General features: G+C 70.8%; 48 protein-coding genes and 1 pseudogene (1 of these 49 cut by a window edge). 32 read left to right on the forward strand and 17 right to left on the reverse strand.

The annotated features are described in order from the left end of the window. The first annotated feature begins 148 nt into the window (after nucleotides 1-148). On the forward strand, nucleotides 149-1681 hold the full coding sequence (locus tag OG226_RS13225; RefSeq protein ID WP_329349066.1) for a hypothetical protein: 1533 nt from the start codon (nucleotides 149-151) through the stop codon (nucleotides 1679-1681). A 7-nt stretch (nucleotides 1682-1688) separates the two neighbouring features. Here OG226_RS13225 and cyc2 read toward each other — a convergent pair whose 3' ends face one another. From cyc2 to OG226_RS13255, 6 genes and pseudogenes are all read right to left on the reverse strand, one after another. After that, the gene (gene cyc2, locus OG226_RS13230; protein WP_329349067.1) at nucleotides 1689-3842 is read right to left on the reverse strand and encodes a germacradienol/geosmin synthase Cyc2; all 2154 of its coding nucleotides are present in this window, start codon (nucleotides 3840-3842) and stop codon (nucleotides 1689-1691) included. A gap of 68 nt (nucleotides 3843-3910) precedes the next feature. Beyond that, nucleotides 3911-4687: an LLM class flavin-dependent oxidoreductase gene (locus OG226_RS13235; protein ID WP_329349068.1), complete on the reverse strand. Its 777-nt coding sequence runs from the start codon at nucleotides 4685-4687 to the stop codon at nucleotides 3911-3913. Between the two features lie 7 nt (nucleotides 4688-4694). Then, nucleotides 4695-4823, reverse strand: coding sequence for a hypothetical protein (locus OG226_RS13240; RefSeq protein WP_328677306.1), 129 nt, complete (start codon nucleotides 4821-4823; stop codon nucleotides 4695-4697). A gap of 60 nt (nucleotides 4824-4883) precedes the next feature. Continuing rightward, nucleotides 4884-6110, reverse strand: a complete 1227-nt coding sequence (locus tag OG226_RS13245; protein ID WP_329349069.1) for a damage-control phosphatase ARMT1 family protein — start codon at nucleotides 6108-6110, stop codon at nucleotides 4884-4886. 22 nt (nucleotides 6111-6132) lie between these two features. After that, nucleotides 6133-6780 (reverse strand): ScbR family autoregulator-binding transcription factor, encoded by a 648-nt coding sequence (locus tag OG226_RS13250; protein ID WP_329349070.1) that lies wholly within the window; start codon nucleotides 6778-6780, stop codon nucleotides 6133-6135. 356 nt (nucleotides 6781-7136) lie between these two features. Continuing rightward, nucleotides 7137-8594: pseudogene (locus OG226_RS13255) on the reverse strand (S8 family peptidase); the annotation flags it as partial. 335 nt (nucleotides 8595-8929) lie between these two features. On the opposite strand from OG226_RS13255, the gene OG226_RS13260 reads away from it, so the two are divergent. Further along, the gene (locus OG226_RS13260; RefSeq protein WP_328677311.1) at nucleotides 8930-9874 is read left to right on the forward strand and encodes a lytic polysaccharide monooxygenase auxiliary activity family 9 protein; all 945 of its coding nucleotides are present in this window, start codon (nucleotides 8930-8932) and stop codon (nucleotides 9872-9874) included. Between the two features lie 35 nt (nucleotides 9875-9909). Here the strand turns inward: OG226_RS13260 and OG226_RS13265 are convergent, their stop codons facing one another. Further along, complete coding sequence (locus OG226_RS13265) at nucleotides 9910-10563, reverse strand: Tat pathway signal sequence domain protein (RefSeq protein ID WP_328677313.1); 654 nt, start codon at nucleotides 10561-10563, stop codon at nucleotides 9910-9912. A 695-nt stretch (nucleotides 10564-11258) separates the two neighbouring features. Between OG226_RS13265 and OG226_RS13270 the strand changes: the two genes are divergently transcribed. Together OG226_RS13270 and OG226_RS13275 are read left to right on the forward strand one after the other, a co-directional pair. Continuing rightward, nucleotides 11259-11942, forward strand: coding sequence for a DUF6230 family protein (locus tag OG226_RS13270; protein ID WP_328677315.1), 684 nt, complete (start codon nucleotides 11259-11261; stop codon nucleotides 11940-11942). Beyond that, nucleotides 11942-12385 carry a DUF6114 domain-containing protein gene (locus OG226_RS13275; protein ID WP_329349071.1) on the forward strand — a complete coding sequence of 148 codons (444 nt, stop codon included), beginning with the start codon at nucleotides 11942-11944 and terminating at the stop codon, nucleotides 12383-12385. The genes OG226_RS13270 and OG226_RS13275 overlap by 1 nt, the downstream gene beginning before the upstream one ends. Before the next feature lie 4 nt (nucleotides 12386-12389). Here the strand turns inward: OG226_RS13275 and OG226_RS13280 are convergent, their stop codons facing one another. The 4 genes from OG226_RS13280 to OG226_RS13295 are packed head-to-tail and all read right to left on the reverse strand — an operon-like array spanning nucleotide 12390 to nucleotide 16288. Continuing rightward, nucleotides 12390-13127, reverse strand: a complete 738-nt coding sequence (locus OG226_RS13280; RefSeq protein ID WP_329349072.1) for a peptidase E — start codon at nucleotides 13125-13127, stop codon at nucleotides 12390-12392. Nucleotides 13128-13175: 48 nt separating this feature from the next. Further along, on the reverse strand, nucleotides 13176-13430 hold the full coding sequence (gene tatA, locus OG226_RS13285; protein WP_329353382.1) for a Sec-independent protein translocase subunit TatA: 255 nt from the start codon (nucleotides 13428-13430) through the stop codon (nucleotides 13176-13178). A gap of 34 nt (nucleotides 13431-13464) precedes the next feature. Further along, nucleotides 13465-15942, reverse strand: a complete 2478-nt coding sequence (mgtA, locus tag OG226_RS13290) for a magnesium-translocating P-type ATPase (RefSeq protein ID WP_329349073.1) — start codon at nucleotides 15940-15942, stop codon at nucleotides 13465-13467. Further along, nucleotides 15932-16288, reverse strand: coding sequence for an ArsR/SmtB family transcription factor (locus tag OG226_RS13295; RefSeq protein ID WP_327400507.1), 357 nt, complete (start codon nucleotides 16286-16288; stop codon nucleotides 15932-15934). Before OG226_RS13295 ends, mgtA begins: the two co-directional genes overlap by 11 nt. A gap of 147 nt (nucleotides 16289-16435) precedes the next feature. Between OG226_RS13295 and OG226_RS13300 the strand changes: the two genes are divergently transcribed. The 6 genes from OG226_RS13300 to OG226_RS13325 all read left to right on the forward strand — a co-directional run bounded on the left by OG226_RS13300 (nucleotide 16436) and on the right by OG226_RS13325 (nucleotide 22113). Next, nucleotides 16436-16891: a tellurite resistance TerB family protein gene (locus OG226_RS13300; RefSeq protein ID WP_019062789.1), complete on the forward strand. Its 456-nt coding sequence runs from the start codon at nucleotides 16436-16438 to the stop codon at nucleotides 16889-16891. 367 nt (nucleotides 16892-17258) lie between these two features. Beyond that, on the forward strand, nucleotides 17259-18272 hold the full coding sequence (locus tag OG226_RS13305; RefSeq protein ID WP_328677330.1) for a substrate-binding domain-containing protein: 1014 nt from the start codon (nucleotides 17259-17261) through the stop codon (nucleotides 18270-18272). Between the two features lie 39 nt (nucleotides 18273-18311). Continuing rightward, nucleotides 18312-20705, forward strand: coding sequence for a sensor histidine kinase (locus OG226_RS13310; RefSeq protein ID WP_328677332.1), 2394 nt, complete (start codon nucleotides 18312-18314; stop codon nucleotides 20703-20705). An 11-nt stretch (nucleotides 20706-20716) separates the two neighbouring features. After that, the gene (locus OG226_RS13315) at nucleotides 20717-21148 is read left to right on the forward strand and encodes a roadblock/LC7 domain-containing protein (RefSeq protein ID WP_328677334.1); all 432 of its coding nucleotides are present in this window, start codon (nucleotides 20717-20719) and stop codon (nucleotides 21146-21148) included. Nucleotide 21149: 1 nt separating this feature from the next. Beyond that, entirely contained in the window at nucleotides 21150-21509 is a 360-nt protein-coding gene (locus OG226_RS13320) for a DUF742 domain-containing protein (protein ID WP_328677335.1), read from the forward strand. Further along, nucleotides 21496-22113, forward strand: a complete 618-nt coding sequence (locus tag OG226_RS13325; protein ID WP_328677336.1) for a GTP-binding protein — start codon at nucleotides 21496-21498, stop codon at nucleotides 22111-22113. Before OG226_RS13320 ends, OG226_RS13325 begins: the two co-directional genes overlap by 14 nt. Here OG226_RS13325 and OG226_RS13330 read toward each other — a convergent pair. Both OG226_RS13330 and OG226_RS13335 read right to left on the reverse strand, forming a co-directional pair. Then, nucleotides 22094-23602, reverse strand: coding sequence for a M81 family metallopeptidase (locus tag OG226_RS13330; RefSeq protein WP_329349074.1), 1509 nt, complete (start codon nucleotides 23600-23602; stop codon nucleotides 22094-22096). The two genes, OG226_RS13325 and OG226_RS13330, sit on opposite strands and share 20 nt — an antisense overlap. A 116-nt stretch (nucleotides 23603-23718) precedes the next feature. After that, nucleotides 23719-24918: an ROK family transcriptional regulator gene (locus tag OG226_RS13335; protein ID WP_329349075.1), complete on the reverse strand. Its 1200-nt coding sequence runs from the start codon at nucleotides 24916-24918 to the stop codon at nucleotides 23719-23721. A gap of 181 nt (nucleotides 24919-25099) precedes the next feature. On the opposite strand from OG226_RS13335, the gene OG226_RS13340 reads away from it, so the two are divergent. The 6 genes from OG226_RS13340 to OG226_RS13365 all read left to right on the forward strand — a co-directional run bounded on the left by OG226_RS13340 (nucleotide 25100) and on the right by OG226_RS13365 (nucleotide 32834). After that, nucleotides 25100-26857: a peptide ABC transporter substrate-binding protein gene (locus OG226_RS13340; RefSeq protein ID WP_329349076.1), complete on the forward strand. Its 1758-nt coding sequence runs from the start codon at nucleotides 25100-25102 to the stop codon at nucleotides 26855-26857. Nucleotides 26858-26860: 3 nt separating this feature from the next. After that, entirely contained in the window at nucleotides 26861-27820 is a 960-nt protein-coding gene (locus tag OG226_RS13345) for an ABC transporter permease (protein WP_329349077.1), read from the forward strand. Next, nucleotides 27817-28695 carry an ABC transporter permease gene (locus OG226_RS13350; RefSeq protein ID WP_329349078.1) on the forward strand — a complete coding sequence of 293 codons (879 nt, stop codon included), beginning with the start codon at nucleotides 27817-27819 and terminating at the stop codon, nucleotides 28693-28695. The genes OG226_RS13345 and OG226_RS13350 overlap by 4 nt, the downstream gene beginning before the upstream one ends. Then, nucleotides 28692-30350, forward strand: a complete 1659-nt coding sequence (locus tag OG226_RS13355; RefSeq protein WP_329349079.1) for an ABC transporter ATP-binding protein — start codon at nucleotides 28692-28694, stop codon at nucleotides 30348-30350. Before OG226_RS13350 ends, OG226_RS13355 begins: the two co-directional genes overlap by 4 nt. Further along, complete coding sequence (locus OG226_RS13360; RefSeq protein ID WP_329349080.1) at nucleotides 30347-31282, forward strand: ROK family protein; 936 nt, start codon at nucleotides 30347-30349, stop codon at nucleotides 31280-31282. The genes OG226_RS13355 and OG226_RS13360 overlap by 4 nt, the downstream gene beginning before the upstream one ends. Before the next feature lie 154 nt (nucleotides 31283-31436). Continuing rightward, entirely contained in the window at nucleotides 31437-32834 is a 1398-nt protein-coding gene (locus OG226_RS13365; protein WP_329349081.1) for a glycoside hydrolase family 43 protein, read from the forward strand. Nucleotides 32835-32891: 57 nt separating this feature from the next. Here OG226_RS13365 and OG226_RS13370 read toward each other — a convergent pair whose 3' ends face one another. Further along, complete coding sequence (locus OG226_RS13370; protein WP_328677345.1) at nucleotides 32892-33854, reverse strand: ABC transporter substrate-binding protein; 963 nt, start codon at nucleotides 33852-33854, stop codon at nucleotides 32892-32894. Between the two features lie 364 nt (nucleotides 33855-34218). Here OG226_RS13370 and OG226_RS13375 point away from each other — a divergent pair, with 364 nt between their 5' ends. Genes OG226_RS13375 through OG226_RS13390 form a run of 4 tightly spaced genes read left to right on the forward strand, consistent with a single transcriptional unit; the run spans nucleotide 34219 to nucleotide 38427 of the window. After that, the gene (locus tag OG226_RS13375; protein ID WP_329349082.1) at nucleotides 34219-36876 is read left to right on the forward strand and encodes a sensor histidine kinase; all 2658 of its coding nucleotides are present in this window, start codon (nucleotides 34219-34221) and stop codon (nucleotides 36874-36876) included. Further along, on the forward strand, nucleotides 36873-37349 hold the full coding sequence (locus tag OG226_RS13380; RefSeq protein ID WP_019062808.1) for a roadblock/LC7 domain-containing protein: 477 nt from the start codon (nucleotides 36873-36875) through the stop codon (nucleotides 37347-37349). Before OG226_RS13375 ends, OG226_RS13380 begins: the two co-directional genes overlap by 4 nt. A 36-nt stretch (nucleotides 37350-37385) precedes the next feature. Beyond that, the gene (locus OG226_RS13385; RefSeq protein ID WP_328677347.1) at nucleotides 37386-37841 is read left to right on the forward strand and encodes a DUF742 domain-containing protein; all 456 of its coding nucleotides are present in this window, start codon (nucleotides 37386-37388) and stop codon (nucleotides 37839-37841) included. After that, a complete protein-coding gene (locus OG226_RS13390) occupies nucleotides 37828-38427 on the forward strand; it encodes a GTP-binding protein (RefSeq protein WP_328677348.1) in 600 nt (199 codons plus the stop codon). Before OG226_RS13385 ends, OG226_RS13390 begins: the two co-directional genes overlap by 14 nt. 68 nt (nucleotides 38428-38495) lie before the next feature. On the opposite strand, the gene OG226_RS13395 is transcribed toward OG226_RS13390, so the two are convergent. From OG226_RS13395 to OG226_RS13405, 3 genes are read right to left on the reverse strand one after another with little or no spacing between them, the layout of a single operon-like run. Then, nucleotides 38496-39164, reverse strand: coding sequence for an ABC transporter permease (locus OG226_RS13395; RefSeq protein WP_328677349.1), 669 nt, complete (start codon nucleotides 39162-39164; stop codon nucleotides 38496-38498). Beyond that, entirely contained in the window at nucleotides 39161-39871 is a 711-nt protein-coding gene (locus OG226_RS13400) for an ABC transporter permease (protein ID WP_329349083.1), read from the reverse strand. Before OG226_RS13400 ends, OG226_RS13395 begins: the two co-directional genes overlap by 4 nt. Next, nucleotides 39868-40998 carry an ABC transporter ATP-binding protein gene (locus tag OG226_RS13405; protein ID WP_328677351.1) on the reverse strand — a complete coding sequence of 377 codons (1131 nt, stop codon included), beginning with the start codon at nucleotides 40996-40998 and terminating at the stop codon, nucleotides 39868-39870. Before OG226_RS13405 ends, OG226_RS13400 begins: the two co-directional genes overlap by 4 nt. A 329-nt stretch (nucleotides 40999-41327) precedes the next feature. On the opposite strand from OG226_RS13405, the gene OG226_RS13410 reads away from it, so the two are divergent. The 12 genes from OG226_RS13410 to OG226_RS13465 form a co-directional block, all read left to right on the forward strand. Next, complete coding sequence (locus OG226_RS13410) at nucleotides 41328-42365, forward strand: hypothetical protein (RefSeq protein WP_329349084.1); 1038 nt, start codon at nucleotides 41328-41330, stop codon at nucleotides 42363-42365. 11 nt (nucleotides 42366-42376) lie between these two features. Then, on the forward strand, nucleotides 42377-43228 hold the full coding sequence (locus tag OG226_RS13415) for a YxD-tail cyclophane-containing RiPP peptide (protein WP_329349085.1): 852 nt from the start codon (nucleotides 42377-42379) through the stop codon (nucleotides 43226-43228). A gap of 44 nt (nucleotides 43229-43272) precedes the next feature. Continuing rightward, on the forward strand, nucleotides 43273-44544 hold the full coding sequence (locus tag OG226_RS13420; RefSeq protein ID WP_443044649.1) for an FxsB family cyclophane-forming radical SAM/SPASM peptide maturase: 1272 nt from the start codon (nucleotides 43273-43275) through the stop codon (nucleotides 44542-44544). Nucleotides 44545-44619: 75 nt separating this feature from the next. Further along, nucleotides 44620-47604, forward strand: coding sequence for an FxSxx-COOH system tetratricopeptide repeat protein (gene fxsT / locus OG226_RS13425; protein WP_328677354.1), 2985 nt, complete (start codon nucleotides 44620-44622; stop codon nucleotides 47602-47604). 104 nt (nucleotides 47605-47708) lie between these two features. Continuing rightward, entirely contained in the window at nucleotides 47709-47918 is a 210-nt protein-coding gene (locus OG226_RS13430) for a YxD-tail cyclophane-containing RiPP peptide (protein ID WP_329349086.1), read from the forward strand. Then, nucleotides 47915-49129: an FxsB family cyclophane-forming radical SAM/SPASM peptide maturase gene (locus tag OG226_RS13435; RefSeq protein ID WP_329349087.1), complete on the forward strand. Its 1215-nt coding sequence runs from the start codon at nucleotides 47915-47917 to the stop codon at nucleotides 49127-49129. The genes OG226_RS13430 and OG226_RS13435 overlap by 4 nt, the downstream gene beginning before the upstream one ends. Nucleotides 49130-49206: 77 nt before the next feature. Continuing rightward, on the forward strand, nucleotides 49207-49578 hold the full coding sequence (locus OG226_RS13440) for a CU044_2847 family protein (RefSeq protein ID WP_328677357.1): 372 nt from the start codon (nucleotides 49207-49209) through the stop codon (nucleotides 49576-49578). Then, nucleotides 49575-50516 (forward strand): AAA family ATPase, encoded by a 942-nt coding sequence (locus tag OG226_RS13445; RefSeq protein ID WP_329349088.1) that lies wholly within the window; start codon nucleotides 49575-49577, stop codon nucleotides 50514-50516. Before OG226_RS13440 ends, OG226_RS13445 begins: the two co-directional genes overlap by 4 nt. Next, nucleotides 50513-52423: a magnesium chelatase gene (locus OG226_RS13450; RefSeq protein WP_328677359.1), complete on the forward strand. Its 1911-nt coding sequence runs from the start codon at nucleotides 50513-50515 to the stop codon at nucleotides 52421-52423. The genes OG226_RS13445 and OG226_RS13450 overlap by 4 nt, the downstream gene beginning before the upstream one ends. Before the next feature lie 113 nt (nucleotides 52424-52536). After that, a complete protein-coding gene (locus OG226_RS13455; protein ID WP_329349089.1) occupies nucleotides 52537-53838 on the forward strand; it encodes a CHAT domain-containing protein in 1302 nt (433 codons plus the stop codon). Beyond that, a complete protein-coding gene (fxsT, locus tag OG226_RS13460) occupies nucleotides 53835-57167 on the forward strand; it encodes an FxSxx-COOH system tetratricopeptide repeat protein (RefSeq protein ID WP_329349090.1) in 3333 nt (1110 codons plus the stop codon). The genes OG226_RS13455 and fxsT (OG226_RS13460) overlap by 4 nt, the downstream gene beginning before the upstream one ends. A 166-nt stretch (nucleotides 57168-57333) precedes the next feature. Next, nucleotides 57334-57671, forward strand: the 5' portion of a protein-coding gene (locus OG226_RS13465) for a dolichyl-phosphate beta-glucosyltransferase (RefSeq protein ID WP_328677362.1). The gene runs 505 nt beyond the window's last position; 338 of the gene's 843 nt are visible here — the first part of the coding sequence; its start codon is at nucleotides 57334-57336; its stop codon lies beyond the right edge, outside the window.

Below are 57671 nucleotides of genomic sequence, written 5' to 3' on the forward strand. Positions count from 1 at the left end.
CACCGGCGCGCGACGTGCCACGAACGAGTGAGACTGACCGAGGGTCAGGAGCGGAAGCGGCGGGCGTCCCGGCAGCGAGGACCCGGTCCGGCCGGGTGTGAGCAGTCGGCCAGGCTCGATGTCAGTGGCGGCTGTTACGTTCTGTGACATGACCGATCACGCTCTGCGGCTGCTCCGGCAGGACGCCCACCTGACCGAACTGGCCGCGTTCCCCTTCGACTTCGACCTGCGCCGAGCGGACCACGGCGAGCCGGTCCGGCTGGCCTCGGGCGGTCCGCTGCGTCCGGTCGCGGGCGACGACACGGGCGGTACGTACTTCGTGTGCGCGGACGGGTCCGTGCTGTACGCCGACTCCGAGGGCTCGGCCGGGATCATCGGCTCCACTGTCGACGAGGCGCTGGAGATCATGATCGGTCTGCCGGGCTGGCGCGACCATCTGGACCTCTCCCCGGCCGACGGCCCGGAGCAGATCCTGGCCCGGGTCGCGGAGACGGAGGAGGAGTTCCGCGAGGACTACGGCATCGACGAGGCGAGGCCCGAACTCCGCGCCGCCCTGGGCCTGTCCGAGCGTTCCCCGGTCGAGCTGATCGCCCTGCTGCACACCGCCCTGCTGCGCACCGAGCCCGACTTCCTGCTTCTCAACGCCGAGGAGGGCTGCGCCTACGACCTCCTGGACCGTCATCCCCGTCCCCCGCTGTGGGAGCCGGTGCTCGCTCAGGGGCGGGCGGATCTCGCGGCGCTGCGGGCGGGCGACCGCGGGGTGTGGGACGCGACGGCCGAGGATCCCGTACGGCGTCGACTCGCGCTGCGGGCCGCGCAGTTCGACCGCGCGGACGGCGATCCGGAGCTGCTGCGGCATCTGCTCCGGCACGAGGCCGCGTCGTCGATGACGGACGAACTGCGGCTCGCCGCGGTGCTGGTGGGGCTGCGCGGGCACGCCGAGGATCTGCCGCTGCTGCACGAGGTGCGGGAGACGGACTTCGACACCGCGTGCGGGCTGAGCGAGTTGCCGGGGCGCGACGCGGACGGGGCGGCGCTGCTGGAGTGGGCCGAAGGGCTGGACGAGTCGCTCTTCGGTACGGACCCTTCCGACGAACCTCCGTCCACCTGGACCGAGTTGGCGGCCGACCAGGGGCTCGCCGAGTTGGCCCGGACGGCCCTGATCCGCCGGTTGGACGAGATCGAGATGGACCAGAGTGTGCTGCGGTCGCCGGGCGCGCCGAAGGCACTGAACGCGTCTCCCCTGCGGGCGCTGTCCCGCGAGTTCGAGCAACTGGGCGACCGGGGACAGGCGTTGCGCGCCCAGCGCCTCTACGCCGTCCTCCAGGACACGGCATGGGACCGCGTCTCGGCGCGGCTGACGCAGGCCCGCCTGGAGCGTGAGACGGGTCAACTAGCGCGGGCAGGCGCGACGTTGGTGGCGTTGCGGGAGATCCTGGCCTTCCCCGCCGACGACTCCCTGCGGTACTGGCAGGGCGTGAACCTCGGCCGGTTCATCGCCGAGGAGCACTACGCCCTGGCGCGCGACCTGGCCGACGCGAACCTCCTGGAGGAGGCCCGCGCCGCCCTGGTCGCCGCCGACGGGATACGCGGCGAGCTCTCGGGGGCCGCCGCGACGGCCGTACGGGAGCTCGCCGAGGACGTGGCGGAGCGGGTCGAGGACCCGAGGAACCTCGGCTGATGGGCTGTCAGCTGTAGGGCAGCGCCGGTACCCGGTCCGGGACGAAGCCGTGGGAACGGCTCGCCAGGTACGCGGACTTGTAGCGGTCGACCTCGCGGTGCCAGTTCAGGATGCCCGCCATCCAGTGCTGGAGGTCGGTCACATAGCCCCGCATGATCTCGCGTGCCTCGTCCGAGAGGTCGAAGTCGTCGTAGACGATGGGCAGTTCGTTCTCGGCGACGTGTTCGAACTGGTGCATGCGCTGCGTCATCAGGTCGTGGACGACGCCGAGTGCGGTCGGGTAGTCGATGCCGAAGAAGTTCTGCACGACGAGGATCGCGTTGTGGACCTCACCCTCGTACTCGATCTCCTTCTGGTAGGAGAAGACGTCGTTGAGGAGGCAGGCGTAGTCGATGGCCGCGTTCTCCAGGGCGCGGACGGGGCCGGTGCGGTAGACCTCGGGCGGGACCTTCGGGCCGTGGCCCATGCGGCACATGCTGAGGGTGAGGTCGGAGCCGAAGGTGGCGCGGCGCATCTCCAGGTAGTCGATCGGGTCGGGGATTCGGTGCTGGATCTGGTTGGCCAGCTCCCAGACCCAGCTCTCGGTCATCGTGTTGATCGCGGTCTTCAGGGTGCGCCGGTCGCCCAGGGGCATCTCGGCGGTGGTGAGGGCCCACAGGTCGATGAGCCCGCGTTCCATGCCGTTGACCGGCACGATGACCGCCGGTCCCTCGATGGGCATGCAGTCCGAGAGGCGGGCCGTGGTGACGCGCGCGGCGGCGAGGTCGCCGCGGATGCCGTAGACGAGGGGGTAGTAGTCGTCGCCGTAGGTCCCCCAGGCGAGCCAGCGGGAGCTGAGGTCGAGGGCCGCTTCGGTGGCGTCCGGGTCGATGCCCGCGGAGCAGAGCGGGAGGTCGGCGGCGGCGAGTTTCTCCTCGTCCCAGACGCCCTCCTCCAGGATGCCCATCGCGTGCGCCCAGTCGACGAGGCGGAGACGGGCGCCGTCCAGGTGCGGGCTCAGCTCGACCTCGAACGGCATGTAGAAGTCGGGGAGTTGGGAGGGGCCGACCTTCTGGAAGGGGACGTGCGTGTAGGCGCGCAGCCGTTCGGCGCCGGCCGCGGCGAGCAGGGCGCCGATGCCGGCGGCGGAGGTGCCGATGCCGGTCGGTCCGTTCAGCGGCGAGTTGTCGAGGGCGCCCTCGTTCATGTAGCGGCTGGAGCGCAGGTGCCATTCGTGGCCGCCCGACTGCCAGTCCTGGAGGCCCTGGGCGTAGGCGGCGACGGCCGCGACCTGGTCCGGGGTGAGACCTTTCTCCAGGGCCACGGCGGGCACCTCGGTGAACGAGGTGTGCTCGAACTGGTGGAGCCGGGAGGTGAGGACGTCGTTGACGGTGTCGGCGGCCTCCTGGGTGGTGCAGCCGAAGAAGGTCTCCAGGACGAGCACGCCGTTGCTCAGCTCGCCCTCGTCCTCGACCTCCCGCTGGTAGGAGAAGAGGTCGTTGCGCAGGTGGACGCCGTCGGAGAAGGTCTCCATCAGCACCCGCAGCGGTCGCTCCTCGGCGACGGACGCGGGCACTTCGGAGGTCGCGTACTCCACCAGGCCCGCCGACCAGGGCGCGCCGCCCACCTTGCGGCGCATCTCGATGTACTCGACGGGGTTGGCGACCCGCCCCTCGTTGATGTTGGACAGCTCCCACAGGGACTCGTTGAGCAGATGCTCGGTGGCGACGGCGAAGCGGCGGCGCCACTCGACGGACATCGACGGCACGGTGCGCGCCCACAGGTCGGCGAGCCCCGCCTCGACCGGATTCTCCGGCTCCGGTACGGGAGTCGACAGGTCGAGCGGCATGAACAGCGGCAGCCGGTCGAGGTAGGCCTTGCCGCCCGCGCGGTCCTGGCTGCGCTTGAAGGTCTCCAGGAAGTGGTCGTCGAAGAAGAACACCCACACGTACCAGTCGGTGATCAGCGACAGGGCGGGCCCGTCGCAGTCGGGGTGGGTGTAGGCGCAGAGCAGGCCGTAGTCGTGCGCGTCGAGGTCGGCCTGCTCCCAGATCCCGGAGCCCTCCAGCATGCCCATCTCGCGGGCCCACGTGGAGGAGTGGGCGCGGGCCTCGTCCAGATGCGGATTGAGGCGCGCGGGATACGGCATGTAGAAGTGCGGGAGTTCGAACGGCTGGGTCATGGCCGGGCCCTACCCGCGGCCCTCAACACCCATCCCGGGCGGGGGACATGATCACACCATCGCGTGAATCAGCGGCGAACCCATGCGTTTCCCCGCATCCTGTGACGTTCGCTCCCCCGCACTCCCTCCGCCGTCCAGGGAAAGCGCGGAACGAGTTCCTCGCCGATCCACGCGAGCGCGTCCGGCAACGCCTCCGTGGCCACCGGCAGCCACAGGGACGCGGAGACCAGCCCGGCGTCGGACAGTCGGCCCAGTTCGTCCCGGACGCTCTCGGCCGTCGCGTCCTCCCCGCCCAGCGGCCGGCCCGGCACCTTCACCGCGGGGGTGAACCCGGGCGGCACCAGGAACAGGCCCGCCGTCAGCTCCAGCGTGCCCGGGTCGCGGTCCACCTCGTCGCCGAGCGCGTCGAGCCGCGCCCGCACTCCGGCGAGCGCCTCCGCGTCGACCCCGGAGCCGTGCCACGCGTCGCCGAACCGCAGGGCCCGGCGCAGTGCCGCGTCGCTCTGTCCACCGACCCACACCGGCGGACCGCCCTCGGTGCGCGGCAGCACCCCGAGCCGCGGTGAGCCCTCGCCCCGCCACAACTGCCGTACGGCAGCGAGCTGTTCGTCCATCCGGTGGCCCCGGCCCGCGAACGGGACGCCTACGGCCGCGAACTCCTCGGCGTCCCAGCCGGTGCCGACGCCGAGCCTGAATCGGCCGCCGGAGAGCCGGTCGAGGGTGGCGGCCTGGTGGGCCAGGACGAGCGTGTTGTACAGCGGCAGGACCAGGATGCTGGTGACCAGCCCGATCCGTCGGGTCGCCCCGGCGATCGCGGCCAGCAGGACCAGCGGGTCCGGGGTCACCCCCAGGTCACCGGCCACCGCGCGCGAAGACGTGGTCGAGGCCCAACTCCTCTGCCCTGACGGCGGTTTGGAGGACCTGGTCCAACTCCCCCTCCCCGTCGGGCCACAGACGGTGCGGTGCCACTCCGATACGCATCTCGGCCGTACTCCCCTCGTGCGACGACACGTCCGACAAGAACGTCAGTGACCGAGCCAACTACACGGCGGGCGCCGAGGACACCCCCCGCACCTGGATCAGCGCATGCGTGCCACCCGTACGCCAGCGCTGCCCCTCCGCCGCGACCAACGCGGACTCCGTGGAGGCGTCCAGGCCCGTGATGACATCGGACTTGAGGGTGCGCAGGGCCGCGACCGGGCCCGGGAAGTACGCGGTGACGTCGGCGAACGCAGTGGTCGGGGCCCAGCGGCAGTCGCCCACCAGGCGGCGGTAGTTGAGGTCGCCCTTCACGATCGTCAGGGTGGCCGCGGCGAACTCGGCGCGGAGGTCGGCGGGCATCTCGGCGTACGGCAGCGGGGCGCAGGAGAAGGGGTGGGCGCGCACGGCGAGACGGCCGTCCGCCATGGCCGACCAGAGGCGGCGGCCGTACGTCGCCGCCGCACCCGGCGCGCCGACGAGCCGGTGCAGGGCGTCGACGACGTCGGCGGTCGTGGCGTCGGAGACGTAGTACGGGTGCGGCTTGATGTGCAGCACCGCGCGTTCGATGCGCCGTTGGTCGAGGAGGTGGGCCAACAGCAGGAGATCGGGGATGAGTTCGCGGCCTGCGTTGTCGGCGACGAGGCAGAGGGTGCCGGTGCCGGAGAGGAGTGGCCAGAGGCGTTCACTGTCGTCGGCCACCAGGGCCGGCACCGGAGCCTGCGACTCGGCCGACTCAGTGCCCGCTCCCCCTCCTGACCCCGCTCCCGCTGCCGAGAGCCGGAAGCCGAGGTCCGCGCGGTTGCCCCAAAGGGAGCCGTGGAGAAGGGAGTTGGCGCGCTCCTCGGGCGGCTCGGTCTCCAGGTCGTCGAGTGCGGCGAGTTCCTCGTCCGTCTCGGGGGCGTCGAGTTCGGCGCGTTTGGCGGGGCGGAACGGGTCGATGCCCTGCCAGGCGCCGGGGCCGAAGTAACCCACGGCGTCGAGGAGTTGGCGGTAGAAGTAGCTCTCGGACCAGAGCCAGGGCACGTCGTACCAGGACTGTCCGGCGTAGGTGTCGGTGCCCCACGCCGCCCACCGGTCGTGGTCGGGGGCATCAAGAGGGAGGGGTTCGATCGCGCCCTCGGTGCAGTTCTTCAGGAGGGCGTCGAGGGCGCGGTGCTGCCCGGGGCCGTACGGGAAGGCGTCCCGGACCTGTTGGATGATCGCGGGGTGCCGTTCGGCCAGCACGCTGCGGGGGAACGAGCCGGGCTCGTCGCCGAGGATCACGGGCGCGGTGGGGGTGTCGGGCATGCGCCTCACCGTACCGGGCGGGTCAGTCGGTCTCGATCTCCCGCTCCAGGCGCGCGGCGAGGCTGAGATAGCGGGCGCGGCGCGGGACGGGGACCAGCCCGCGGATCACCAGGTGCCACATCTCGGCCGTTCTGCGGGGCTGTAACGCCACCGGTTCGAGGGTGCGGCCCAGGACGCGGATGCCGACGAAGAGGCCGACGAGCGTACGGGCCACGGCGTCCACGTCGGTGTCGGGGTGTGCGTCGGCCTCCGCGACGGCGCCCGTGAGTTTGCGGGAGGCGATGTCCAGCCACTCGGCGAAGGGGTGCGGCATCGGGGGCCGTACCTCGATCTGCCCCGCGGCGAGCCGGAGTCCGGCTCGCGGGATGGGGCCGTCGACGGCCAGCCGTGTCATGCCGAAAGTGACACGTATCAACGTCTCCAGTGAGGAGTAACCTCTACTGTCCATCTCGGTGGAGATCTGGCGCGAGGCCTTGGCCTGCATCTCCAGGATCGTGTGGGCCAGGTCCTCCTTGGCCGCGAAGTGGAAGTACAGGGCGCCCTTGGTGACCTGGGCTTGGTCGACGATGTCGCTCAGGCTGGTGGATTCATAGCCCTGCCGGTCGAACAGCTCGGCGGCGGCCGTGATGATCGTTGTGCGGGTCTGTTCGGCCCGTAGCTGCCTCGCCATCGACTGAAACACTCCCGATGAAGGAAAAACAACGGCCCATGCCGTTTTTTGTTACCCCCTGTACACAGTAGCTCACCGTCCGGCGGTGTCGACCTTGTACCCGAAGACCACCAACACCCCTCACGTTCCCATCACTTGCGTCTCTCTGTCTCCCCTGGCCCGACTCTTGACCACTTTCGGTGGCCGTGGCACGTGTCAGCGCCGCTTCCCGGCCAAACGGAAGACCGACCGACCCGGTGATGCGCCTCCGAGGAGGAGTCTCGGCCTACGGGTCAGTCGGTCTGTTTCTGTGGATGCCCTGTGCCGCCGGCCTGCGGTCGGAGGGCGCGTTCGACCTAGCGGGCGGAGGGTACGTTGCCGCTGCCGGTGCTCACGGCCCGGACCGTCTTGGCCGCGTCCGCGAGACCGGCGCCGCAACCGCCGGAGCAACTGCCGGGCAGGGCACGGGCGTTGGCCTTGATGGCCGCCTCGATCCGCGCCGGGGTGAGCGCGGGGTCGGCCGACTTCATGAGCGCGACCAGGCCCGCGATGTGCGGGGTGGCCATGCTGGTGCCCTGGTAGTAGGCGTACGACTCGGTGGACGGCGTCTTGGTGCCGGAGTTCAGCGTGGAGTAGATGCCGTTGGCGGTGCCGGTGCCGGTCTGGCCGCCCGGGGCCGAAATGTCCACGCCGGAGCCGTAGTTGGAGTACGACGCCCTGGCGCCGGCGCGGTTGGTGGCCGCGACGGAGATGACGTTGGCGCAGTTGCCCGGGGAGTGGTTCGCGACGTTGTCGTTGTCGTTGCCCGCGGCGACGACGACCGTGGTGCCGCGGTTCACGGCGGCGGTGATCGCGCTCTGGGTGGCCGAGGTGCAGGCGCCGTCGCCGCCCAGGCTCATGTTGATGACCTTGGCGACGTTGCCGTTGGCGGGGACGCCGGAGACGCTGCCGCCGGACGCCCAGGTGATGGCGTCGATGATGTCGGAGTCGTAGCCGCCGCACTTGCCGAGGACGCGCAGCGGGGAGATCTTCGCGCTGTGGGCGATGCCCGCGATGCCCTTGCCGTTGTTGGCGACCGCGGCGATGGTGCCGGCCACATGGGTGCCGTGCCAGGAGGAGTTGCTCGCCCCGGTGCCCGAGCCGCACTCGTTGGCCGCGTAGTGGTCGCCGGGATCGGCCGGGTTGCCGTCGCGGCCGTCGCCGTCGACCGAGACGGCGGTGTCGCTGACGAAGTCGTAGCCGGCGACGATGTTCGCGGCGAGGTCGGAGTGCGTGACGTAGCCGGTGTCGATGACGGCGACGGTGACACCGCTGCCGGTCGAAGTCGGCCACGCGGCGGGCACGTTCATCCCGGCGGTGGACTCGAAGAGGTCCCACTGCTTGCCGTACCCGGTGTCGTTCGGGTCGGCCTGCGGGGTGTTCAGCCGGTCCGGTACGACGTAGGAGACCTGCGGGTCGGACCTGAACTCGGCGATGACGTCGGCGACTTCGGTCGTGCTGCGGGCGTCGCCGAGGCCGACGAGGGCGGCGCCGGTGCCGAGGCGGCGCTGGAAGTCGACGCTCTCGCCGGTCTCCTGGCCCTTGGCGGTGGCGTCGGCCTCGGCGGCGCGGTTCGAACTCGCCTCCGCGGCGCCGGACTTGTAGCCGACGATGAGGCGTTGGGCGAGGGTGCCGGGGGCGGCCTCGGTCTGTCCGGACAGGGCGGGTGCGGCGGCCCGGGTGGGGGGTACCTGGGCGACGGCGACCGCGTTGACGGCCGTGACGAGGAGGGCCGAGGAGACCGCGGCGACGGATATCAGGGTCCGTCCGGTGGGGAATGCCGTGGGAGTGCGCAAGGGCTTGCCTTTCGTGGCCGTACTCCAAGCAGCGCGGAGCGGCGGTCGATGCGCTTCGCCGTCGAAGCGGTGGGGGGTCGAACCAGAGAGCGCCGGGCGCGGGCGGCCGCCTCGACAGGGGTTGCCTGTGGGTCAGCTGTGGTCAAACGATAGGCAAAGAGAAGGTCATACGGATACGGGGGAAACCCTCGATCCGGCCGGAAACCACCCCTGAATATCGGGCCGTCGACCGGAAGCGTCCCGATGGACGGCGGGGAACGGGCTGAACGCGCCGGGCCCGCTTCCCGTATTGCACGAACAGACCGTTGCCGCCCCCGGCCGAGGAGACGTTCCGGATGTCCCGGATGACCGCACATCGCACTGCCATGGCGGCCGCCGCCATGGCCCCGCTGCTGCTCACCGTCTGGGCGGCGGGTCCGGCGCAGGCGCACGGGGCGCCGACGTATCCGGTCAGCCGGGTCTACGCCTGCTCGCCCCAGGGCGGCAGCACGGCCGGGTCGACGGCCTGCGAGGCGGCCGTGGCGGCGAACGGGGGGCCCTTCACCTTCTGGGACAACATCCGGGTCCCCGACATCAACGGCCGGGACCGGCAGCTGATCCCCGACGGGAAGCTGTGCAGCGGCGGCCTGGCCGACTACAAGGGGCTGAACCTCGCGCGCACCGACTGGCCGTCGACGCGGCTGACTCCGGGGGCGAAGCTGACGATGACGTACGCGTCGACGATCGCGCACACCGGGACGTTCAAGTTGTATCTGACGAAGGCCGGTTACGACGCGTCGAAGCCGTTGACCTGGTCCGAGCTGCCGACGACGCCGTTCGCCGAGGTGAAGGACCCGCCGTTGACCGGCGGCGCGTACCGCATCAAGGCGACGCTGCCGACGGGCCGGACCGGGCGGCAACTGATCTACACCATCTGGCAGAACAGCAGTACCGAGGACACGTACTACTCGTGCTCCGACGTGGTGTTCCCGGGTGGCAGCGCCGCTTCCTCGTCTTCCTCGAAGGAGACCGCCGCCTCGAAGGACAAGTCGGCGAGTCCGTCCTCGTCCACGGCCAAGTCCCCTACGGCCGCGAGCCCTTCGGCGAAGGCCAGTGAATCGGCTACGGCGCAGAAGGCGTCCCCGGCCGAGGAGAGCACCGCGCCGGGCAGCAGCCCGGTGGCGTCCGACACCGACGCCGCTTCGAGCGGTCCTTCGGCGCCCATGGTGGCGGGCGGCGCCGCCGCGGTGCTCGTCCTCACCGGGGGCGCCGCCCTGGCCCTGCGACTGCGTCGACGCTGACTCCGACTCGACGCGTACAGGCCCTACTTGCTCCTCTAGTTGGTGTAGACCGCGGCGCCGCCGTCCGTCACCGGGGCGTACTTCGCGGTGAAGTAGCCCGCGCTGAAGCACAGGGCCGAGCCGGAGGTCTTGGTGAAGGCCTGGCTGGTGAAGTTGATGCTGGTGTCGGTGTTGGAGGACGTGCCGCTCAGGCTGGGCGCCTGGTAGACGCAGGTGATGCTGCCCAGCAGGGTCTTCAGCTTGACCGTGGTCTGGATGGTGGAGCCGCTGGCCGGGGTGACGGTCAGGGTGCCGTCCGAGACGGCCGCGGTGGTGTAGGGCAGGTTGTCGACCGTGATGCTGGTGACACCGGTGACGCCGAGGACGTTGCTCGTGCAGCTGCTGCTGTCGAAGCTCTGCCCGGAGACGGACTCGGTGGCGGTGCCCGGCGCGGTCGGGTTGTCGGTGACGGTCGCCGTGAACTGCGACGTCGTGCACTTGATGCCGCTGGTGCCGGTCGCGCTGGAGTACAGGGTGGCGCTGGTGCCGGTGGCCAGGGGCGCGGTCAGCACATCGCCGACGGCGACGGCCGTACCGCCGAGGCTGCCGGTGGTGAGCACGGCGGTGCCGTCCGCCGACGCCGGGACGGTGAAGGGGAGGGTGAGCGCGGCGACGGAGCCGACGAGGGTGAGGACGGTGCGAGTACGCATGCGGGTGTACCTCTTCTTTCGAAGGGAGGGTCGAACCGGGGGGTTCTTTGGGGGGTGGGGGAACTGGGGGGTTCTTTCGAGGGTGGTGTAACTGGTTTTTTTGGGGGGCGCGAGTTCGCCGCCACCGGCCCGTGACGCCTTCTCCGTACGTGACGGGCCGGGGCGGCGGACGGCCGGTCACCGGCCGGAGGCCCGCGGGGGTTGGGGGTCTCCGGCCGGGCCGGGCGGTGGGGCGGACGGCACGACCAGGGGGAAGCGGCCGTGCCGGGCCGCGGGGGTTCGGACTCTGAGGGCGTGAAGTGCCCCTGCGGAAAGGGAAGTCCGGGAACGCGGCTCGTGCCGCGCGGCGGATCCGGCGCCACGGATCCGGCAAACAAGGGAGAGTTGTAGACCTGAGTGTCAGTCAACGTCAAGGGATGCGGGGCAAGTTGACGTACAAGCCGGGACACGGCAGGGGTGCGGGAAAGCCTTGCCTCACAGGTGGCGCATCATCAACACTCTTTTTTCACAACTCCCTTGACCCTTCAATGTAACCCCCGGTAACTTCCTCGACGGCTACTGCTGCGTAACCTTGAAAGCCCTTGCACCCGCCGGGAGTTGTGAGGGAGGGTGCGCCGCACTCGCTGTCCGCGCCAGGACAACGCGCCACTTCGATACCGACTCGCGTTGAACCAGAGCAGCACATGGGAGCAGACATGGCTTCACCCTCGGACGCCAACCCGTCCAACGGAAACACCCCTGAGCAGCCGGAAAGCGGTTCCGCACCCGCCACCGCCGAGGGGCCCGAAAGACGCGGTCAGGTCCGACTGCGCCGTGCCGCGGTCATGGCGGTGCCGGCCACGCTGGTCGCCGCGACCCTCGCGGTACTCACCGCCCAGGGCGCCCTCGGGGTGCAGTTCTCCATCTCGGGCATGCCGTTCACGGTCACCGCCAAGTCGATGGACGGCACCGGCTTCGAGCAGTTCGGCGACCTCGACAACATGATCCCGAACAGTCCGAACGCGGGCGACACCGGCGGCCAGGAACTGATCATCACCTCCGCCATCAAGAACGCCACGCTCGACAGCCTGTGCCAGAGCGTCGACCTCGGCGGCATCAACCTGCTCATCAAGGCGGGCAGCGGGGCGACGAAGGTGACGGCGACCGACCTGACCACCGACTCGACGGAGATGTCGGGCAACGCGTCCTTCAACAACATCGAGATCGGCAACGACGCCAGCACGCTCAACAAGGCGGGCGTGCAGGGCAAGCCGGGCGTCTTCAGCCAGCAGGCCGACACCGTGCACATCGACAACCTCCGGCAGACCAACTACGCCACCACGGCAGGTGTGTTCAAGCTGCCGGGCCTCAAGCTCAGCTTCAGCGACTCGGGTTGCTGATGTCGGAGAACCTGCCACAGCAGGGGAGAGGGCCCGCCTTCCGGCGGTGGCGGGCCCGCCGTCCGTTCTGGGGCGGGCTGTTGCTCGCCCTGGGCGGGGCGGAGATCCTACTCACGGAGAAGGTGTCGCTGAAGGTCGCGATGCACATCGGGATGCAGGGCATGACCGGTTATCTGCTTCCGGTGATGATGCTGCTGTGCGGACTGCTGATCCTCTTCAGCCCGGGCCAGCGCCTCTTCTACTCGATCGTCGGGATCCTCTGCTCCCTGGGCAGCTGGCTCACCTCGAACCTCGGCGGCTTCTTCGTCGGGCTGCTGCTGGGCATCGTGGGCAGCTGCATGACGTTCGGCTGGCTGCCGGACCAGGAGCCGCGGTCGGAACGCAAGCGTCGTAAGCGTGAGGCGAAGACGGCCACGAAAACGGAACTCCAGCAGCAGGCCTGACCCGTCACATCGGCCCCGGCAACAGCCGGGGCTCGACGCGTTCCTCGACCACCGAGTCCCCGTCCCGCGTCACGATGTACGCCCCCTTGCCGGGCAACTCACTGACGGCCTCGACGAGTTGAGTACCGCGATAGACGAGACCGACCCCGTCGTCCGTGCAGTGGGTGACGGGGAGTGTCCCGTCCGCGACCATCCGGTGGACCAAGGGGCGCCGGCCCGGATCACTGTCGTAGTGCACCCCGTTGCCGTACGGCAGGAATCCCAACGCGTCGGTGAGCGGCCGGAGTTCGGGGCCGAAGGAGTCGGTCGTGCCGCCCTGGAACCAGCATAGGGAGCCCGCGCTGACGCCGCTGAGCACGACGCCGGACTCCCAGGCCCTGCGCAGGACGCGGTCGAGGCCGTGGACGCGCCACACGGCCAGCAGGTTGGCCACCGAGCCGCCCATCACCCAGACGACGTCCTGATCGAGGACGGCGCCCTCGATGTCGTCCAGGTTGGGCATCGGGAAGAGCTGCAGCGGCGTCAGGTCGAAACCCGCGACCCGCGCCGCCTCCGTCATGCGGAACGTGAAGTGTTCGGCGTCCCCGACGGCCGTGCCGACGTACATGACGCGCGGGCGGCGGCCGTGGGCGCCGGAGAGTTCCACCGCGTGGTGCACCAGGGCGTCGAACAGCACACTGGTCCGGCGGCCCGCGCGGTGGCCTCCGGACGTGGCGACGATGGTGGATTCACGGGCGATCATGCCCGCGACCCTAGCCGGTGCCGGCGACCGCCCCGCCGCCGCGTTCGGTCAGTGGGCGGTGGCGGGCGGCTCCGTGGGGGTGACCACCGGAGACTCGGTCACCGTGTGCACGGTCGCCGGCTGCGCCGGGACCGACTCCGCCACGTTGCTCTCCTCCTTCATCGCCTTCGCCTCGCTCTTGAGGATGCGCATGGACTTGCCCAGTCCGCGGGCGGCCTCCGGGAGCTTCTTCGAGCCGAACAGCAGGATGACCATGATCGCCACGACCAGCAGGTGCCAAGGTTCCAGTCCGTTGCGGAGCATGACCTCGCCCTCCTCTTCCCTCACACGACAGTTGCTATGTTGCGCAACTGTACAACCCTGAGGTGGATCGCAAACCCCTCAGGGCCAGGGCATACACACCGAGCACGGCTGCCAGGAGGGCGTAGTAGGGGAGCGTCAGGCCCGTCATGCCCAGCGCGGCGCCCAGCGGGCTCAGGGGCAGCAGTACTCCTGCGGCGGCGAGCGCGACGGCGGCTCGCCCCACCGGCCCCGGTGTACCGCCCCTCATACGCAGGAGCAGCATCACCAGCGCCTGGGTGAGCAGGTTCTCCGTGAACCAGGCCGAGTGGAACAGCACCTCGTCGTCCACGGCGTCCGGGCCGCGCAGCGCCAGCGCCAGTACGGCGAAGGTCGCCAGGTCCGCGACCGCGTTCAGCGCCCCGAACCCGGTGATGAACCGCAGGAACGCCCGCGGTCGCAGCACGGTCGGGCGGCGCAGCGCCTCCGCGCCGGGGCGGTCGTGGGCGAAGGCCAGTTGGGCGGCGTCGAAGCAGAGGTTCTGGGCGAGCACCTGGGCCGGGAGCATCGGCAGGAAGGGCAGCAGCAGGCCCGCCGCGAGCATCGCGATGACGTTGCCGAGGTTCGAGGAGAGGGTGATCCGCAGATACGAGGCGATGTTCGCGCTGCTGCGCCGTCCGGCCGTGACCGCGTGCCGGATCGCGGCGAGGTCCTTGCCGGCGAGCACGACGTCGGCGGCCTCCCGGGCCGCGTCCACGGCGGCGCGCGGCGCGATGCCGACGTCGGCGGCGCGCAGCGCGGGCACGTCGTTCAGACCGTCCCCGAGGAAGCCGACCGTGTGCCCGGCCGCGCGCAGGGCGGTGACCGCGCGGGCCTTGTCCTGAGGCGTGCAACGGGCCTCGATCCGTACCTCCCCCGGCGTCGGCCCCAGCTCCCGGCACACCCGCGCCGCCGTCGCCGGATGGTCGCCCGTGAGGATCCGCACGGCGACACCCAGGCCGGCCAGGGCCCGCAGGGCTTCCCCGGCGTCCGGGTTCAGGGCGTCGTGGAACGTCACCAACCCCCGGAAGACCAGGCCCCGTTCGTCCGCCGGGCCGTAGTCACGCGCGCGTGCGGGGCGTTCGGCGGTGGCGACCGCCAGGATGCGCAGGCCGGACTCCGCCTCCCGCTCGGCCAGGGCCAGCAGCCGGTCGCGCTCGGCCTCGTCGAGCACACACCGCTCCAGCACGTTCTCCACCGCGCCCTTCACGATCAGCGTGTGCGTGCCGAGGGCCTCGCCCCGCACCACCGCCGTCGCGAGCCGTCGTACCGGATCGAAGGGCACGGCCCCGACCCCGTCGTACTCCTCCCCCACCGGCCCGGCCGCCTCCAGCAGCGCCTCGTCGAGCGCGTCCGGCACGGGCGCCTCGGCGAGTTGGAGGGTCCACCAGGCGGCCGTGGCGGCCAGGCGCAGGACGTCCGGGTCCTGGGCGCCGTCGGGGCCGAGGGCGCGTTCCACGACCGGGCGGTCCTGGGTGAGCGTGCCGGTCTTGTCGAGGCAGAGGACGTCCACGGCCCCGAGGTCGTGCAGCGCGGGGAGCCGTCGGACGACGACGCCGTGCGTGCGGGCGAGCAGCGCGGCTCCGCGCGCGAGGCAGGTCGTCACGATCACCGGGAGCATCTCGGGCGTCAGCCCGACCGCCACCGCGACGGCGAACGGCAGCGTCGCCAGACCCCGCCCGCGCAGCGCCGCGTTGGCCATCAGGACGAGCGGGGGCGTCAGCAGCATGAACCGGATCAGCACCCAGGAGATCCCGTGCACGGACCGGTCGAACGCGCTCGCCTCCCGCCGCACCGGCCCGCCGTGCGCGGCGGCGAACCGCGTCCGCGCCCCCGTCGCCAGCACGACCGCCGTGGCACTCCCCGAGACGACACCACTGCCCTGGAAGCAGAGGTACGGCTGCGCGAAGGGGCCCTCGTCCGCCGCGCCGGGCAGTTCCACGGCGGCCTTGGCGACCGGCGCCGACTCGCCGGTGAGGGCGGCCTGGTGGACAGTCAGCCCGGTCGCGCGCAGCAGTCGTACGTCGGCGGGGACGAGGTCGCCGGGCCCGAGCCGGATCACGTCGCCCGGCACCAGCTCGGCGACCGGAGTCTCCCGGGCCCGTACCGGCGCGTCCGCGTCCGTGCGCCGCAGCACGCAGGCGGTTGCGCCGACCAGCTCGCGCAGATCGTGCAGCGAGCGGTCGGCCCGGTGCTCCCCGCTCGTGCGCAGCACACAGCTCACCGCGACCAGGGCCAGGATCACCGCGGCGGTTCCCCAGGAGGCGACGAGCGCCGAGACCACGCCGAGGAGCAGCAGGACGGCGGTGAAGGGGTCGCGCAGGCTGCGCAGGAACAGGCGGGGCCAGGAGGTCGTACGGCGCTGGGGAAGCGTGTTCTCGCCGGTCGCCGCGAGCCGGGCCGCGGCCTCCGGGTCGGTCAGTCCGCGCGGGCCGGTGTCCAGGTGCCGCAGCACCTGCAGCGGGGTGTGCCGGTGGGCGGCGGTGTCAGAGGCCACGGAGTCGGGGGGCGGGGAGATCGGCCCGGTCGGCGCGGTCGCCGATGCGGGTGACCGCGAGCCGGACGACGTCGACCACGTCGGGGTCGTCGACGAAGTACACCTGGCGGCGGCCCTCGCGGCGGGACCGGACCAGGCCGGCGAGCTTCAGTTTGGTGAGGTGCTGGCTGACCGCGGGCAGCGCGCCGCCGACCCGCTCCGCGAGCCCGGTGACATCGCTCTCGCCCTGGGCCAGCGCCCACACGATGTGCAACCGCGCGGGCGAGGCCAGCAGCCCGAAGGCAGCGGCGGCGTCCGCGAGCACGTCGGCGGACGGGTCCTCGAAGCCGCTGCCGGCTGTCGCCACCGTCGTCGCCTCCTGTCCTGGACCGGTCCCGTTCGTGAATCGCCCAGTCTAGGCGGCCGGAACTTCTCCCCGGGCCGGGGAGTTTCCACGGTGCCGCAGACGCACGACTGCTCGCCTGAGGCACGACTTACTACATATGGAGTTCGCATGGCCCTGTGGGACCGCTTCAAGGAGTCCGCGTCGACGATGCAGACCCAGCTCGTGGCGAAGAAGAACGACCTGAAGAGCGGGGCGTTCCGCGACGCGAGCATGGCGATGTGCGCGCTCGTGGCGGCGGCCGACGGGACGGTCGACCCGTCGGAGCGCCAGCGCGTCGCCCAGCTCATCGCGAGCAACGAGGTGCTGCAGAACTTCGACGCGATGGACCTCCAGCGCCGTTTCGACGAGAACCTGAACAAGCTGACGGCCGACTTCGCCTTCGGCAAGGTCAGCGTGCTCCAGGAGATCGCCAAGGCGAAGAAGAAGCCCGCCGAGGCGCGGGCCGTGATCCAGATCGGCATCGTGATCGGCGGCGCGGACGGCGACTTCGACAAGACCGAGCAGGCCGTGGTCCGCGAGGCGTGCTTCAGCCTCGACCTGCCGCCGCACGAGTTCGACCTCTGACCGGCCGCCGACTCCCCGTTGCCGTCCGGGAGTTGGAGCACGTCTGACGACCTGGACCGCGGTCCGATCCACGCCCCGCCTCTCGACGGCGGGGCAGCCCTTCGGGGGGATCGGCCGCGGTCCTCGGCGTAACCACCCCTCCCCCAGCCCGTAACCTTCTCGTCGGCGTGCTCAACTTCCGTACGACGTCGAGATGATCACAATGCGGGGCCAACAACTCACTCCATGTCGCTGCTCACTTGACTACCAGCGGTCACACGCGATTGGCTCCGGGCCAGCGGGAGTCTCCCGGTCGGCGCACCCCTCGGCTCCGGGCGCACTCTCCCCGTCCTCAGGCTCGGCCGCACAGCGAGGTGCCGCACCCCTTATGACCACTCCTCCCTCACCTCACGCTCCCCTCCGTCTGATACCCGGCACGGCACTCAGCCTCGCCGTGACCGGCTGTCTGCTGCTCTCCGGCTGCTCGGCGACCGGTGGTTCGGACTCCGGCACGGACGGGGCCGGTGCCGCGAGCACCGGCGGGCTCAGGATCACCCTGGTCACCCACGCGAGCAAGGGCGACGCCTTCTGGCTGCTGGTGAAGAAGGGCGCCGAGGCCGCCGCGGCCAAGGACGGCGTCGATCTGACGTACACGAGCGACCCCGACGCCACCGGACAGGCGGAGCTGGTGCGGAACGCGATCAAGGACGGGGTCGACGGCATCGCGCTGACGCTCGCCAAGCCGGCCGCGATGAAGGGGCCGATCAAGGAGGCCAAGGCCTCGGACATTCCCGTGGTCGGCCTCAACTCCGGTATCGACTCCTGGCAGTCGGAGGGTGTCCTGGAGTTCTTCGGGCAGGACGAGAGCGTCGCGGGCCGCGCCGTCGGCCAGAAGCTGGACGCCCTCAAGGCCAAGCACGCCCTGTGCGTGATCCACGAGCGGGGCAATGTCGCCCTGGAGGCGCGCTGCGCGGGCGTGAAGAAGGCGTTCAGCGGCGAGACCGACATGCTCTACGTGGACGGCACCGACATGGACGCCGTGTCCGCGGGGGTCACGGACCGGCTGAAGCAGGACCCCAGCATCGACGAAGTGGTCATGCTGGGCGCCGATTTCGCCCTCGCCGCGGTCAAGTCCGTGAAGACGGCGGGCAGTAGGGCCAAGGTCGCGACCTTCGACCTCAACTCGGCCCTGGTCAAGGCCGTCCAGAACGGCGACGTACAGTTCGCGGTCGATCAACAGCCTTATCTGCAGGGCTATCTGGCCGTGAACTCGCTGTGGCTCTACAAGACCAACGGCAACATCAGTGGCGGCGGGGTGGCTCCCGTGCTCACCGGCCCGGCGTTCGTGACGAAGACGAACGTCGGCGCGGTCGCGAAGTTCGCGGCCGACGGAACGCGCTGACCGGACACTTCGTACGAGGATGTAGCGAGGACGACCACGATGTCTCCACGGACAGGTGCCCGGCGCCGCGTCGGTTCCATACGTCTTTCCCTGATCCTGCTCGCCCTGGTCCCCAGCGTCACGCTGGCCGCCATGTGGGGCCTGACGACGACCCAGATGTTCGCGGAGGGGCTACGGCTGCGCTCGCAGACGGAGTTGAGCAGGTCGACCGGCGCCATGGGCACCGAGGCCGCGCTCGCGCTCCAGAAGGAGCGCAGCCTCTCGGCGGCGTGGATGGCGAACCCGCACGGCTCGCAGGCCGCGCTGGAGGCCCAGCGCACGGCGACGGACAAGGCGGTGGCCCAACTCGTGGCCCAGTCGGGGGCGATCAAGAAGGCGCCGTCCCGGATCAGGGACCGGATGTACTCGGTCGTCGCTTCCGTGGACAGCCTTGAGTACTACCGGGACCAGGTGGACAACCCCACCGACATCACGCCCCAGCAGGTGCTGGACCAGTACACCTCGATCATCGACGACCAGATCCAGGCGTTCCAGCAGTTGTCCCAGGTCGACGACGGCGACCTCACCTCGCAGGCGGAGCCGCTCGTCGCGCTGGAGCACGGCGCGGAGCTGGTCTCCCAGGAGGACGCGCAGCTGACGCTCGCCTGGCACTCCGGGCGCCTCGACAACGAGTCGTGGGAACGGTTCGCCGAGCTGGTGCACGCCCGGCGCTGGCTGGTCGAGGACCAGATCGCCACCGGGTTCCAGGGCGCCACCAAGACGCGGATCGAGCACATTCTGCAGAGTGTCGAGTGGAGCACCCTGGAGTCCACGGAGGACGCGGTCCTCAGGGCCGGCACGGCGGGCAGGGCGGACCCGGACAACGGCACGGCCGGCCGGATCGTCCTGCCCGCCGAGCAGAAGCAGTGGAACGCGGCACTGTCCGAAGTCGCCGAACAGTACGAGGCGTTGATCCGGCAGCAGACGGCCGGCCTCCTCGACCGCAGCTCCGACAAGGCGCACAGCCTGCTCGTCACGGCCGCCTCGCTGAGCGCGGGCGGACTCGCCGCCCTGCTGCTCTGCATCGGCATGTCCTGGCGGATCACCCGCTCCCTGTCCCGCCGGCTGCGCGGCCTGAAGGCGGCCACGCTGGGTCTCGCCGAGGACCGACTGCCGGACGTGGTGGCCCGGTTGAACCGGGGCGAGAAGATCGACGTGGAGTCGGCGACCCCGCCCCTGGACTACGGCAACGACGAACTCGGCCAGGTGGCCCAGGCGTTCAACACCGCGCAGCGCACCGCCGTGCACACCGCGGTCGAACTCGCCGACACCCGGAGGGGTTTCCAGAAGGTCATCCTCGGCATCGCCCGGCAGAGCCAGAACCTGGTCAACCTCCAGCTCACCAAGCTCGACCAGCTGGAGCGCCGGCACGACGACCCCGAGGTCCTGCGCGGCCTGTACGAACTGGACTCCACCGCAAGCCAGTTGCGCCGCTACGAGGAGAACCTCGTCGTCATCAGCGGCGAGCAGCCGCGCCGCAGCTGGACCGAGCCGGTCGCCCTGATCGACATCCTGCGCAGTGCCGTCGGTGAGGTCGCCGAGTACCAGCGGGTGGAGGTGCACACCGAGGAGGAGGTGTGCCTCGCGCCGCCCGCGGTCGCCGACGTGATCCACCTGCTGGCCGAGCTGATCGACAACGCGACCGTGTACTCCCCCGCACCGAGCCCCGTCGGGGTGCGGGCCGCGATGGTCGCCAAGGGACTCGTCATCGAGGTCGAGGACCGCGGGCTCGGCATGTCGGAGGAGGACTACGCCTCGCTCAACGCCCAACTGGCGGTGGCCCCGCAGTTCGACGTGGTCGCCCTCGCCGACGACCTCCGGCTCGGCATGTTCGTGATCGCCCGGCTCGCCACCCGGCACGGCATCGCGGTGACCCTGCGCTCCTCGCCGTACGGCGGCACGACCGCGATCGTGCTCATCCCGCACGAGATCGTCGTGCCCGAGGCACCCGAGGAGCCCGCTCAGGGCGCCGCAAGGACCACCGACGCCGAGGCCGTCGTAGCGGAAGAGGCGGAGAAGGCGGGCGTCTCCGCACCAACGGCCCTGGCCGATCGGGCAGTTGACGCGTCGGGTCCCGCGCCCAAGGTCCGGCCCGTCGTCCCCCCGGCGCGGTCGCCCGAGTCCGAGTCGGTGACGGCCGGGCTCGGTGGGCTGACCCCGTTGCCTCGACGGGTGCCGCAGACCAGTCTGGCCAGTGAGTTGCGGGAGGAGGCCGGGCCGGTCGAGGAGGACCTGGAGCTGGAAGACTTCACCGCGGAGCGTGCGGCCTCCTCGCTGGCCGGGTTCCAGCGCGGCACGTTCCAGGCGCGAGACTCCGTCGACGACGACGCGCCGTCGCAGTACGACCGGGAGGAAGCAGCAGCCTCCCCCAATCCGCCCGCCGACCGCTCATGAAGGACTCCGCCATGACACGACCCGTTCCCGCCACGCACACCCAGCTCGACCAGTTGCTCACCGGACTCGTGGACCGGGTGGCCGAGGTGAACCAGGCCGTCGTGCTGTCCGAGGACGGCCTGGTCGTCAGCAAGTCCATCGGGTTCCTGCGCGACGACGCCGAGCGGCTCGCGGCCACCGCGTCCGGGCTGATGAGCCTCAGCAAGGGGGTCAGCATGGACTTCAGGGGCGGTCCGGTGCGCCAGGCGCTGATCGAGATGGCGAACAGCTATCTCATCCTCACCTCGGCGGGCCCCGGCGCCCATCTGGTCGTCCTGACCGGTCCGGGCGCGGACGTCGGGGTCGTGGCGTACCAGATGAACATGCTGGTGAAGAAGATAGGCGAGCATCTCAGCGCCGCGCCGCGGGCCAACGTCGGCCCCGCGGCCGGCTCCGGCGAGTGAGGTGAGCGGTGGCGACGCGGCGGGACGGCTCGTACGGCCGTTCACGCTGACCGGAGGCAGAACCCGGCCCAGCCGCGCCGATTTCACCCTCATCACCACGGTGACCGCGGTCGATCCGGTGCCCGCGCGGGCGCCCCGGCCGCAGCCGGAGCAGTCCCGCATCCTGCGGCTGTGCGCCGAGCCGCTGGCGGTGGCGGAGGTCGCCGCTCTTGTCGACCTTCCGGTGAGCGTGGTAGTGATCATGCTCTGCGATCTGCTGGAGGCCGGCCTGATCACGGCCCGGCCGCCGCACCCGGTCTCCCGTACCAGCCCGGACATGGACCTGCTGCAGAAAGTGAGGGAGGGCCTTGACCGGCTCTGACACCATCGCTCCGGCACCCGCGCCGCCCGAGACGGTCAAGATTCTGATCGCGGGGGGCTTCGGCGTCGGCAAGACCACCATGGTCGGCTCGGTGAGCGAGATCGCGCCGCTGCGCACCGAGGAACCGCTGACCGTGGCGGGCCTCGCCGTCGACGACCTCGACGGCATCGAGGAGAAACGGGCCACCACCGTGGCCCTGGACTTCGGCCGCATCACCATCGGCCAGGACCTGGTGCTCTATCTCTTCGGCACCCCGGGCCAGCAGCGCTTCTGGTTCATGTGGAACGACCTGGCGCTCGGCGCGCTCGGCGCGGTGGTCCTCATCGACGTCCGCCGCCCGAAGTCCAGCTTCGCGGCCGTCGACTTCTTCGAACGCCGGGGCATCCCGTTCGTGGTGGGCGTGAACGGCTTCTACGGCGAACACCCCTACCCCGCGGAGGCCGTGCGCGAGGCGCTGGCCCTCCCCGAGGACGTCCGGGTGCTGCTGTGCGACGCGCGGGAGCGCGACTCGTGCCGGAACGTACTGATCGCGCTGCTGGACCAGTTGATCGAGGCGGCCATCGAGGACGGCGGGGGCGGCAAGCTCACTCGTCCGCCCCGCTGAGCGGCTCGTCCGAGGGGGCGATGACCCGGGCCGTGAGGTCCGGGTCGGGCATGTCCCGGTCGAAGGGGAACAGGGGCCGCCGGACGCGGTGATGCCCGAGCCGGACCAGGTCCTGGTCGACTCCGCCCGGGGTGAGGGCCATCTTCCAGTCGGCGGCCATGGCGAAGAGTTCGGGTTCGAGATAGCCGATCTTGACGAGCACGAGGTCCGCGGAGCGCGGGTCCAACTCCAGGTCGGTGAAGTCGTGTTCGTGGTGGTACGGCTTCCGGAGCCGGGTCAGGACGACGTACACGCTGCCGACCCTGAGGACGACCTCGGTCTCCGCGTCCCGGTCGCCGTGCCGGATCGAGTGCACGACACCGGTGAGGGTGAGCGGGCCCGCGTGCCGGTCGTCGACCTCGGCGCCCGCCGTGACGGTGACGGTGGCGCCGATACCGGCGCGCTCCGCCGCGGCTACGGCGGACGGTCCGGGGAGCGACGCGTAGATGACCGTGGGGCCGTCCTGGGCCTTGAACTCCGGGCGTTCCAGCACCTGTTGGAGGCCCCAGGTGACGTCGCCCGCGCCGCCCGCGGTCGGGTTGTCGCCGGTGTCGCTGATGAAGTAGGGGCGGGCGGTGGAGGCCAGGGCCTCGTCCAGGCAGTCGTGGAGAGTGCCGGTCGGGGCCACGAACTCGAAGTCGTGCCTTGCGTCCCAGAAGCCGCGGGCCAACTCCTCGGCGCCTGCGGTGACTTGGGGTTCTGACGGGCCGGTCACGACGACCGCGGCTCGGTTGCGGGGCTCGTCCGCCCAGGCGTAGCCGACCCAGATCGCCGCGTCGGTGACTCCGGCGGTTGCTTCCACTTCTTCCACGGCCGCGTAGACGCTCTTCGCCGGTTCGATGCGGGTGGAGGTCTGTTCGCCCGCGAGGAGGACCGGGACCGGGATCCAGGCCTTGACCGGGCGGGGGGCGCCGCTTGCCAGGAGGTCCACGAGGTTGCGGGCGGCGCGTTCCTTCGTGTCCATGGCGTCCTCGTGCGGGGCCATGCGGTAGCAGGTGATCAGGTCGCTCTGGTGGACCAGTTCGCGGGAGACGTTGCCGTGCAGGTCCATGGAGGTGGACACGAGGGTGTGTGGGCCGATGGTTTCCCGGATGCGGGCGAGCAGTTGGGCTTCGGCGTCGTCTGTGCCCTCTACTGTCATCGCGCCGTGGATGTCGTACCAGAGGCCGTCCAGGGGGCCCAACTCGCTTAGGCGCGCGATGAGTTCGTCGGTGAGTTCGGTGAATGCGGTGGCCGTTGCCGTGCCGCCGGGGAGGGCCTTGCCGACGAGGGCGCCCTGCCAGTCGGCGGACTCTCGGAGGGGGGTGCCGGGGGCCAGGAAGGGGTAGCGGGTGAGGACTTCGGGGCCTCGTCGGGGGTGGAAGGCCGGGGCGTCCGTGCGGGCCGGGGAGAAGGTCGAGGATTCGATGCCCAGGCCTGCGATGGCGATGGTGGGGCGGGATGAAGGCAAGGGGGCTCCAGGTTGTGGGTCGGGTGCGGGTGCGGGTGCGGGTGCGGGTGCGTGGGGGCTGGTCGCGCTCACGCGGCGGAGCCGCATATCGACACAGCCCCGCGCCCCTGAAAGACCTAGCGTGACCCGGGTTTGTCCGTGACCGTCTGCAATGCCTGCGCCAGGGCCCGTTGTAGGGCGAACTGGCCTGCGCCCACCAGGCCCGCGTCCGCGCCCAGGCTCGCTCGGTCGATCACCAGGTGTTCTGTGACGAGGGGGTGGCAGCCCTCGTAGAGCTGGCTGCGGACTGCCGCCACGAAGGGTTCCAGGGTGGAGAGGATGCCGCCGAGGTACACGGCGTCGGGGTTGAAGAAGTTGACGTTGGCCGCGAGGACCTGGCCGAGGTAGCGGCCGGCCTGGCGGACCGCTCGGGTCGTCTCGGGGTGGGCGTCCGTGGCGAGGCGTACGACGTCCTCGGTGGACGTCACGTCGAGGCCGTGGCCGCGCAGGATGCGGACCAGGGCGGCGCCGGAGGCGACGGTCTCCAGGCAGCCGGTGTTGCCGCAGGAGCAGGGGATGTCGTGGGCGGCCTCGACACTGACGTGGGTGATCTCGCCGGCGGCGCCGGTGCCGCCGCGGTAGAGGCGGCCGTCGGCGATGACGCCCGCGCCGATGCCGGTGCCGACCTTGACCATGATCGACTGGCGGCGCTCGGCGGGCTGGACGGTGTGCTCGCCCACGGCCATGCAGTTGGCGTCGTTCTCGACGGCGGCCGGTACCTCGAAGCGGTCGGCGAGCCAGTCCCGGATGGGGAACTTGTTCCAGCCGGGCATCCGGGCCGGGAGCGTGACGATCCCGGAGGCGATGTCCACCGGGCCGGGCAGGGACAGGCCCACGCCCCGCAGCCGGTCCCGGCCGTGGCGTTCGGCGAGTGTGGTGAGCGTCTCGGCGAGGCCCGGCAGCGCGGCCTCGGGACCGTCCGCCGTGGGGAAGGGCACCGTCGAGACGTCCGTGAGGCCGCCGCCGGGTAGCACGACCCCCACGTGCGCGTGCTTGCCGCCCAGCTCGGCCGCTACCGCGAAGCCGTCGCTGCCGCCCAGCCGCAGCACCTTGCGCGGACGGCCGCCCGTGGAGGAGCGCGTGCCGTGCTCGGCGACCAGCCCGAGGGACACCAGCTGGCCCACCGCGAGGGAGATCGTCGAAGGTGCGGCGCCGAGCAGTTCGGCGAGTTCCGTGCGGGTGGCCGCCTGCCCGGAGGCGAGGAGTTCGAGGACGTGCTCGGCCAGTGAGGAGACGCCCGAGGTGCTCTTCCGGCGGTGCGCACTTTTTTCAGGCATGAAGGAAGTTACTTCCGGATCGGGTGATCGAGGCGACGAGCGTAAGTCACCCGGATGCCCTCTCACCTTTTTTCAGAACAGCAGTAACAGGCTTTTTACAGCGGGACGCCTGTTTCTTCGGCACAGGGAGTCGTTGACTGTCCTTACCCCCGCCTCCGCCCCTCTTTTTCCGAGGAGAACCATGTCCCCTGTTCGCCAGAGACTCCTCGCCGGTGCCTCCCTGACCACGGCCTCGCTGCTGCTCGCGGGCTGTTCCGGGTCGAGCGGTACGCCGTCGTCCGGGTCCCACGACTCGATCGACTACGCGCTGCCCGCGAACTTCACCCCGAACTGGATCCTCCCGATCGGCACGGCGGCCCACCTCAACACCAACAACATCTCCATCGCGAACTCGTTGTGGGAGCCGCTCATCGCCTACGACGGCTCGACCGGGACCATGGGCTGGAACAAGAAGGGCTCGGTGGCGACCGCCGCCGACTTCGCGGCCGACAACAAGAGCGTCACGATCACCCTCGGCGACCGGCACTGGAGCGACGGGAAGCCGGTCACCTCCGACGACGTGAAGTTCTGGTTCGACCTCATCAAGGCGAACAAGTCCCAGTGGGCGGGCTACAACCCGGGCAAGGCGCCGGACAACTGGACGTCCTTCAAGACCGTGGACGCCAGTCACTTCACGATCACCTTCGACAAGGCCTACAACCCGCAGTGGATGCTGGCCAATGAGCTGAGTTCCATCACCCCGCTCCCCCAGCACGTGTGGGACAGGGCCGGGGACGCCAAGAAGGACTGGACGTACCTCAACAACGCGGCCAAGAACATCGGCGGTTACGCGACGAACGCCCTGTGGAAGACGGTCAGCGGCCCCTACGCCGTGAAGTCCTTCTCCACGGCCGGCAAGGTCGTCCTGACCGCCAACTCGAAGTACGACGGCGGCGAGAAGGCCGGCATCCCCACCGTGAACCTCCTCCCCTTCACGACGGCGGACGCCGAGAAGAACGCGCTGCGGTCCGGAAGCGTCGACTACGGCTACATCGAGGCGACCGACCTCGACCAGAAGGCGAGCTTCACCGCGCAGGGCTACACGGTGAAGCCGTGGTCGGGCTGGGCGATCACCTACATGCCGTACAACTTCAACAACCCTTCCATGGGTGCCGTGTTCAAGCAGCTCTACGCCCGGCAGGCCGTGCAGAAGTCCATCGACCAGAGCGCGCTGGCGAAGGTCATCTTCAACGGGACGGCGGTGCCCGGGTACGGGCCTATCCCGCAGGCGCAGAGTTCGTCGTTCCTCTCGGACACGCAGAGGGGCGACCCGTACCCGTTCTCGACCTCGGCCGCCAAGTCCCTGCTCAGCGGCCATGGTTGGAGCGAACAGGGCGGGGTCATGACCTGCACCAGCCCCGGCACCGACGCCTCGCAGTGCGGTGAAGGGGTCTCCAAGGGGACGAAGTTCCAGATGCAGGTGCTGTCGCAGTCCGGTTCGACGGTGACCGACAACATGATGAGCGCGATCCAGTCCTCGCTCGCGAAGACCGGCATCAAGTTCTCCATCAAGACCGCGCCCGTCAACTCCGTGCTGTCGCAGACCCCGCAGTGCACGGCCTCGCAGTCGATCTGCAAGTGGCAGCTGTCCTTCTTCGGTACGGCGGGCAGCTGGTACTTCCCGGCCTTCCCGACCGGCGACTCGCTGTTCCAGTCCAAGGGCGGCGCGAACTTCGGCAACTACTCCAACGCCGATGTCGACAAGCTCATCTCCGCGTCCACGACGTCGAGTTCGACGCAGGAGATCCAGGACTACAGCGCGGCCCTGGCCAAGGACCTGCCGGTGATCTGGCTGCCCGAGCCGGACTACCAGATCTCCGTGGTCAGGAACGGCCTCGGCGGCTTCTCCCAGGACCCGCTCGCCAACTTCCACCCGGCACAGTGGAAGTGGACCAGCTGAGGCATGGACACCCTCCTGTATCTGACCCGGCGGATCGCGCAGGCGCTGGTCGTGATCCTCATCGTGACGGTCGTGGTGTTCGGCCTGCTGCACGCGCTGCCCGGGGGTCCCGCGCGCGGGATCCTCGGCCCGCAGGCCACGCCTCAGCAGATCACGCTGTTCGACCACGACCAGGGGCTCGACCGGCCACTGCCTGTCCAGTACCTCTACTACCTGCGGCAGTTGCTGCACGGTGACCTCGGCACGTCGTACACCCTCAACGAGGCGGTGTCCCGGCTCATCGAGCAACGCCTCCCGAAGACACTGGTGTTGACCGTGTTGTCGGCGGTTCTCGGGCTGGCGCTCGCGATTCCGCTGGGCATGTGGCAGGCGGTGCGGCGGAACAAGCCGGCCGACTACGTCATCACCACGTTGAGCTTCGTCGCGTACTCGACTCCCGTGTATTTCCTGGGACTTGTGCTGGTGCTGGTCTTCACGCAGATGGTGCGGTGGTTTCCTTCGCAGGCGCCGCAGGGGGACACGGTGGCTCAAGTCTTCGCGGATCCGATGGCGTTGGTGCTGCCTGTGGTGACCGGGGCGGCGTCGATGGTCGCCGTGTTCAGTCGGTACATGCGGGCCTCGACGTTGGAGAACCTGTCCGAGGACTACGTGCGGACCGCTCGGGCGGGGGGTTCTCGGCAGGGGGCGATTCTCTTCAGGCATGTGTTCCGGAACTCGCTCACGCCGGTGATCGCGATGTTGGGGTACTACGTGCCGGTGTTGTTCGGGGGTGCGCTGGTGGTCGAGCAGCTCTTCAACTACCCGGGGATGGGGCTGTTGTTCTGGAGTGCGGCTCAGTCCTCGGACTATCCGGTGCTTCTCGGGTGCGTGCTTGTCATTTCTGTCGCGACTGTGGTGGGGACGCTCCTTGCTGACGTCGTCCAGCGGATCGTGGATCCCCGAGTGAAGGCTGGGCGGACATGAGTGTTCGAAGTGCGGGCCGGTGGGGGCTTGTCGCGCAGTTCCCCGCGCCCCTGATTGCTCGCTTCGCTCGCAACAAGCTCGCCGTCGGCGGACTCCTCGTCGTGGCCCTCTTCCTTCTGTTCTGCTTCGTTGGACCGGCTCTCCACTCCACCGATCAGATCCATACCGATCTCACGCAGGTCAATCTCCATCCCAGCGGGGCGCATTGGCTCGGTACCGATGCTGTCGGGCATGACGAGTTGGGGCGGCTCATGTACGGCGGGAAGGTGTCGTTGCTCGTCGGGCTTGCCGCCGGGGTGCTTGCCACCGTGATCGGGACTCTCTGGGGTTCGGTCGCCGGGTATGCCGGTGGGTGGGTCGACGCGGTGATGATGCGGGTCGTGGACGCTGGGATCGCCATTCCCGCGCTGTTCATCCTGCTCGTCGTGTCCGCGATCACCACGCCGGGCGTGCCTGGGCTGATCCTGATCCTGGGGCTGGTGTCCTGGCTCGTGCCGTCGCGGCTCGTGCGGGCGGAGACGTTGACCTTGAAGAGCCGGGACTATGTGCTGACTCTGCGGGCCATCGGTGGGTCGCACAGCCGGGCCATCACGCGGCACATCCTGCCCAACTCGGTGTCGACGATCGTCGTCGCGGCCACGTTCCAGGTCGCCGACGCGATTCTGCTCGTCGCCTATGTGTCCTATCTGGGGCTGGGAGTTCAGCCGCCGTCGACCGACTGGGGCGGCATGCTCTCGGCCGGGCTGACGGCCGCCTACTCGGGACGCTGGTGGCTGATCGTGCCGCCGGGTCTCGCGATCATCCTCGTCGTGTGCGCGTTCAACGCGGTCGGCGACGGGCTGCGCGACGCCTTCGACGTGAGGGGACGGGGATGAACAGCATCCTGGAGATAGCGAATCTGGGCGTCACCTTCTCCACCGAGAGCGGTGATGTGCCCGCCGTGCGTGGAGTTTCGCTGCGGGTCGAGCCCGGCGAGACTCTTGCCCTGGTCGGTGAGTCCGGGTCGGGGAAGTCGACCGTGGCCCTGGCCGCGCTCGGGTTGTTGCCCGGCAACGCCCGTGCGTCCGGGGGCGTTTCGGTCGGCGGTACGGATGTCGTGGGGGCCGGTGAGGCCGAACTCGCGCGGCTGCGGGGGCGTACGGCTTCGATGGTGTTCCAGGAGCCGGCCACCGCGCTGGATCCGCTGACCCGAATCGGCAAGCAGATAGCGGAAGTTGTGCGGAACCATCGGGATGTGTCGCGGCAGGAGGCTGCTGCCGAGGCCGTCGCCTTGTTGCGCCGGGTCGGGATTCCCGAGCCTGAACGGCGGGCCTCCGCCTTTCCGTTCCAGTTGTCCGGTGGGCAACGGCAGCGGGTCGTGATCGCCATGGCCATCGCCAACTCGCCCGGGTTGCTGGTCGCCGATGAGCCGACCACCGCGTTGGACGTCACCGTGCAGGCCGAAATCCTGGATCTGCTGCGGGCGTTGGCCGCCGGCTCCGGGACCGGGGTGCTGCTGGTCACGCACAACATGGGGGTCGTCGCCGACTTCGCCGACCGGGTCGCCGTGATGCTGGAGGGGGAGATCGTGGAGACCGGGGCGGTGGAGGACGTGCTGTTGCGGCCGACGCACGAGTACACGCGGCGGTTGTTGGCCGCTGTGCCTCGGCTGGCGGTGAGCGAGCCGGTGGGTGCCGTTGCACGTGAGTCGGTCGAGACGACTGCTCCGGTGGTCGAACTACGGGATGTCTCCGTGCAGTTCGGGCGTGGGCCTCGTGCCGTGCGCGCGCTGGAGGAGGTGTCGCTGACCGTGCGGGCGGGTGAGACCGTGGGGCTTGTCGGGGAGTCCGGGTCGGGGAAGTCGACCGCCGCCCGGGTGGCTCTCGGGCTGGTCTCGCCGGAGTCGGGGGGCGTCTCCCTCTTCGGGGCCGATCTGCGCAAGGCGCGGGGGCGGGCCCGGCGGGCTCTGCTGGCCGGGGTCGGTGTGGTGTTGCAGGATCCGGTGGCCTCGCTGGACGCGCGGATGAGTGTCGCGGAGTGCGTGGCCGAGCCCTTGCGGGTGCACCGGCGTGGGACGGGTGCCGCCGAGCGGCGGGAGCGGGTTGCCGAGGTGCTCGAACTGGTGCGGCTGCCGAGGGAGTTCGCGCGGCGCGGGCCGCGTGAGCTGTCCGGTGGGCAGCGGCAGCGGGTGAGTCTCGCGCGGGCGCTGGTTCTCGAACCGCGGCTGCTGGTCGCGGACGAGCCGACGAGCGCGCTGGACGTGAGCGTGCAGCAGACCGTGTTGGAAGTGATCGCCGAGTTGCAGGCGGACCTGGGGTTCGCTTGCCTCTTCGTCTCGCACGACCTCGCCGTGGTGCAGCAGTTCGCCGGGCGCGTGGTCGTGATGCGGGGCGGGCGGGTCGAGGAACAGGGGCCGACCATGAGCACGTTGCTGCACCCGGAGACCGCGTACACACGTCGGCTCATCGCCGCCGTGCCCGTACCCGATCCGGTGCTCCAACGGGAGCGCAGGGAGCGCCGGTTGGCGTTGGGGACGGGGGCCGGCGCGTGACGGACTCTCCCCAGGTGGTCGTCGGCGTCGACATCGGCGGCACGACCACCCAGGTCGTGCTGTGCACGACCGAACTCGACGTCCTGGACCGGACGGAGGTGTCCACCCCGGCGAGTGAGGGCGGGACGGCCATGCTCGACGCGGCGCTCTCCGCGCTACGGCTGCTGCTGGACCGTACGCCCGCCCGGTTGCTCGGGGTCGGGGTCGGCGCGGCCGGGCTCGTGGACGTTCGGGCCGGGCGGATCCTCGTGGCCAGCGACTCCTTCCGCGACTGGGCCGGGTTCGAGGTGACGGCCACCGTCCAACAGGCCCTGGGCGTACCGGCGTTCCTCGACAACGACGTGAACGCGTTTCTGCGCGGGGAGGTCGCGAAGGGCGCGGTCGCCGGTGCGGAGAACGTGCTCGGGATGACGCTGGGCACCGGGGTGGGCGGCGCGCTGTGGCTGAATGGCGCCCTGTACGAGGGGCCGCGCGGGGCTGCCGGCGAGATCGGGCACGTGCCCGGGTTCGGTGAACTGCCGTGTACGTGCGGGGGAAGAGGGCATCTGGAGACGCTGGCCTCGGGGCGGTCGATCGCGGCGCGGTACGGCGAGCGGACGGGGCGTGCGCTCACGGCCCATGGGATCGCCGAGGCGGCCCGGTCGGGCGATCCGGACGCGCGGGCCGTGTACACGTCGGTGGGGCGCGGGGTCGCCCGTGCGCTGCTGATCACGGCGGGGCTGCTGGATGTCACGACGTGTGTGATCGGCGGGGGCGTCAGCCGGTCCTGGGCTCTGGTCGAGTCCGCCGTACAGGAGACGTTGGCGGTGGAGCCGCCGGTGAGCGGTCACCCGGTGCGGGTGCTGCCCGCCCGGCTGGGCGGGGACGCGGTGGCGGTCGGGGCGGCGGCCCGGGCGCGGGCGGAACTCCTGATCCACACAGGGGGCTCGTAGCGAACACCTACGTGAACGACGGGAACCGGCCAAGCACGACCGTGTGATTGACGCACACGCGGCCCATCTCTACCTTCTGATCGACTCACCGAACCTCGTTCGGAATGTCGAACGACATGTATCAATGGGCCGCTCGTATCCCCCTGGAGAAGACATGGCCGTCCCCCCTCTCCCCCACCCGTCCCGCCGCCTGTTCCTCGGCATGGCCGCGACCGTCCCCCTCGCGGCCACGGGCACGCTCACGCTCGGCGCGGGCAGCGCGCGGGCAGCCACCAACTCGGCTTACGTCATGTGCTACTTCACCGAGTCGCCGACGTTCCTGGGCGCCGACTACGGCCTGCACCTGGCCGTCAGCCCGGACGGTCTGGAGTGGACCCCGCTCAACCAGAACGCCCCCGTCGCCACCCCCACCGCGGGCTCCCTCGGCCTGCGCGACCCGTTCATCCTGCGCAAGCAGGACGGCACGTTCGTCGTCCTCGCCACCGACCTCAACGGCACCGACTGGTCGTACGTCAGCCAGTACATCCACGTCTGGGACTCCGCCGACCTGCGCACCTTCACCGGCTATCGGCGGATGAAGGTGCACGACCTGGACACCCACGCCTGGGCGCCGGAGTCGTTCTGGGACGCGGGGCGCGGTCAGTACGGGGTGATCTACTCGGCCGTGAACGACAGCGGGCACAACGTCATCATGGTCAACTACACGAGCGACTTCGTGACCGCCGGTGATCCGCAGGTGTTCTTCGATCCCGGGTACGACGTCATCGACGGTGATCTCGCCGTGGGGGTGAACGGGGTCAACTACCTCTACTTCAAGAAGAGTTCGACGCTGGTCGGCGCCAAGTCCACGTCACTGGACCCGGGCAGCTTCACCGAGTTCAGCACGGCGGTCTCGCACAACGGCACCGAGGCGCCGACATTGGTCAAGTCCCTTGCTTCCAGCGGTACTTGGTACCTCTGGGGTGACACCTGGGATCCGAACGGCGTCTTCTACGCCTGGCAGACCAGCAGCCTCGCCGCGGGCACTTGGACGGCCGTGGACCAGAAGCTCTACACACAGCCGCTCAACTCCAAGCACTGCGGCATCCAGCCGATCACCACGGCCGAGTACAGCAACCTCATCGCCAAGTGGGGCACGCCCGCCTGGAACCGGATCAAGTCCTACAACTATCCGGCCCGTTACGTCCGCCACTCCAACTTCGTCGGGCGGATCGACGAGTACGCCTTCGACCCGTACACCGACTCCCAGTGGACCCTGGTGCCGGGTCTCGCGGACTCGGCCGGGGTGTCCTTCCAGTCGGTCAACTACCCGACCCGCTATCTACGGCACTACGACTACGCGCTCCGGCTCGACGTGAACGACGGCACGTCGACGTTCGCCGGGGACGCCACGTTCTACCGGACCGCGGGGCTCGCGGACTCCTCCTGGGCGTCCTTCCGATCGTACAACAATCCGACGCGCTACATCCGGCACTCCGACTACGTCCTGCGGATCGACCCGATCTCGACGGCGACGGATCAGCGGGACGCGACGTTCCGCGTCGGGTACTGAGCACGACGCGGGTGCCTCCCGGAGAAACGGAGGCACCCGCGTCGTCGCCGGAGCGGGTCAGCTCAGGCCGGCCGTCTTCAGCCAGGCCTTCGCCACGTCCAGCGGGTCCTTGTTCTGGGACTGGACCTGGGTGTCGAGGTCCAGCAGCGTCGCCGTGTCGAGCTTCGCGGAGACCGCGTTGAGGGCGGCGACACCGGCCGCGGAGAGGCCGCTCTTGTAGACGAGGGGCTGCACGTTCTCGAAGCCGAAGAGCCTCTTCGGGTCCTGGAGCGTGACGTGCTTCTCCTTGACGATGGTCGGGTCCGTGCTGAAGAGGTCGGCGGCCTGCACCGTGTTCTTCTTCAGCGCGGCGGCCGTCAGCGGACCGCCCGCGTCCAGCGCCTTGAAGGACTTGAACTCCAGGCCGTAGACCGACTTCAGGCCCAGCAGGCCCTGCTGCCGGGTCTGGAACTCCGGCGAGGCACCGATGACCAGGTCCTTGGCGATGGACTTGAGGTCCGCGATGGAGGAGTCGGACGTGAGGCTGTACTTCTTCGCGGTCTCCGCGTTGAGCGTGACCGTGTCCTTGTCCTCCGCTGCCGCCGGGTCCAGCAGCGTCAGCTTCGAGTCCAGCTTGGCGTTGATCGCGGCCGTGGTCGCCGCGAGGGTCGCCGGGGTGGCCTTCGGGTCGAGGTAGGCCAGCAGCGCGCCGTTGTACTCGGGCAGCACGGATATCGTGCCGTTCTTGAGCAGGCCGTACGTCGTCTCACGGCTGCCGATGTTCGGCTTGTAAGTGACCTTGACGCCCTTGGCCTTGAGGGCCTCGCCGTAGATGTCGGCGATCAGGATGCTCTCGGCGAAGTTGTTGGAGCCGACGACGACCGTGTCGCCGCTGGCCTTGTCGCCCGAGAGCGGGTTGTCGGACTTGCTGTCGGAGGACGAACCACATCCCGTGACCAGCGCAGCCGTCGCGGCGAGCGCGATGGCGGCCGCGCCGGGGTACCTAGTACTGGACCAGCTGTTCTTCGCTTTTGAAGTCACAATTCCCGTTCCGGGTTTGGATGTTGGCACAGGCGTGCAGGCATGGCGGTGGCGTCGACGCGCGGGGCGTGAACGCCGCACTCCGCTGATCCAATCCAGCCGGTTCTTGGTCAGTCAAGAGAACTCTGGTCACCGATTGGCCTCAATGGGTGCCCAGTTGTGAAGGCAACGTAAACAGACTGGTCACGAACACGGTCGCTTTGTAATTGATTCTTGACGTAGGGCGACGCACTTGATCGTTCGAAGAGGCGGTAGTCTCCCCGGAGTTGGCGTCGGTCACAGCGGTGTGCGGGGGCCGCTTCGACCAAAAACAGTCACACGCGTCGCTGCGCGTATCGTGACAACACCCCACGAAGGAGGCCTGGTGTCCATACGGGGCTTCGCAGACCGTTGGCCCTTCAGGCGCAAGCTCAATCTGCTCGTCGGCGTACCCCTCGCGGTGGTCGCTGTGCTGCTCGCGTATCTCATCTCGGATGAGGTCGGGCAGTCGACGGACGCGAGCGACGCGGCGCAACTGGTGCGGGACAGCGGGCAGGTCGCCAGGCTGGTGAACCTCGTGGAGGCGGAGCACCAGCAGGCCATCCTGCTCTCCGTCCGCTTCGAGGCCACCAACGACGGCGGCACTCCCTCGCAGAGCGCCTACCGCAAGGCCCAGCTGACCGTGGACAAGCAGGTCGAGAAGGTGCGCGACACCTTCGGCGACCGGCTGCCGGCCAGCGAGGCCCAGGCGTTGAAGGAGATCAACGGCCTGGAGACGCTGCGCGACACCGTCGAGCAGAGCTATCTGCCCGCCGACAACATCGACCCGGCGTACACCAGCGCCTCCGACGGTCTGATCGACGGGCTCGACCTCGAACACAACGCGAACCTCGCCACCACCTTCACCGGCAACCTGCTGGACTCCGTGCTGCGGGCGGATGCCGCCCACAGCTCGTTCGAGACCAGCGTGTTCTCCGCGACGACAGGTGACAGCAACGCGCTCATCGAGTTCAACAACGCGGTCGGCGCCTACGACCTCTACACCTACCAGGCCGCCAGGTTCGCCCGGTTCGCCACCGAGGACCAGGCCGACCAGCTCTCCGGCATCGAGCACACCCCGGCGCAGCGGCTGATCGCCGAGGCCTACGCCGAGTTGCAGATCGACCCGAGCGGGCTGCAGGCCGGGACGCCCGGCGCCGTCCGCAAGGCCTTCGCGGACGCCATGAGCGACTACCCGTCCTACCCGCAACAGGCCGCGAGCCGGCTGAAGATCACCACCGCGCTCATCGACCAGATCGCCACCCACGCCGACAGCGCGTCCAGCTCCGCCTCCTGGCGCGCCGGACTGCTGCTGAACCTCGCGCTGTTCGGCTTCGCGCTGTGGCTCGTCTTCGTGGTGATCGTGCGCCGCTCGGTGGTCCGCCCCGTGCAGGCCCTCACCGTCGCCGCGAAGCAGGTCGCCGACGTCGCGGGCCGTGAACTCGCCCGCGTCGCCGACGACGACGCCGAGGACGACGGGCCGCCGCTGCTGCGCGACATGCCGGTCACCGCGAAGGACGAGATCGGTGACCTCGCCGAGGCCTTCAACCATGTGCAGACCACGGCCGCCGCGCTGCTGGCCCGCCAGGTGATCAGCCGCCGCAACGTCGCCGAGATGTTCGGCAACGTCGGCCGCCGCGTCAGCAACCTGACGACCCGTCAACTCGCGCTGATCGACGCGGTGGAGCGCGGCGAGACCGACCCGGCACTGTTGGAGCGCCTCTACTCCATCGACCACATCGCCGTCCGCCTGCGCCGCAACGCGGACAGCCTGATGCTGCTCGCCGGCATCCGCGAGACCGTGCTGGACGGCGGACCCACCGAACTCACCAACGTCGTACGGGCCGCGCTCGGCCAGATCGAGGGCTTCCAGCGGGTGGGCCTGCGGGCCGACACCGAGGTCATGGTGGAGCCCGACATCATCGGCGACCTCACGCTGATGGTGGCCGAACTCCTGGAGAACGCGGTCTCGTTCTCGCCCGCGGGCAGCCCCGTCGAGGTGGTCGTACGGACCGACGGCGACGACGCGCTGATCGTGGTCGCCGACCACGGTCTCGGGATGAGCGCCGAGCGCATCGCCGAGGAGAACGCCCGGCTGATCCGCCGCGAGCGCCTCGACCTGGTGCCGACGAAGGTGCTGGGCCTGTTCGTGGTCGGTACGCTCGCCCGCCGCTGGGACATCGACGTCACGCTGGCCCGTACGCCGGGCGGTGGTGTGACGTCCGAGATCACCATCCCGGCGACGCTGCTGCTCCGCATGAGCGCGCTGGCCTCCGACGGTTCGGCGGGAGGGTTCGCGGGGTTGGAATCGGGCTCGGGATCAGGGTCGGGGTCGGGGTCGGGCAAGGCACTCGCATCCGCGGGCTTCGTACCGGACCAGCGTCCGGCTCCTTCCTGGGCCACCGCGGACTCCGGTGCCGCCCGGACCACCGACTCCGGCCTGTCGGCCACGACTTCGGGCTACGGCTCCTCCGGCCACGGCACCGACTCCGTACGGCCGACGCCCGCCGTCGGGGCTCCCGCCGGACGCGACTCCGGGTACACCGACTCCGGGTACGCCGACTCCGGTCCCCGGCCCTCCGTCGCCGCCGAACCCGTGCGGGAGCACGCCTGGGCCGACGATCAGCCCGCCCCGCTGCCGCGCCGGGTCTCCCGGTACGAGACGGCGCCGGCAGCCGCCGTAGCGGAGTCCGCCGCCGTCACCACCCACCACTCCCCGGCGGACGAGTCCGCCGCCCCTGACGACGCCGCAGGAGGCTCCCGGCCGCTGCGGCGGCGGGTCAGGGGTGCCACCCTTCGTACGGGCGCCGACGACGCCGCCCAGCAAGCCGCCCGGCAGGCCCCCCGGCCCGCCGACGCGGACGCCGTCCGCTCGGCCCTCGAAGAGTTCGAGGCCGCCGTGGAGCAAGCGCATCGCGACAGCGACACCCTCACGGGCCTGCGCCGCCCGGACGCGAACCACCCGCACGACCCGAACCACCTCCCGAAAGGAGCGGAGCAGTGAGTACGTCGACAGGTGACACTCCCACGGGGGGCACCACGCCGGCCGATCTGCAGGCAGCCGCGGCCGATTTCAACTGGCTGCTCAACCGTTTCGCGACGGAGACCGCGGGTGTCGTCGACGCCATCGCGGTGTCGTCCGACGGCCTGCTGATCGCCGTGGCCGAACTGCGCGAGCACGCCCACTCGGAGCGGCTCGGGGCCATCGTCTCCGGTATCACCAGCCTCGCCGCCGGAGCCTCCGGCAACTACGGTCTCGGTGGCCTGAACAAGGTCATCATCGACCTGGAGGGCGGCCACGTCCTCGTCTCCGCGATCGGCAGCGGCGCCGTCCTCGGCGTCGTCACCGACAAGGAGGCCAAGCTCGGCAACATCGCTTACGAGATGACGCTGTTCGCCAACCGTGCCGGTTCCGCGCTCAACCCCCAGCTGGTGCTCCAGCTGAAGAACAGCGTCGGCGCCGCTTCGGCTCGGTGACCGGTCCCCGACCGGTCGAGAGAGGAACAGCCACTCATGCCCGACGGCCGCACTCCGAACGGTGCCGGCGCGGACGGGGCCACACCCCCGGGTCGCGATCCGGTGCGCAAGCCCTCCGCCGTACGGCCGTTCCTGGTCACCGCGGGCCGGGTGGCGGGCGCGGACGCGGCCGCCTCCGGGCGGCCGATCCCGGTCGAGACCCAGGTGGTGGCCACGGCCGCCGGTCTTGAGGTGCTCGACCGGCTCTCCTTCGAGCAGCACGACATCGTCGCCGCCTGCCGGCAGCCGCAGTCCCTCGCGGAGATCGCGGCCCGGCTGCGGCTGCACCTGAACGTGGTGCGGGTCCTCGCCGAGGACCTGCGTGCCGCCGGGCAGTTGACGGTGCACGTGCCCAACTCCGACATCACCCATGACGCAACCGTCCTGCGAAGGGTCATCGATGGCCTCCGCGCCATCCCCAACTCCCGGGGAGTACTCCGTGACACCGACTGAACCGGTCGCCCGCGGTGCGGCTGCACAGACCGTCGTACGACCGCCGCTGCCGGTGAAGATGGTCGTCGCGGGCGGCTTCGGCGTGGGCAAGACCACCACCGTGGGCGCGATCTCCGAGATCGAGCCGCTCACCACCGAGGCCGCCATCACCGAGGTCGCGGCGGGCGTGGACGACCTGTCGCTCACCCCGCGCAAGACGACGACCACGGTCGCGATGGACTTCGGCTGCATCACCATCGACCCCACGCTGAAGCTGTACCTGTTCGGTACGCCCGGGCAGGACCGGTTCGGTTTCATGTGGGACGACATCGTGGAGGGCGCGGTCGGCGGTCTCGTCATCGTCGACAGCCGGCGCCTCGACGACTGCTACGCGGCGGTCGACTACTTCGAGCACAAGCAGATCCCGTTCGCGGTCGCCCTGAACGCCTTCGACGGCAAGATCGAGCACTCGCTGGACGAGGTCCGCTGGGCGCTGGACGTCAACGAGCGTGTACCGGTCCTCGCGTTCGACGCGCGCGAGCGGGGTTCGGTGCGGGACGCGTTGCTGGTCGTGCTGGAGTTGGCGCTGGCTCGTACGGGGAACTGACAGCGGCGGAAAGCGAGTGGGGGGGAGGGCCTGTGGCCGCTCCCCCCCAACTGTGCGGTCAAGGGAGCTCAGTTGCTCCTACGGACCCCCGGTGACACCGCGAGTCGCGCGATGCCCCAGAAGACGCCGAGCGTCACCAGGGCCATCCCGGCGACCAGGGTGGCACCGCCGACGACCTTCTCGTAGTTCTTCTGGTAGAGGCCGTCGATGATGTAGCGGCCCAGGCCGCCGAGGCTGACGTAGGCCGCGATGGTGGCCGTGGAGACGATCTGGATGGCGGCCGAGCGCAGGCCGCTGAGGATCAGCGGGAGGGCGACCGGGAGTTCCACCTGGAACAGGACGCTCGTCTCGTTCATGCCCATGCCGCGGGCCGCGTCGACCGGTGACGGGTCGACGGAGCGCATCGCCTCGTACGTGGTGACCAGGATCGGCGGTACGGCGAGGACGACCAGCGGGATCATCACCGGCACCAGGCCGAAGCCGATCAGCACGAACATCAGCACCAGCAGGCCGAAGCTGGGCAGGGCGCGGGCGGCGGTGGCGATGAGCGAGAGGGTGTTGCCGCCGCGGCCCGTGTGGCCCGTCAGCAGGCCGATGGGGAGGCCGATGGCGGCGGCGATCGCGAGCGCGATCAGCGAGTACCGGATGTGCTCGACGAGACGGGTGGGGATGCCGTCGTAGCCGTGCCAGTGACTGCTGTCGCTGAAGAACAGGTTGATGTAGTGGAGTACGTTCACCGGGCTGCGTCCTCCAGTGCGAGTTCGGCCGGTTCCGGCCGGTCCTCGGCGGGGCGGGCCTTGCGGGTGCCGCGCGGCATCCAGGGCGTGAGGAGCAGGCGTACGCCGACCAGGACGGCGTCCACGATGATGGCGAGGACGGCCGTGGTGATCACGGAGAGCCAGATCAGCCGCGGCTGGTGGTAGATCTGACCGTCGTTGAGCAGGTTGCCCAGCGCGCCCTGGTTGCCGATCAGCATGCCGACACTGACGAGGGAGATGCTGGACACGGTCGCCACCCGCAGGCCGGCGATGATCGCGGGCACGGCGATCGGCAACTGCACCTGGAGATACCGGCGTACGGGCCCGAGGCCCATCGCGGTGGCCGCGTCCAGGGTCTCCTGGGGCACCGAGCGGACGCCGTCCACGATCGCCGGGACGAACACCACGAGGCTGTAGACGCCGAGCGGGATCATCACGGTGGTCTCGGTCTGGCCGGTGTAGTCGATGAGGACGACGAAGAAGGCCAGTGAGGGGATCGCGTAGAGCACGGTCGTCACCCAGAGCACCGGCGGGTACAACCAGCGCAGCCGCACGCAGAGTTGGGCGATGGGCAGCGCGACCACCAGGCCGACGAGGACCGGGATGACGGCTTCGCGCAGGTGCAGGCCGATCAGACCGAAGTAGCTGTTCTGAAGGTCGCTGGGGATGCGGAACCAGTCGTTCATCCGGCGACCTTCGCGCCGCCGCGACCCGCCGCGTGGGCGCTGCGGATCGCCTCGCCCACGGCGCCCTGCGACACGACACCGACCACGCGCCCGGTCCCGTCCACCCCGACCGCCCACCCGGTCGGCGACAGCACCGCACCGTCGAGCGCGGCCCGCAGCGAGTCCTTGCCGGCCTCGAACGGGCGTCCGTAGGCGAGGAGTTGGGTGGTGTCGATCCGGCCCGCGACGAGTGTGCCGGCCTCGCTCCAGCCCAGCGGCTTGCCGTCCAGGTCGGTGACGAGGAGGTACGGGATGTCGGGGGTGGTGCGTTCGGCGATCTGCTCGACGGTGGAGTCGACGGCGATGATCGGGGAGGTCCTGAGGTCGAGACCGGCCGAGGAGAAGAAGGACAGACGGCGGATGCCCCGGTCGGTGCCGAGGAAGTCCTCGACGAAGGCGTCCGCGGGGTCGGTGAGCAGCTCGGCGGGCGGGGCGAACTGGGCCAGCTTCCCGCCGGTGCGCAGCACCGCGACCATCGTGCCGAGCTTGATCGCCTCGTCGATGTCGTGGGTGACGAAGACGATGGTCTTGCCCAACTCCTCCTGGAGGCGCAGGAGTTCGTCCTGAAGACCCTTGCGGACCACGGGGTCGACGGCGGAGAAGGGCTCGTCCATCAGCAGCACCGGCGGGTCGGCGGCGAGGGCGCGGGCGACGCCGACGCGCTGCTGCTGGCCGCCGGAGAGCTGGTACGGGTACCGCTTGGCGAGGGCGGCGTCGAGGCCGACCCGTGCCATGAGTTCGGTGGCCCGCGCCCTGGCCTTCTCCTTGCCCCAGCCGAGCATGCGGGGCACGGTCGCGATGTTGTCGACGATCGTGCGGTGCTGGAAGAGCCCGGCGTTCTGGATGACGTAACCCATCGACCGGCGCAGCGTGTTGACCGGCTGCCTGGTGATGTCCGCGCCGTCCAGGGAGATCGTGCCCTCGCTGGGGTCGATCATCCGGTTGATCATGCGCAGGGTGGTCGTCTTGCCGCAGCCCGAGGGGCCGACGAGGACGGTGATCGAGCGGTCCGGTATGTCCAAGGACAGTTGGTCGACCGCCACCGTGCCGTCCGGGTACCGCTTGGTGACTGAATCTATCCGTATCAAAACGCCGAATACCCTTCGGGTTTGGCAGAAACTGCCCGTTCTCGGCCACGGTCGCAGGCCACTGGGGGCAGAGTCTAGACCGCGAGTGTTGCGGGAACTTGGCGGGATCCGTCTCGGCGTGACCGGTCGTGATCGGTATCCGGCGGCCGGAAAGCGCTGTTGACCGGTCGATAGCCGCGTACTGTCATGGACAGTGATGGACAGTGACTGACCGTCCCGGACCTTTTTTCGATCCCTCTTGATCCCGCTCGATCCCGTTCGATCCTTCTTGACCGCATGACGCACGCGACAACGCACGCATCCGACCGTCCGATGACGAGGAGCGCGACGTGACGAACGGCGGTACGTCCCCCTCCGACGCCGCCGTGCTCGCCCGGGGACGCAGGCTGCTGGCCCTCGCCGGGGACGCGCGGGTCCGCGACTCGGCGGACGAGGCACGGACGTTGGCGCTGCGGGCCGCCGCCGATCTGGAGCGTGGCGTACGGCTCACCGGCGGCGAGGGCGCGACCTCCGCCGTACGCTGCCGGGCTCTGCTGGACCTGGCCGAGGCGCGGGCCGTCGCGGCGGCGGACAGCGGGGCGACCGGGGTGCTGGAGGCGCTGCACGAGGCGGTGGCGGACGTCCGGGACGTGAGCCCGGAGTTACGGGCGCTGGCCCTGCGCAGGCTCGCCGAGGCGCACAGTGCCCGCTTCCGGTACAACGCCGATCCGGCCGAACTCGACGCCGCCGACCGGGTGTTCGCGCAGGCGCAGGATCTGGTGCAGCGCGACGACCCGGTCCGGGCGGAGCTGCTGGCGGGCCGCGGCGGGGTACTGCTGGCCCGGGTCGAGAGCGGCGGCGGACTGGCGGTGGCCGCCGAGGCGGTACGGGAACTGCGCGCGGCGCTGGCCCTGACCCCTGGTGGCGAACCCCGGCTGGCGGAACGGCAGTTGCTGTTCGGCAAGGCGCTGCGCCGGCACCACGCGGCGGGCGGCGCGGCGACCGACCTGCACGAGGCCGAGTGGATCCTGGCCCGCGCGGCCCGCGGCGCCCCGGCCGACCGTACGGCCGCGCTGGCCTGGCTGGAACGCGGCGAGGTACTCCTGACCCTGGCCGGCGCGACCGGCGCACCGGAGTGGCTCGACCTGGCGGCGGAGTCGTACCACCACGGCGTCCGCAGCGCACTCCGGGCCGCCGAGCCACTGCTCGCCGCCCAGGCCCACCACCAGCGCGGCGCGGTCCTGGAACGAACGGCCGGCCCGGCACGAGCGCTCAAGTCGTACCAGGCCGCCTGGGAGTTGTGGCAGCGCGCCGGCGCTGCACAGGGACCACAGGCACGGTCCACGTTCGAGCGCATGACCGCGCTCGGGGCGACGACGCAGACGTAGAGGAGTGCAGGGTGTCGGACTTGGCGCGCTACGACGTGGAGGAGTACGGGGTGGCCGACCCGCCCGAGCGGCAACAGACCGCACGGCACGAACCGACCGGACCCGAGAAACCCGCGGACGGCGGGCGCGGGCCGCTGCCCGACCACGCCGAGGCGGACTTGGCGCACTACGACCCGAAGGAGCCCGAGTCGACAGAACCAACCGGGCAGCAACAGACCGCACAGCACGAACCGACCGGACCCGAGAAACCCGCGGACGGCGGGCACGGGCCGCTGCCCGACCACGCCGAGGCGGACTTGGCGCACTACGACCCGAAGGAGCCCGAGTCGACAGAACCAACCGGGCAGCAACAGACCGCACAGCACGAACCGACCGGACCCGAGAAACCCGCGGACGGCGGGCGCGGGCCGCTGCCCGAGTTCGCCGGGGCCGTTCTGACCGCGCCGCGCGCACGAGGGGACCAACCCGTGCGCGGGGAGGCCGACTTGGCCGAAGAGCAGGAAGTCCTGCGGCGCGCACCGGGCGGACTCGACGGGTACCCGGACGACGACCACGCACCCCTGGCCGACTACACCGACGTCGCCCTGACCACACCGCTGGCGCGAATGAACCAACCCCCTTACAGCGAGGCGGACTTGGCCGAGCAGCAGAGCTTGCCGCACGAGCCGGGCGGACCCGGCGGACACCCGAACGACAACCACGCACCCCTGCCCGACTACACCGGCGTCGATCTCACCGCGCTGCGGGCGCGGGTGGACCACCCCGTGCTGGGTGCCGTGCTCGCGACCCTGCTCGCCCGGTCCTGCAGTGCCGACGGGGGGCTCGTCGCGTATCACGAGGACTCACCCGGGGCAGAACGATAGGGGCGGCAGAGCGCCGGCCGACGGGAGGCGATGCTGTGCACAGGGTGCCGGAGCACACCTTACGGACGGCCAGGGACCGGGAGCTCGCGCCGTGGCCGCATGCCGTGCTCGACGTGGCGGCCCTGCGGCGGGCGGGGCAACGGACCTTCCCCTTCCGGCAGTTCGTGCTCAAAGTGCACGGGCGGTGCAATCTCGACTGCACCTACTGCGTCATCTATCAGGGCCAGGACGCCGGTTGGCGCGACCGGCCGGCCCGGGTGAGTCCGGAGGTCATGCGGCAGACCGCCCGCCGGATCGCCGAACACGCCGTCGCGCACCGGCTGTCGGAGGTGCGGATCGATCTGCACGGCGGGGAACCGCTGCTGTCCGGGCCGGAGGCCGCGCTCGCCTACACGGCCGCCGTGCGCGCCGCGTTACCCTCCCGCACCGCGCTGCGGACCACCGTGCAGACCAACGGCACCCTGGTCACCGAGCGAACCCTGGACCGGCTCGCCGACGCGAACATCCGGGTCGGGCTGAGCCTGGACGGGGGCACCTCCGTACTGAACCGGCGCCGGGTGGACCACGCGGGGCGGTCCTCCTGGCCGGCCGCCGCCCGGGCCGCGCGTCTGCTCGCCGACCGACCCGAGCTGTATGCCGGGATCCTGTGCGCCATCGACATCACCAGTGATCCCAAGGACGTGTACTCCTCGCTGGCCGCGCTGCGCCCGCCCCGCCTCGACCTGCTGCTGCCGCATGCCAACTGGTCCAGTCCCCCGCCCGGGTTGGCCGCCCGTCCGCCGCGTGACGCCCGCGCGCAGCGGGCCGTGCCCACGCCGTACGGCGACTGGCTGGCCACCGCCTTCGACCTCTGGTGGGACGGGCCGCCGGACGGGACACAGCCGCGGGTGCGGCTGTTCACCGAGATCGTGGCGCTGCTGCTCGGCGTCCCCAGCGCCACCGAGTCCGTGGGGCTGTCGCCGACCTGTGCCGTGGTCGTGCACACGGACGGTTCCGTCGAGCAGATCGACTCCCTCAATCTCGCCTACGACCGGGCCACCGCCACCGGCCTCGACGTCTTCGGCGACAGCTTCGACGAGGCGCTCGACCATCCCGGGATCGTGGCCCGTCAACTCGGCGTGGAGGGGCTCGCGGACGAGTGCCGGGCGTGTCCGGTCGGGCGGGTGTGCGGCGGCGGCAACTACGGACACCGGTACTCCGCCGGGACGGGCTTCCTGCACCCTTCCGTCTACTGCGCGGATCTGGAACAACTGGTCCGGCACGCGGCCCGACGGCTGAGGGCCGTAATGCCCGAGGACCGGCCGCGCATCGACTAGGGTGCACGCGAAAACTCGCGAAACGGTTTAAACGTAGTCAACGAGTCCATTTTCGGTGTAAGGGGAGACGGTCGGATGACCGACAGGTCCAAGGGCGCCGAGTCCCACGAGCACTTCACCATCAGCTACGCGGGATTCAACCGGCCGTGGGCCACCTGGATCGCCCACCAGCTGGAGCAGTTGGGGCACGAGACGACCCTGCTGCGCTGGGACCCGCCGAGGCAGATGTCGCTCGCCGACGCGCTGCGCAATCTGCTCCAGGCGCCGGGCCGGGTGCTGCTGGTCCTCGACGACTGGTACTTCTCGCTGGGCCCGCGCACCGACGCCGAGTGGACGCAGGCGCTGCACGAGGTGGTGCCGCCGCACGTCGACCGGTTCTCGGCGGTCAGCGTGGCCACCCGGGCGCTGCCCGCCACCGCCGCCCCGCTGCGCCCGGTCGATCTCCGCGATCTCGATTCGCGCGAGGCCCGGCGCCGTATCCTGCGCCGCCTGGACCTGGACGCGGCCACCGCGCCCGGTCCGGTGAGCGGCACCGCGCCGCGCTTCCCGAACGACCCCCCTGCCGTGTGGAACGTACCGCGCCGCAATGTCCGCTTCACCGGCCGCGACGCCATCCTGGAGAAGCTGCACGCCCGCTTCGAGGAGGGCGGGCGCGGCGGCGCCCGGGTCGCGCTGCGCGGTATCTCGGGCGTCGGCAAGAGCCAGATCGCGATCGAGTACGCGCACCGGTTCGGCAACGACTACGACATCGTGTGGTGGGTCGGGGCGCGGTTCCGGGCCCCGGCGCGTGAGCAGTTCGCGCAGCTGGCGCCGCGGCTCGAACTGCCGGTCGGGCAGGAGCTGGGCGAGCGGATCCGCGCGGTGCACGAGGCACTGCGCACGGGGCGGCCGTTCCGCCGCTGGCTGCTCGTGCTGGACAGCGCCGACGACATGGAGCAGATCGAGGACCTCCTCCCGGAGGGCAACGGCCATGTCCTGATCACCACCCTCACCCAGGACTGGGCCGCCTCGGGCAGCGTCACCGAGATCGAGGTGCAGCCCTTCCGCCGTCCCGAGAGCGTGGCCTACGCCCGCCGCCGCGCCCAGCGGCTGACCGAGGCCGAGGCCGACGATCTCGCCGACGCCGTACAGGACCTGCCGCTGCTGCTGGCGCAGACGGCGGCCTGGCTGGACGCCAACGTCATGCCGGCCAAGGACTATGTGGCGATGATCCGGCGCGGCGAGGCCAGCCAGATCGGTATCCGGATCTCCTCGGACTACCCGATGGGCTTCCAGACCAGTTGGTCGATAACTCTGAACACGCTGCAGGAGAACAACCCCGAAGCGGTGGAGCTGCTGCACCTGTTCGCGCTGTTCTCGCCGGACGCGATCCCGGTCCGGCTGATGCAGGCCGCCCACCCGTCCGACCTGCCCGCCCATCTGGCCGCGCTCGCCGGCGACCCGATCCGCTGGCACACGGCGCTGCGCAGGCTGTCCGAGTCGACCGCGGTCCGCCTTGACTACGTCGAGTCCTCGGAGGCCGAGCCGGCCGTGGACCGGGTGTCCATGCACCGCCTCTACCACAGCTTCCTGCTCAGCACCCTGACCGAGGACCGCCGCGAGGCGCTGTCCACGATCGCCTGCACGCTGCTCGCGGGCGCCGACCCGCGCCGGCCCAACGACACGCGTGAGTGGACGCGGTACGCGGAGCTGATCCCGCACCTGGAGACCGCGGGCGCGCTGGACAGCCGTGAGCCCGTGGTCCGCCAACTCGTCCTGAACTGCATCGACTACATGCGGGTACGCGGCGAGAACCGGGCCGCGCTGCGCCTGTGCGAGCAGACCGTCGCCCGCTGGCGCACCCGGCTCCAGCCCGACGAGCGGGACATGCTGGTGCTGACCCACGACCACGCCAACATGCTGCGTCGCAGCGGCCGTTACCGCGAGGCGGAGGCCGTAGGGCGTGCCGTCCTGGACCAGCTCACCGAGACCCGCGCCGACGACGACCCCGATCTGCTGCGCGCCAAGAACGGGCTGGCCGGGACACTCGTGTCGCTGGGCCGCTACGACGAGGCCCACGGGATGTTCGAGGCGTGCGTCCACGCGTACTCCGACACGCTGGGCGCCGAGGCCCCGCGCACCCTCCAGGACCGCGGCAACCTCGCCGTCGTCACCAGCCTGCTGGGCCGCTACGAGGAGTCCCTGCAACTGCACCGCGACATCCTGCTGATCCGCGAGCGGCTGCTGAACCCGCGCCACCATCTCACCCTGCGCTCCGGCATGTTCTACGCCTGGATGCTCAGGCTGCTGGGCCGGTACGCCGAGGCCACCTCACGGCAGGAACTCAACGTCCGCGCCCACCGGCAGGCGATGGACCGGTTCACCCCGCAGACCCTGTTCGCCGAGCACAATCTCGCGCTGTGCATGCGGCGCACCGGTGATCTGCTGGGCGCCGAGTCGCTGATGCGCAGCGTGGTGGAACGGTTCGTGCAGCGGCAGGGACCGCGCCATCCCGACGCGCTCCTGGTCCAGGCCGACTTCGCGACCTTCAACCGCGAGCACGGCAATCTGGAGCAGGCCCGGGAGCTGGCCACGACGGTGGCCGAGGACTACGCCCGTCTGGTGGGCCCCGAACACCCTTACGCGGTGGGCACGTTGGGCAATGTCGGGCTCGCGCTGTGGGAGTACGGGGAGCGGGACGAGGCGCTGCGGATCGCCGAGCAGGCGCTGACGCGGATGCGTGCGGCGGTCGGCTCCACCCATCCGTGGGCGCTCGGGGCCGCGTTGAACGCGAGCGGCGCGCGAAGTCTCGCCGGTGACGAGGAGGGTGCGGCCCAACTCAGCCGCGTGGTCCTGGAGTCGGCGCGCGCCACCCTCGGCGAGACCCACCCGCTCACCCTGTCCTGCAAGGCCGCCCTCGCCGGTGACCAGCGGGCGCTGCGCCGTGGCCAGGAGGCCACCAAGCTGGAGAACGAGGCGCTCCAGCAACTCTCCGACACCCTCGGGCCACAGCATCCGCACACCCTGTCCGTGCGCCGCAGGGAGCGGCCGTACTGGGATTTCGAGCCCCTGACGACGTGACTCCCGCGGACCCACCCGCAACGGGAGTCGCCGGGGTCCCAGGGCGCTAGCATGGCCGAGTTCCGTAGCCCAAGGGGGACTTCGGCCTTCCTGAGAGGTAGATCGTGCGGGGAAGAGAAGGGGACGGCCCCTCCAGGCTGGGAGAGCGGGGGCCGGGTGGCGTGCTGCCCGACTTCGCGGATCTGGATCTGAGGACCCTGTCCCGTCAGTCATCGCATCCGGTGCTCGCCGCCGTGGCCAGCGGCCTGTTGCCCCGGATGCTGCGCGGCGAACCCGCGATGGCCTTCTACGAGGACGGCCCCTACCAACTGTGACCGCCCTGTGGCCCCTTGAGAAACTCGACGTCGCGGCATTGCGGCGGTCCGGGTTGCGGGCCGTGCCGTTCCGGCAGTTCGTCCTCAAGGTCAACGGCCGCTGCAATCTCGCGTGCAGTTACTGCTACGTCTACGAGGGCGCCGACAGCAGCTGGCGGGACCGCCCCAACCGGGTCTCCCCCGCCGTCGTGGAACGCACCGCGACGCGGATCGCCGAGCACGCCGCCACCCACCGACTCACGTCCCTGCAGATCAACTTGCACGGCGGCGAGCCCCTGTTGGCCGGGGTGTCGAACCTCGTCGCCCAGGTCAACGCGGTGCGCGAGGCGGTCCGCGCCCGCTGTGGCCGAAGCTGCACTGTTGACGCCTCCGTCCAGACCAACGGCACGCTCCTCACCGAGCACGCGGTGGCCGAACTCGCCGACGCCGGCGTCCGGATCGGGGTGAGCCTGGACGGCGGCACCCCCTGGCTCAACCGGCACCGGCTCGACCACGCGGGCCGCTCCACGTGGGCGAAGACCGCGGCCGGGCTCCAGGTGCTGCGCGGCCGTCCGGAGGCGTACGCCGGGATCCTCAGCGTGATCGACCCGGACTCCGATCCCGCCGAGGTCTACTCGTCGTTGGCGGCGTTCGGGCCCCCTTCGATGGATCTGCTGCTGCCGCACGCCAACCACGCGTTCCCGCCCGCCGCGAAGGGCCCCCATCCCTACGGCGACTGGCTCGTCCGGCTCTTCGACCTGTGGTTCGACGCGGGTGAACGGGCCGTGCCCGTACGGCTGTTCCACGAGATCATCGCCCTGCTGCTCGGTGTGCCCTGCCGTGCCGAGGCGGTGGGCAACGCGCCCGTGGTCGCCGTCGTCGTCGACACCGACGGCACCATCGAGCAGGTCGACTCGCTGAAGACCGCGTATGCCGGTGCGCCCGCGACCGGATGCGACGTCTTCGACCACTCCTTCGACGACGTCCTGGACCATCCGGGCGTGGTGGCACGGCAGTTGGGCACCGACGCGCTCTCCCCCACCTGCCTCACCTGTCCGCTCGCGGAGGTGTGCGGGGGCGGCAACTACGCGCACCGCTACCGCCCGGTCGAGGGATTCCTCAATCCGTCCGTGTACTGCGCCGACCTGCACCTCCTCATCCCGCACATCGCCCGCCGGGTGCGCAGCGCCGCCGACGCCGACTTCCCGCGCGGGCCGATCGACGCCCGTTGACCCCAACGCTGTTGATGGCACGCCAGAATTGGGGATGGTAAGGGGAGTATTCCGGCTCTCCAACGGGGGAAGTGCGCATGGCGATCGTGACAAGGGCGGCCGCGGACGGCCAGGACCACCAGGTGCCGATCTACGTGGAGGTCGACACCGCGCCGCCGCCCGGCGGCCTGGCAGGCATGTACGACGGGGTCGACACCCGGGAGAACGCCGCCGAGCGCGTGCTGGCGGTGGCCCGGGACGTCTACGGCGACGGCCTGGAACTGGCCCGGCGCTGCGCCCGGCAGGCGGCGGCCCGGCTCCACGACCTCGGTGACGGGCTGACCCCCGACGAGGTGGAACTGCAGCTGTCCATCAAGCTCGACGCCGAACTCGGCGCGTTCCTGGTGAAGTCGGGGGCCGAGGCGCAGCTCCAGGTGACCTTCCGCTGGACACCGGGCAGCACGTCGTGACGGGTGCGGTCGACGGCTCGGACGTGCACATCCTGCCGTACAGCCATGTGGTCGGGCAGGCCGAGCTGAAGCTCGCGCTCGAACTCAACTACGTCGCGCCGCGCATCGGCGGTGTCCTCATCAGCGGGCAGCGCGGCACCGCCAAGTCCACGGTGGTGCGGGCCTTCTCGCTGCTGACCGGGGGCGAGCTGCCGGTCACCCTGCCGATCAACGCGACCGACGACCGGGTGCTGGGCGGCTGGGAGCTGGACGCGCTGATGCGGGGCGAGGCGCGGACCCAGCCGGGGCTGCTGGAGGAGGCCGGCGAGAAGGGGATGCTGTACATCGACGAGGTCAACCTGCTGGACGACCACATCGTCAACATCATCCTGGACGTCGTCTCCACCGGCGTGCTGTCCGTGCAGCGCGAGGCCATCGACACGGTACGGAACATCGCCTTCGGTCTGGTCGGCACGATGAATCCCGAAGAGGGCGGTCTGCGGCCGCAGTTGCTCGACCGGTTCGGTCTGATGGTCGCCGTGTCCGAGCTGGACCAGGAGCAGCGCCGGGCCATGGTGCTGGCCGTGCTCCGCTTCGACGACGCGGCCGGTACGGACTCCCCCTGGCTGGCCGAAGGACTCGACCGGGACCGGGAGTTGCGCGAGCGCCTCGACCGGGCCCGGGACGGTGTGCAGGACGTGCGGCTCAGCGAGGACATCGCGAAGCTGTGCGCCGATGTCGCCACCCGGCTGCGGGCGGTGGGCCATCGCGGCGAGGTCGTCACCGCCTGGGCCGCCCGCGCGCTGGCCGCCTTCGAGGAGGCGGACGCCGTGACCGCCGACCATGTGCGCCGGGTGGTCCCGCTGTCCCTGCGGCACCGGCGGCCGGAGGCGGCGCACGGCGGACCGGTCGAGTGGACGGCGGAGGAGTCGGAGCTGCTCGACGGGCTGCTGGGATGAGCGCGCCCGCCGATGCCCGCCCGGTCGGACCCCGCCAGCGCCTGTTACAGGTCCTGGCCTGCTCCGCGCTGGGCCCCGGCCTCGACGGGGTGCTCCTGTTCGACCTGGAGCCGGAGATGGTCGCCCCGGTCACGGACGCGTTCGCCGGCCTGCTCCAGCTCCGCGAGCAGCGTCCCGTACGGCGGACGACGCTCGGCTCGGTCACCGGCGACGACGAACTGTGGCTGCGCCCGACGCTGCGCCACGACGGCAACGGCGTCAACTTCTCTTTGGCACCGGGCCCGTTGGTGGACAACACCCCCGACTCCGCGATGGTCGTCGTGGTCCCCGATCTGGTCCGCCTCAGCCTCCCGGGCATGCGAGCGGCCGTACAACTCCTGGGCGCCGACGTGGCAGCGGTCGAGCGGTCGGGCTTCCGGGCCCGCTGGCGCCCCCGCGCCCGCTGGCTGGCCGCCTGCCAGGAGGCGGAGATCGGCCGCCTCTCCCCCCACCTCCTGGACCGCTTCCCGATCCGCCTCAACGCGGCCGGTCTACGGCGGACCAGCAGCGGCCCCGACCGGGTGCTCGACGCGCTCGACGGCCGTGAACCCGAGCCGGGCCTGGGCGAGTTGCCACCGTCCTGGCGCGGCGCGCTCACGGCCCGGACACGTCCGGCGTGCACACTGACCGAGGAAGCGGCGGCGCACGCGGTGGGTCTGTTCCGCGGGGACACGAGCGGTCGACGGGCGATCGGACTGGCCCGCCTGGCCCGCGTACTGGCCGTGGTGAACGGCGCCGAGACCTGCGGCCCCGACCGCGTCGACGAGGCCGCCCGCCTGCTGGGGGTGGCCGCGCCCCTGACGTCCCCGACGGGCAACGGCCGCTCCACCAACGGCACTTCTCTCGCCACCGGCAACGACACCGACGGCCGGCCACCGCCACCCGAGCAGCCGAAGCCGGACCCGGCCCCCGAGGAATCCGGCCCGGCAGGTCAGCCGGGCGGTGCGATGGCACTCCCCGCCGGGCCGGCCGAGGCCCTGGACACCTTCACGGCCGACACGGGAGAGGGTCCGGGCTCGCCCTTCCCGGAGGACGACGCACGGTTCCTACGGGAGTTCGCTCCCCTGCGCATCCCCTGGCAGCGCCGTCCGGAGCCGAGTTCCGCACGCGGCCCGGTGATAGGCGTCCGGTCCGCGACCACTCTCCGGGACCTGGCCGTCGTAGCCACCGTCGTCGAGGCGGCCAAGCACCAGAACCTGCCCGGCCGCCGCACGCTGCGCGCGAACGGGGACGGCCAACTGGTCGTCCTGCCGGGCGACTTCCGCAGCTACGCCCGCCTCCCGGTGGCCGAACGCATGCTGGTGCTCCTCCTCGACCACACCTGCCGACGGGGCTGGGACTGGCAACCGGCGCTGGCCCCCTACCTCCAGTGGGCCTACACGGGACGAGCCTCGGTCTGCCTGGTGGAGGTGGGCAGCAAGGACGCGGCCCACGAACTGCGGGCCGACCACTTCATCGCCCGCAGTGTCCTTGACCCGAGGGTCGGCGGCGCCCTGCACCGCCGACCCGGCCGCAGCAGCCCCCTCGCCCACGGCCTCACCCTCACCGACCAGCTCCTGCGCCGAGCCTTCCAACAACGCTCCAACCTGGTCGAGGCCTGGCTCGTGGTCGTCTCCGACGGCCGAGGCAACGTCCCCTTGGACGCCAGCGCGGGCGGCCGGCTCCAGGCCCCGGTCCGCCGCACAGGCATCGACGACGCGATCACGGCCGCCGCCCGCATCGGCGCGATGGGCCGCATGCGCCTGCACTCCGTGGTGATCGACGCGGCCCGCCAGCCCCACCCCGACCTACCGTTCCTCCTGGCGGACGCGCTGGGCGGAGTAACGGTCGCGGGCCGCACGACGCGGGGAGTACCACATGCCCGTTGAACCTGTCCTCCCTCATCGCCCCAAAGGTCAGCGCCCCAAAGAGGCGCGGGGAACTGCGCGACCAGCCACAACGCACCCGCAGCCGAACAACGACCTCACACCGGGGGTGACGAATGCCCGCTGACCCTCCCGGCCCCCGGCCCCTGGGCGGAGCCGTCCCCCTGGGTCCCGGCACCCCCGCCCGCAGGCCAGAGCCCGAGGCCCTCGCCGCCCCCCGCACCGCAGGCATACCCGAACACGTCGCCGACCCGTACGAACCCGTACCGCTGGCCGCGACCCCGGTAGACCCGAACGCCCAACTCCCTGTCGGATTCGCAAAGTTGGCAGTAAACCGGGCTTACGACGAACGAGGGCAGGAGGTGTTCTGGCTGACAGGCCACAGCGGCGACCTAGAACTGTCCCTCGACTCGGACGACACCCGCCTACGACCCAGCGGACTCGCCCTCAACAACCTCCGCCCCGACGGCTTCCCACCCACCGAGATCTTCCGCGCGGTAGCCGAATGGTCCGGCCACCAAGAGGACGTCGTGCGCTGGATCAACGAACTCCGCGCCCGCTTCGGCTCCGACCTGCACCTGGTCATCTGGGACGACACCGACTACGACATCCCCTGGGAGATGCTCCGCCTCACCGGCGGCCGCGACCACGGCGTCGACGACGGCATCCTCGGCGCCCTGGTGACCGTCGTGCGCTGGACCACCATCCGCGAGGCCGGCCGCACCCCGTTCAAGGAACCCGCGGTCTGCTCGGGTCATGTGCTGGGCTACTACGCGGAGGAGATGCGCCGCGACGCCACGGTGTTCGAGAACTTCGAGCACATCGGCCACTTCGGCACCACCCGCACCTTCCTCACCGAACTCGCCCGCCCGGGCCTCGGCGCCGGCCTCGTCTACATGGGCTGCCACGCCACGCACGGCCCGAACCTGTACAAGCTCAAGCTGGGCACGGTCACCTGGAACGAGCTCAACGGCCTGGACATGTCCGCGCTGGACGGCCGCCGCACCCTGGTGTGCCTGAACGCCTGCCACTCCGCCCGGTTCGTGAACAACCGCCCGCTCGGCGAGAACGCCCTGCGCGGCTTCGCCGAACTCTTCCTCCGCAAGGGGGCGGGCGGTTGCATCGCCACCTCCGGCAAGGTCGGCGACGACGTGGCGCACACACTGATCCGCGATCTGGTCGGACGGCTCTGCGCCGACCCCGAACTCCCGGTGGCGCGGGCGCTGCGCGACTTCCGGGCCGCGGCCGTGGCCCGGCTGCCCGACCCACTGCCGTTCGTCTACGGCGACGACGACACGTTCAACAACGAGGGTCAGTTGGAGATGCTGCCGATCCTCTACAGCTTCATGTTCCTCTACTTCGGACACCCCTTGACCACGCTCCGGCTCAGCGTCCGGGCGCAGGAGGCGAGGACATGAGCGGCGATCCCGCTGCGTTGATGATCGAACCCCTCGTGGGCTGGCCCCGCAGGGCCCAGGCGGGGCAGAGCTATCTCGTCACCGTCGACCTCAACGGCCCGGCGGCGCCCGAGGACTGGCCGTACGAGGAGGAGGAGTTCGACTTCGGCGTCGCTCTGGACGGCTCCCGCCGGTTCGTGTGCGAGGCCCTGAACGAACCCAGCGTCGTCCTGCACCGCTTCGGCGGCACCTACGGCCCGGCCCGTTTCGTGATCAAGGCGAGCCGGGCGCCGGGGCCGGGCACGATCTGGCTGACCATCAGCAACCGCTGGGGGGTTCCGGTCCGAACCGTCGAGCTGCCCAGCGAGATCGTCGCGGACGCCGTCGTAGGACAGGGGCATGTCGTCGTGCCGACGCTGAACGGCGCGACCACCACCCTGCCGGCCGAGCACACCGTCCCCGGGCAGCGCGGCGGACGGCGTCCGGTGTCCGGTGTCTGGTCGCCGCACCACATCACGATCAGCTACGCCGGCACCGACCGCGCGTGGGCCGTGTGGACGGCACGGCAGCTGGAGCGGCACGGCTGCCAGACGTTCCTGCTGCGCTGGGACCCGCCTCCCGGGGTACCGCTGACCCGGCTGCTGGCCGACCTCCTCGCCGCCCCCGGCCGGGTGCTGCTGCTGCTCGACGAGGAGTACCTGCGGCTCGGGCAGCGCACGGAACTCGAATGGGGCGAGGCGCTGGGCTCGGTGGTCACCGCGGACCCCGACCGGTTCGCGGCCGTGGACCTCTCCGCGCGCACCCTGCCGGCGGCGACCGCCGTGCTGGGCCCGGTCGGTCTGCGCGAGCTGGACCCGGCCGAGGCGCTGCGCCGACTGCTGGCCACCCTCGACCTGCAGGGCGCCCGGCCGGAGCCCGAGGACGAGTCCGTCGCCCCCCGCTTCCCGGACGCGCCGCCCGCGGTCTGGAACGTACCGCGCCGCAACTTCCGCTTCACCGGCCGCGACACGGTCCTGGAGGAACTCCGCGCCCTCTTCGAGAACGGCCCGGCCACGGGCGCCCGGGTCGCCCTGCGCGGCATCTCGGGCGTCGGCAAGAGCCAGATCGCCATCGAGTACGCGCACCGGTTCGCCAACGAGTACGACGTGGTCTGGTGGATCAGCGCGAGCTTCCGCGCCACGGCCCGCCAGCAGTTCGCCGACCTCGCCGAACCGCTCGGCCTCGCCGACAGCAGCGCCCTGCCCGAGCGGGTCCGCGCGGTCCGCGAGGCGCTGCGCACCGGCCGCCCGCACCGCCGCTGGCTGCTCGTCCTCGACAGCGCCGACGACCTGGAACAGGTCTACGACCTTCTCCCCGAGGCCGGCGGCCATGTCGCGGTGACGACCGTGACACAGGGCTGGACGGCGTCCGGCGGGGTCGCGGAGGTCCAGGTGGAGCGCTTCACCCGGGCGGAGAGCATCAGTTACGCCCGCCGGCACGTGGAGCGGCTCACCGAGGAGGAGGCCGACCAACTCGCCGACGCCGTCGAGGACTTCCCGCTGCTGCTGGCCCAGACGGCGGCCTGGCTGGACGCCAACCGGATGTCGGCGGCCGAGTACATCGGGCTGCTGCGCCGGGCCGACGCCGACGAGATCGGCATCCAGACCCTGCCGGACTACCCGATCGGCTTCCAGACCAGCTGGGCCCTCACCCTCGACTCCCTGGAGCAGGACAGCCCGGAGGCGACCGAACTCCTGCGCCTGTTCGCCATGTTCTCCCCCGGCTCGATCCCCGTACGCCAGCTCCAGCGGGCCCGTCCCGGCGATCTCCCCACGCTGCTGGCCGAGTTGGCCGCCGACCCGGCCCACTGGCTGGGCGCGCTGCGTCGCCTCTCGGAGTCGACTGCCGTACGGATGGACTACGTTCAGCCCTCCGACAGCGTCGGCTATGTGGACAGCGTGGAGATGCACCGCCTCTACCACCGCTTCCTGCGCCGCACCCTCACCCCCGGCGAGCGCGACGAACTCTCGGCGGTCGCCTGCCGGGTACTGGTCTCGGCGGACCCCCGGTCGCCGTCCGAGGTCGCCAACTGGCCTGTGTACGCGGAGCTGTTGCCGCATCTGCACCCGTCCGGCGCCCTGGAGAGTTCCGAGGAGGCGGTGCGTGACCTGGTGCTCAACTGCATCGAGTACCTGCGGCTGCGCGACGAGGAGAGCACCGGACTCACCCTCTGCGAACAGGTCCTGGCCCGCTGGCGGATCAGGCTCGCGCCCACCCACCCGTCGATGCTGGTCCTGGTCCACCAGCACGCCAACATGCTGCGCCGGTGCGGCCGTTACCGCGAGGCGGAGGCCGTGGGCAGGTCCGTCGTCGAGCAACTCGCCGAGGAGCGGCCCTCCGACGACCTCGACCTCCTGCGGGCCGAGGCGGGCCTCGGCGGCTCCCTGATGGCACTCGGCCTCTTCAGGGAGGCCCACCAGCTCTTCGAGGAGGTCTGGCGGGCCTACGACGTCCTCGACGGCCCGGAGGCCCCCCGCACCCAGGCCTGCCTCAACAACCTCGGCGTCGCCCTCGGCCTCCTCGGCCGCTACCAGCAAGCGGCCGACGTACACGCCCAACTCCTGCTGCTACGAAGGGAGTCGTTCGGTTCAGACCATCAGTCGACGCTGCTCAGCGGCCTCACGTACGCCCGCTCGCTGCGTCTCCTGGGCCGCCACCAGGACGCCACCGCGCTCCAGGAGACCAACGCCCTGCTGCACCGGCAGACCATGGGCGACCACCACCCCCAGACCCTGGCCGCCCAGCACAACCAGGCGCTGTGCCTGCGTCGTTCGGGCGATGTCCCGGCCGCCGCCGACCTGCTGCGCAACCTGGTCGAACGGTGCCGGAACCTCCAGGGCGTCCGGCATCCGATGACCCTGATGGTGCAGGCCGACCACGCGTCCTTCCTGCGCTCGCACGGCGATCCCACCGAGTCCGCCGAGCTGACGGACGCGGTGGCCGACGGCTACCGGCATCTCCTCGGCGACGACCACCCGTACACCGTGGGCGTCCTCGGCAACCGCGGCCTGCTGCTGTGGCTCGCCGGCGACCGGGCCGCCGGGGCCCGGCTGATCGAGCAGGCGCTGCGGGGCATGACGAACGCGGTGGGCGCCGACCATCCGTGGACCCTGGGCTGCGCCCTGAACGCGGCGGCGGTCCGCCGACTGTCCGGACGGCCCGACGAGGCGGCCGAACTGCGCCGGGAGACCCTGCTGCGGGCCCGCGCCGCCGTCGGCCCCGACCACCCCCTCGTACGGGCCTGCGAGGACGCGCTGGCGACCGGAACGGAGGAACCACCCGGCTGGGACTTCGAGCCGCAGCCCATCTGAAGACGCCCTCCGAAGCCCCCGGCATCGCGTCCGAACTGCCTTTCCGGGCCCCAGCATTGGGGCCCGACCTGAGGGCGCTGTGCGCGACCTGTGAGTCCGCTGATTCTCATCGACCGTTCAGCGAAGCCACAGCAATGCCCTAGACGGGGACCGGAAAGTCACCGTCATGAACGAACAGAACGCGGGAGGCGTCCGGCAGCGCTCGGTCGAGATCGTGGTGCCGGTGTACAACGAGGCGCACGTCCTCGCCGGCAGCATCGGCCGTCTCCACGCATACCTCGAAACGTCCTTCCCGTTCCCGTTCACGATCACCGTGGCGGACAACGCGAGCACCGACGCCACCTGGCAGGAGGCGCTCGACCTCACCCAGCGGCTGCCGCACGTGCACGCCGTGCACCTCGACGCCAAGGGCCGGGGCCGCGCGCTGAAGCAGGTGTGGAGCCGGTCCGAGGCGGACGTGGTCGCGTACATGGACGTCGACCTGTCCACCGGCCTCGAAGGCTT

It is taken from the genome of Streptomyces sp. NBC_01261 (assembly GCF_036226385.1).
Lineage (GTDB): Bacteria > Actinomycetota > Actinomycetes > Streptomycetales > Streptomycetaceae > Streptomyces.

Bases quoted from the DNA above. Each gene is read 5' to 3' on its own strand.
- OG226_RS13400 (WP_329349083.1), bottom strand. From the start codon at position 39,871: ATGAACGACTGGTTCCGCATCCCCAGCGACCTTCAGAACAGCTACTTC.
- OG226_RS13335 (WP_329349075.1), bottom strand. From the start codon at position 24,918: ATGCCTGAAAAAAGTGCGCACCGCCGGAAGAGCACCTCGGGCGTCTCC.
- OG226_RS13225 (WP_329349066.1), top strand. From the start codon at position 149: ATGACCGATCACGCTCTGCGGCTGCTCCGGCAGGACGCCCACCTGACC.
- OG226_RS13280 (WP_329349072.1), bottom strand. From the start codon at position 13,127: ATGATCGCCCGTGAATCCACCATCGTCGCCACGTCCGGAGGCCACCGC.
- OG226_RS13250 (WP_329349070.1), bottom strand. From the start codon at position 6,780: ATGGCGAGGCAGCTACGGGCCGAACAGACCCGCACAACGATCATCACG.
- OG226_RS13345 (WP_329349077.1), top strand. From the start codon at position 26,861: ATGGACACCCTCCTGTATCTGACCCGGCGGATCGCGCAGGCGCTGGTC.
- OG226_RS13305 (WP_328677330.1), top strand. From the start codon at position 17,259: ATGACCACTCCTCCCTCACCTCACGCTCCCCTCCGTCTGATACCCGGC.
- OG226_RS13455 (WP_329349089.1), top strand. From the start codon at position 52,537: ATGCCCGCTGACCCTCCCGGCCCCCGGCCCCTGGGCGGAGCCGTCCCC.
- OG226_RS13270 (WP_328677315.1), top strand. From the start codon at position 11,259: ATGGCTTCACCCTCGGACGCCAACCCGTCCAACGGAAACACCCCTGAG.
- OG226_RS13340 (WP_329349076.1), top strand. From the start codon at position 25,100: ATGTCCCCTGTTCGCCAGAGACTCCTCGCCGGTGCCTCCCTGACCACG.
- OG226_RS13315 (WP_328677334.1), top strand. From the start codon at position 20,717: ATGACACGACCCGTTCCCGCCACGCACACCCAGCTCGACCAGTTGCTC.
- OG226_RS13240 (WP_328677306.1), bottom strand. From the start codon at position 4,823: ATGCGTATCGGAGTGGCACCGCACCGTCTGTGGCCCGACGGGGAGGGG.
- cyc2 (WP_329349067.1), bottom strand. From the start codon at position 3,842: ATGACCCAGCCGTTCGAACTCCCGCACTTCTACATGCCGTATCCCGCG.
- OG226_RS13355 (WP_329349079.1), top strand. From the start codon at position 28,692: ATGAACAGCATCCTGGAGATAGCGAATCTGGGCGTCACCTTCTCCACC.
- OG226_RS13365 (WP_329349081.1), top strand. From the start codon at position 31,437: ATGGCCGTCCCCCCTCTCCCCCACCCGTCCCGCCGCCTGTTCCTCGGC.
- fxsT (WP_329349090.1), top strand. From the start codon at position 53,835: ATGAGCGGCGATCCCGCTGCGTTGATGATCGAACCCCTCGTGGGCTGG.
- OG226_RS13440 (WP_328677357.1), top strand. From the start codon at position 49,207: ATGGCGATCGTGACAAGGGCGGCCGCGGACGGCCAGGACCACCAGGTG.
- OG226_RS13350 (WP_329349078.1), top strand. From the start codon at position 27,817: ATGAGTGTTCGAAGTGCGGGCCGGTGGGGGCTTGTCGCGCAGTTCCCC.
- OG226_RS13385 (WP_328677347.1), top strand. From the start codon at position 37,386: ATGCCCGACGGCCGCACTCCGAACGGTGCCGGCGCGGACGGGGCCACA.
- OG226_RS13275 (WP_329349071.1), top strand. From the start codon at position 11,942: ATGTCGGAGAACCTGCCACAGCAGGGGAGAGGGCCCGCCTTCCGGCGG.
- tatA (WP_329353382.1), bottom strand. From the start codon at position 13,430: ATGCTCCGCAACGGACTGGAACCTTGGCACCTGCTGGTCGTGGCGATC.
- OG226_RS13450 (WP_328677359.1), top strand. From the start codon at position 50,513: ATGAGCGCGCCCGCCGATGCCCGCCCGGTCGGACCCCGCCAGCGCCTG.
- OG226_RS13310 (WP_328677332.1), top strand. From the start codon at position 18,312: ATGTCTCCACGGACAGGTGCCCGGCGCCGCGTCGGTTCCATACGTCTT.
- OG226_RS13260 (WP_328677311.1), top strand. From the start codon at position 8,930: ATGTCCCGGATGACCGCACATCGCACTGCCATGGCGGCCGCCGCCATG.
- OG226_RS13265 (WP_328677313.1), bottom strand. From the start codon at position 10,563: ATGCGTACTCGCACCGTCCTCACCCTCGTCGGCTCCGTCGCCGCGCTC.
- OG226_RS13245 (WP_329349069.1), bottom strand. From the start codon at position 6,110: ATGCCCGACACCCCCACCGCGCCCGTGATCCTCGGCGACGAGCCCGGC.
- fxsT (WP_328677354.1), top strand. From the start codon at position 44,620: ATGACCGACAGGTCCAAGGGCGCCGAGTCCCACGAGCACTTCACCATC.
- OG226_RS13300 (WP_019062789.1), top strand. From the start codon at position 16,436: ATGGCCCTGTGGGACCGCTTCAAGGAGTCCGCGTCGACGATGCAGACC.